This is a genomic window from Bacillus kalamii, from assembly GCF_047238185.1.
Lineage (GTDB): Bacteria > Bacillota > Bacilli > Bacillales > DSM-1321 > Bacillus_AD.
Genome location: NZ_JBDFMI010000003.1, coordinates 1 through 57,671, shown reverse-complemented (window position 1 = coordinate 57,671; position 57,671 = coordinate 1). Strand labels below are relative to the sequence as shown.

Genomic DNA, 57,671 nt, shown 5'->3' with positions numbered 1-57,671 from the left:
TCTAGACATTTCTAAACTAGATATAAATAATGAAAATAGAGCAGAAAATGCTTTTGAAATAAAGGAAGTCTTAGAAGAGATATTGCCGACATATCAGCTTATCGCTAAGAATAAAAAACAAATGATTACGTATTCTTCTGATAATAGTAACGCATTTGGTGATCATTCCGAATTTAAACGGATTATACGAAATATAATTAGCAATGCTGTCCAGTATACGCCAGAAAAAGGTTATATTTCCATTACTATTTCTAGTTCTCGAGTGGTCATCTCAAATGAATGTACGCCTTTGAACGAGTACCATCTTTCAAAAGTTTTTGAAGCTTTCTATAGACCGGACTTTGCTAGAAATAGAAATGATGGTGGTACTGGACTAGGATTATATATCGTTGCTCAACTAATGAAACGAAATGGGTGGATTTACTCATTTAATGAGTCGAGCAAAATAGAGGGGATGGAATTTATCATTGATATGACACGGGTTACTAAGAATCTATAGGGAATTTCAGCACCATTATTCCCTGCTCCATGGAGCAGGGTTATCTACCGAGTTTACAAATGTTGCTACATTGTTTGGAATAACAATAACAGGTATCTTTGTAATGATAATGAGATTTTTACCGATGGATTTCAAATAGAATTATAATGTAAGCTCATATACAAAACGCTTGGAATCAACCCAATCGTTTTTATGCGAATCCATAGACTTGTGAATAAATGTTCTTAAACTAAACCAGCTAATAGTTTGTCAATCATTTCACTCAAAAATAGAATATAAGCATGTTATACTGAAAATAAGGCATGACAAATAAACTTCCTTTAATGACGTGGAAGATACTTGAAGATATGTGAAAATTTATTTTAGACAACATCTTGGAAGGTTGTTTTGGTTTTCAAAAGAGCGTAAATCCAATGTAAAAGCTTGTTCGCACAGGCAATGATGGAAACTCGATAAGGCTTTCCTTCATCACGTTTTTTGTCGTAAAACTCACGTAGTCTCTTATTTCGAGGGATGAGTTCTTTGGTTGTTCTTGTTTTACGTGCATCTCGAATGGCGCAACGAACAGCTGTAAATAAGGCATGCCGCAGCCTGCTGGAACCCCTTTTCGTAATATGGTTTTTGGTCCCTTTGAAGGTGCCAGACTCAAATACACTGGGATCGATTCCCGCAAAGGCAACTAACTTTTTAGGGTGATTAAACCGATCTATTTCTCCAATTTCAGAAATAATCGTTGCCGCGATTTTTTCACCGATACCAGGAATGGATTGGATAATCTTATATTCTTCTATATTTTTTGCTAGGGCATCTATCTCTTCTTCAAGGTTGGATAGATGCTTTTTGTATTCCAGAAGAATTTCAATCAGCATCTCTAAACTAATCAGGTGACTTTGGTACAGGGTTTGCTGAAATGGATTTCGACCAGCTGCTTGTATAAGCTTATTCGCTTGATTACAGGCCCATTTCTGAGATCGGCTCTTGCACAGTTCATGAATCTTCAAAGTAAGGATCTCTTCGCTAGCTTCCAACACTTCTTTAGAAGTTGGGAAGGCTGATAAAGTACGCAAAGAGACATCCGAATACAATTCGCCAAACACACCTACATACTCAGGAAATACTTGATCCAACACAGATTGAAATTGTAACTTCGCTTGCACAAACATACCTGTCAAATTCTCGTGCTGTCTCGTCAGATTACGCAAGTTCAAAAGCTGGATACCACGCTTTTTATAGGGCTCTAAATCCTCTTTGTAATAGAGCTCGCAGAGATGATGGGCATCTATTATGTCTGTTTTGACTTTGCGCAAACTCGAACTTTTTGCTTTGTAAGAAATGAGTGGATTCACAATGATTAACAAGTATCCTCTTTTTTCGAAATACTGAACGATAGGCAGATGGTAATGCCCCGTAGACTCCAAAACAATGGGTGGTTGTGAGCCTGATTGTTCTTCCACTTCTTTGATAAAGGTGTGTAATTCCTGTAATCCATCCAGAGTATGTGCGACTTTAAAGCTCTTTTTGTAAGGCTTCTTTTTCTCCAAGAATGCTTGAACCTGACTTTCACCTTTTGCGACATCCAGACCAATGACTGGATTCATGATATCTCCTCCTCATCAATGAATTAGCTGGTAACCCCTAAATGGCTCCTTATAGTGTCATAGCTTCGCTTGTTATACGAGATCTGTGTCCCAACCAGCTTCAATCATGTTTCTATAAGTAGGGGGCGAACAGTTTAGTTGTCGGGATTGAATCCCACGGGTGCATACGTTCTACCCCAGCTACCATTAGTATTCTAGAACCTAAATAAAAAGGTCAACCAATAACATTGGCTAACCTTATAATACGATCGGGTGCATTACTCCAATACCAAGGGCTGTGATCAGCTCTTTTTTTGTTATTCCACAAACGGTGCAGGTGTGCGGCCGAGCCTAGGTCGTATCATATAGCGGGTGGGATTCCCGTCGAGTAAGAACTAGCCATTCGCTCGTAGCGAGTCTTGGAGGGCTAATGGTAACATTAGCCTTTAAGCGTAGACAGTTAGGTAGTGGGCCGAAAGCCAAATGGTTGAAGGGATTGAGCTCCATAAGCGTTAGTAAACCGAGAGGGCTGATGCCTTACCTGCGTGCAGAAAGCAACATTTTATCCTTTGTTAAAGGCAAGAAGGATAAAACCTCTCTGGAGTCAGAGACCTTGGCACGCTATACATTGATATGATTCGGCAACTCGGGAGACCCTACAGGTCTTTTCTTTTCAGAAGAGTATGGTCTACAAGTGATAACAAGCAAGGAAACCAAATGCCGTGTAGGGAGTCGGATAGCAGCGTAGTACCAATGAAGTTGGGTAATGCCAATGGAGGGAAGGCTAGCTACCAGTTATCACCCTTACTAGGGACACATTTACTACACACAGAGGTAGGGATAATAAATGGAAACAAGACTAGTAAGGATAGCAGAATTAGCAATATCTGATCTTAAAAGATTAGCTATATTTTGTGAATGGTAACTAGGAGGAGCCGTGTGCGTTAATAGCGCAAGCACGGTTCTATGAGGGGGGAGAACACAATCTACCGTAAGGTTGAGAGGTTCTCTTCTACTCGAGTAGTGGAAGAAGAGTATACATCCGCTTTGTAGAAATGGTATTCTTTAAGTTGTTGTAAGGTTCAGCTAAATTAAGAGATAAATGGAGTAGATTTAATGAAAATTTCAAATAAATTACCAGAAAGCAATCCAAGTGTGCATTTAGAATTAGTCAAAAATAACTGGATTCCAATGAAAGAACCTAAGAATTTAACAAGTGCAATTTTATTATCTATTCCATTAATGATTGCCTCTGCATTCATCTCTATTGGGATAATAAATATCTTTTCTAGTATTTCTTTAAGCGATTTTGGAATAAAATCTGATGCCATAACGATTACCATTAATTTAAGTATAATTCTGTGGTTATTTTTACTTTTAGTAATACACGAATTAATTCATTTGATTTTAATTCCGAATTTTGTTAAATCAGAAAAAACATATGTAGGATTTACACTGTTTGGGGGATTTGTGATAACAGAAGAAGAGATTTCAAAATCGAGATATATCATTATTACAATTGCTCCATTTGTGATTATTTCAATTATTTTGCCACTAGTATTAAGTTCACTTGGACTATTAACAACAACAACATTAAAGTTCTTAATAATACTAAACGCAATGGCATCGTCGGTTGATCTACTAAACCTTCTTCTTATAATTAAACAAGTACCGAAAAATGCAATCTTAAAAAGCAATGGACCAAACACTTATTGGAAAAACGCCAAATGAAAGAAAAATAAAAATGAGAACGAAAATCTTCTTCTTCTACTAACAGGTACTAGATTTTAAGATCAAGGCTGCTTTCAAGCAGTCTTATTTTTGTTATGGTGCTATCGGGGCAGGATGGTTGAGAATCTAATTTTTACAAATGTAATAAAAACTAGTAAAAGATAAGCAGGGAAATCACCCTGCTTATCTTAAAACAACTATTCATATTTTTCTTATTTTCTTGGTCTACTATAAAGTTCATTTATACATTTAAAATATATTTTTCAATTCTTAAACAGAGGTAAAGTTAAATTTCCTGAAAGAATCATATATATATAATACAAACTAATAACAATTAATGTCACACTAACTACTATTATACAGTACTGAAGTGGCTTACTATTTTTAGAAATTTTCTTTGAAAATGCTATGAGTACTACTCCTAAAATTAGAGCCATTAAAATAACTGATAGAAACATTTTTGTCATTCTCCTTTCAATGTTGAAAAATCATTTCTTTCCGAAAATCATTGTGGCTAATCTTTTCTTGCTTGGTATAATTGTATCATTTATATCTTGTTAAAGTCCTCACAAAAAAGAGACCTTTATAATACAAATGTCTCTTTTTTGTTATATTTCAGACGTAAAAGCAACATTAATAAATATATCAAAGGTGAACTGCTTAAGTATTCAAAACAATCTAGGTATGTGAAGAAATGTTCTTAACCTAATAGGTGCTAGAGCTGAAGATCAAGGCTGCTTTCGAGCAGTTTTATTTTTGTTATGGCGCTATCGGGGCAGGTGTGCGGCCGAGCCTAGGTCGTATCATATAACGGGTGGGATTCCCGTCGAGTAAGAACTAGCCATTCACTCGTAGCGAGTCTTGGAGGGCTAAAGGTAACTTTAGTTTTTAAGCGTAGACAGTTAGGTGACGGGCCGAAAGCCAAATGGTTGAAGGGATTGAGCCCCATAATCGTTAGTAAATCGAGAGGGCTGATGCTTTACCTGCAGCAGAAAGCAACATTTCATTCTTCGTATATGGCAAGAAGAAGGAAACCAAATGCCGATTTAGGGAGTCGGATAGCAGCGTAGTACCAATGAAGTTGGGTAATGCCGATGGAGGAAAGGCTAGCTACCAGTTATCACCCTTGCTAGGGACACATTTACTACACACAGAGGTAGGAATGATAAATGGAAACAAGACTAGTAAGGATAGCAGAATTAGCAATATCTGATCTTAAAAGATTAGCTATATTTTGTGAATGGTAACTAGGAGGAGCCGTGTGCGTTAATAGCGCAAGCACGGTTCTATGAGGGGGGAGAACACAATCTACCGTAAGGTTGAGAGGTTCTCTTCTACTCGACTAGCTTTATAGAAAATTAAAATTATAAGTTGTAAGCTTCTGAAAATGTGAAAAAATGAAGGCATTTAAACACATGGGAGACGGTTATATACAGAAATATGGAGATATAAATAATTCATATATGGTAAAGTAAGAATAGTTTAACTTAATTAAAACTAAGGAAGATAAAATGATATTAAGGCAATTATTTGTCCAATCCCACACATATCATTTTATGGAGGAAATATGTTTAAGAATAATTTTAAGATTAATAATATTCCTGCGATTTTGTGGGGAGAAAAGAGTAAAAAAGTTTTTATCGCAGTACACGGAAATATGTCAAATAAGGAAGATATAGTGATTCAAATATTAGCTGAAGAAGCCATTCGAAAAGGTTATCAAGTATTAAGTTTTGATTTACCAGAGCACGGAGAAAGAAAAAATGACACTACTCCTTGTAAAGTACAGTTTTGTGTTAGTGAACTATCTATTATTATGAATTATGCAAAAGAACATTGGGACGAAGTAAGCTTATTTGCTTGTAGTATGGGAGCTTATTTTAGCCTTTTAGCTTATCAAAATGAGGGATTAAAAAAGACATTATTTTTATCACCAGTTGTTGATATGGAGCGACTTATCGAAAATATGATGAAATGGTTTAATGTAACACCGGAACTCTTGAAAAAAGAAATGACTATAGAAACGCCTATTGGTCAAAAATTATATTGGGATTATTTTTGCTATGTTAAAGAACATCCTATTACAATATGGAATACAAATACATATATTTTGTATGGAGCTAAGGATGACCTATGTGAATTTGAAACGATTAACAATTTTAAAGAAAAATACCATTGTGTTTTAGATGTTATGGAAACAGGAGAACATTTCTTCCATACTGAAGAGCAGTTAAAGGTAGTAGAGCAGTGGCTACACAAAAAGATTAATTAACAAATAATCACAAATTTACTTTGAACCTGTTAGAAAAAATGTGATATATAAACTGATTTTGTATATGAGAAACAATATAAATGTGAATTTATTCACTTAAACAAACAGGTGCTTTAGTGAAATAAGGAGTATTAAAATAATCAAACTTTATTTTAAAGCAACATTAATGAACGTTTAAACGTCATTTTAATAAAATTGAGTATTACCAATTGCTTATTTTTATGCTAAACTGACAATAGTTAATGAACTTTGAAAATCCTTGTATCTTCCCGCCAAAGCGAGCAGAAGAAAGTTGGATGTGCGTCTGTTTTGTCTTAAGTGTTCCCACCTTTTTTTGGTGTGCAGAACGAATTAGATATGAAAAAAGTAAATAGCGATCATTCAAAACGTAGATGAAGTCTCTTTCTTTTTGGTGGGGACCGCATATGCGTTTTTTTATGGGAATCAAAAGATGTATAGACTTTTCTATACGTCTTTTTTTTATATCCAAAAAATCAAAAGGAGCGCTTATATGAATCATTATGTTACCTGTTATTTTGAAGAAGGTAATGAAACAAAGTATGTAGCCATATCCAAATGCTTAGTTCCTCAGTTTATTGAAGAACACCATTCGTATGCCTCTATTCAAGTGTGCGATCCCCGAAATAGGGAGATCACGACATATGAATATGGGGAAATCAAAAAACAAATAAGTTAATCAACCAAAGTATAAAAGGATAAGAATTTGAAGAATGAAAGGCGATCGTCAATCGGGATGCTGATTGATCTTTCATTCTTCTTTTTTTATGGAATCCTTTCCTATACCGGTGGCAGCTGGTGTAATGTGCAATCGAAAAGATATAAACTGCTGTATCCGGAAGGATGGAATGATCAAACATATACCGATTCATTGACTCCAGATGATATGGAAAAAATCTTCTCGGACATTGATCGACTAAAGAGACTTCATTTTCAAATCAATAAAAAAGAGGAGGCTTTATAATGGCCAGATTAGCATCGGAATCAAAAGGTGGGTTTTATGCAACACCCGTGGAAGAGATGAGTTACATTGTGAAAGCATTGAAGGTAACACCAGGGGAGAAAGTGAATTTGTTAGATCCCTGTGCTGGAGAGGGGAAAGCATTATCACATATGGCAAAACAATTAGAGTCCACTCATCAATGCTCATGTACGACCTATGGAATAGAACTGGAGAAAGGGCGTGCTGCCACAGCCGCCTTGAACCTTGACCATGTACTGGCATGTGGGTATGAGGAAACTCGAATCAGTCATGAAGCCTTTTCAGCCCTGTATGTAAATCCTCCGTTCGCCCAACTACAGGGAAAACGACTGGAGGGACTTTTTTTGCAGGATTTGACGGATAACTATTTACCTGCAGGTGGCCTTTTAATCTTCAACATCCCAAAATACGTGCTCCGAGATGTTTCAAAAACGTTGGCCAGTCGGTTTGTTGATATTCGTGTTTTTCGTTTTTCCGATTTGAATGGACATTACGATCGTTTTCAACAAGTGATTGTATTTGCCAAACGTAGACTAAAAGGACTCCGAACGACAGAGGAACGTTTATACAAAGAAAAAATAGAAAAGGAATTAATCAATCTTTCCTTCTTACCTAAAGAAGCCATTACGCCTTTGGATCAATTGGAATCCTTGCGTGTGAGGTATACGGTAGAACAGGCGCCGATGCAGGTGGACCTTTTCGTGAGCTTGAAAGTGGATGCAAGCGATATACTGGCATCCCAGGCGTCTTCAGGACATTATGAGAAGGTCATGATGGCTATGTCTTCGTTGGAAGTCACCTCATCAATGAAGAAGATCCGACCGGCGTTGCCTCTTAAATATACGCATATTGCTTCTGCGATTAGTGCAGGCGCATTGCCTGAAAGCATGGGAAACCATATGCTTCTTGGTTTAACAAAGCGTGTTCAAGAGGAGAGGAAAGGATTCAATCCTAAGAATGGAAAAGAACAAGATATCACCACATTTAAACCGAAATCCATTGTCCGTGTATTTTCGGACCAAGGTATTTTTAATCTAAAATAAAGGAAGGAAGAGGAATATGTTCAAAAGAGAATGGCCACTATTGGCATTTGGGAATGGTGTATTTGTCCTAAGTTTTTTGTTTATGAAGAAAGTGCTATTCATGAATGTAGTGGTTGGACTGACTGTAAATAAAGGGATGGCACATTTCATGTTGTACTGCCTTTCTATTTCAGTGCTAGTCATCTTTGCTTTTAATGCCTGGTTTTTACTTCGAATCATCTATCAAAATAAAAGCCAAGTAAAATCCTAAAATCAGTAGCCGGATAAATCGAAATAATAAACAAACCATTTTAAATACGTAAAGGAGGGAAGTCCCTTCTGCATGAACAAATGCAGAGGGGGCTCCCTTCTGTCTTTGTTCGGCAGTGGACGAACATATGAAAAAGCTTAGAGTGATGGAGGATGGAAAACAATTTGAGGTGTTTATCAAATTCATCCTTTCAGAAAGAGTGGATCATACGCAAGAACCAGTGATTGTAGGAATCGGTTATGCGGGAAGCTTCACAGCTGCGAGGGCTGTTCATGCGGCTCTATATGACAGTCATGTTCTTCATGTGGTTGACGAGAAAACGGACAAAGTGGAGATGTATCGTTCCAGTAAAAGTTTCAGACGGATTGAAACGGTGGATGGAAAGGTGACGCATCATACCCTTTTACCGCGGTCTACATCAGATGATGATTATCAACAAAGCTTGAATGAGATGGTCCGAACGGGTTCCAAACATGTGCCTGAGCGAGTGGTCATTGCGCCAAAAGGCAATATCATGGAAGTGGCAGGTCAATATATTGCAGAAGCGTTTGGCCTCCCGAAATCAAAGGACTGGGCTAACCAATATCTAACGATTTTAGGAATTGAAAGCTGCATGAAAATTGAAGTGGCCACTACAGATTTAGCTGGTGATTGGAAAGAGATAAAAGCTGTTAAAGTTGTCTCCATGACGGAAGAATCTGTTCTGGCTAAGATGGAGACAGCTATTAAAAATAAGGTATTAAATCCTCGCTCTACCTCTATTATGGGGCAAGGAGTGTTTACGAAGGATATGACGACAACCGAATATTTAAAAGCCAATGCAGAGCTGCTTGGTAAAAAGTTGGATGCGTTCATGAAGCCATTAACCGATGGAACCGTATTGTCTCCGTTTATGGGAGAATTGAATCGTATTCCTTTGCCTGCCCAAGCAAAAGTAAGTATGGCTGCGCTTGAGGTATTGAAACGAAAAAAAGGTGTGTTCATTACGGCCGAGATGGGAACAGGGAAAACACAAATCTCGTTAACATCCGTGTTTGTCTATATGAAGCAAAGAGAAAAGACAGGCGCAAAGGATGGAATCCGAGTGTTAGTCATCGCTCCATCGAATGTCTTGCCGAAGTGGGCGACATCGGAAATTCCGAAAGTCATCAAAAAACAGTTGTTTACAACCCGTATCATTTCTAACACAAATGAAGCGCTAGAGTATGTACGGCAGGTAAAACAAAATCCTAGAGTACCTAAGGGCCTTATTGAATTCGTACTGGTTAGCACTGATCGAATGAAATTGGCTGCCCAGGGGTACGTGCTAGGATCCAAATGGGATTCGAAAAATCATGTTTGGCGTTCTCCTGATACAGGAAAGGCACTATTAAAACATACCAAGAAAAAAGGGGAAAGTGCGGAAGATGCAGTAGCTGGTTGGGTAGATGTGATTGAAAAACCGAAATTACCGCCTACTCCTGCAGACATAATAAAAAGCCGCAAGGCTGGAACGTTGCTTCCGAATGGGCTACCGAAAGACTACGTCATCAAATGGAAACCGGATATCCGTAACTTGCAGGAAGACTATGACGGAAAAACGAACCGATCCTTGGCCAGACCGGCACGAAAAGAATGGGGAGAAACCCATGGCGGCGCTCGGTGGATGATTGCGGACATCTTTCAAAAGCATTTACGTAATCATTTTCATATGGCTATCTATGATGAAATCCATCAAATGAAAGCTTCGGATAGTGGCCGTGGATTAGCCTTGGCAAAAATGCTTCAATCATGCCGTAAATCATTCTTTTTGACTGGAACCTTAACCAACGGTTCCTCCTCTTCCATTCAGGCGCTCATTTGGAGGGCTTTTGCTGGGGAGATGTTGAAGGAAGGCATCACGTACAGCACCTCTAAAGAACAATGGGCCCAACGATATGGTGTCTTGGAAAAAATAGTGACACAGCACGATGGAGATAAAAATGTAGGGGTTCACACAAACCGAAAAAAAGAGACAGTTATCGTGAAAGAGCGACCAGGTATCTCTCCTAAGTTGTTAGCCAATTATTTGTTTGATAAAAGTACGTTTCTTGATTTGGCTGACCTACAGGTCCCTATGGTGGAATTTAATGAAATTCCTGTTGTGGTGGACTTGGACGATGACCATTTGGAGGAATACAAAAAATTGCATAGTGATTTATATACGAATGCCATCCATTATCAACGAGAGATGGGAACAGCTGCTTGGTCACATTTTAATCCAGTGACGATTAATTATGCCGATCAGCCTCAAAAAGGAGCAGAAGTACAGTATGTGGCAAGAGATGGTGTCTTACTTGATACGGTAGTGGCGAAGGCCTTTCCAAAGAGTTACAGAACGGCTAAGGAAAGAGCGCTCTTGAAACACGTTGAAAAAGAAGTAAGAGATAAACGGCGTTGTATCATCTTTACCAACTATACCGGTGGATATAAAACAAATGAGCGTTTAAAGAGCATTCTTGAAGAACAAGGAATCGCTTGTGAAATCATGAATGATAAGGTGAAAGTGGCTGACCGATTTGAATGGCTTGATTATCAAGCAAAAACGGGTAAAGAAGTATTGATTATGAATATGCGCCTTATTGAAGTAGGCCTCGATTTGATGGAATTTCCTACTCTTATGTTTTATCAGCTGAATGACGATATTAATGTCGTTAGACAAGCGAGCAAACGATCCCATCGATTGGGACAGCACCGCGCATGCAAGGTCATGTTTTTTGTGGCCAATAATACCAATCAATTAACCCAATTTCAACGCTTGATGAGTAGACGTATCGCAGCCATGATCGTAGAAGGTCGAATAGAACGTTCGGACGAACTGGCGAAATACGCTGATACAAGTACGAATACTCTAGTTTCAGACCTTTCTAAAACGTTGTCTGCCGTAGAACTAACGAATGCCTGGAAGTCTGCAGCTGTAAAAGACTTAGATCAGGACCTGCAGTTAGTATCGGAAGCCGAATTTAAAGAGCGAGTAAATCAATCATTCAAAGAGTTGACCGATGAGACGTTAAGAATCTGTGGTTATCAACCCTCTCAAGAAGCTGATTTTAATTGGGACGCGTTTGAAGCAGCTCTTAATGAATTCGATAAAGTGGAAGAAGCGTACCAGGCTTTAGAAATGAAGCTGGCTAAACAACAAGAAGAACAGGTAAAACAAAAACAACAAGATGAACTGGAGAAGCGCCGCCAAAAACGAAGAAAAGAGTTTGATAGTGAGGTTATTCATGGAGTCGAACAATTAGACTTCTTATCACTACTGAGTTAATCAAAACGTGAGGAGATCCTTTGGGGATTTCCTCTTTTTCTTTCGTTAATTAGTCATGTGATTAAGACCATCTTAATGGATTGTCTTGAAAATGAATATAACTATGGGGGCGTTCGTATGTTACAGTTTATCGATAATTTATCATTGAATAGTGGGGACAAAGTGGAGTGTTACTATAATAGCAAAAAGGGATTAATCTCTGTCCGTTCTATCGATTACGGAAATGATAATTATGGGAGAATTGTGGCATACGCCGAGTACATACATCTTGAAGATGCAGAATTTAGTTATATGAAAGGGATCAATCGAAAAGTGTGCAGAGGGAAATATGCAGGAATACTTCCTGTCATTCCGCGTACAGAACAGATGGTTTTTCACGAAGAAACAGGCTTTTATACGACGGCCAATGAACAGATTAAAGGAGCTAAGTATGTAGTTTGTTATAAGAACATGGTACTGGCTGAAAAGGTGATAAGAATAGGGGCTGAAAAGAATGAGTCAATATACTAAAAGTGGATTTTCTAGACCATTTGGCTGTTGTGGCCATTGGGAACAATGCCAATTGGGGAAATTAGCAAGCCAGTGTTTTTATGTGAGCATTGATCCAGTAACCATGACCAACTGTGTGGCTTATCAGCTTAATCGAAAAAAAGAAGAAAATAAAATGAAATTGTTAAAAGATGCACTCCTTCAATACGATAAAGCTCATCAATTGAGAAGAATTCTATAAATTATAGCAGTAATTTAGGGCCTAATTTGAAATGTTTGGTAAAATAAAAACCCGGGCTATTTAACACCAGTAGAGATCAAACAACAGACCTTATAATTTTTGTCCAGTTTAGTGTTGACATTCCAGGGCATGGGATGAAGGAGCTATATGTGACACCTGAAAACTTCGAGAAGCAGATGATTTATTTAAGAGAACATGGTTTTACTTTATTAACATTTGATCGTTGGGATGAAATGGATAAGGTTAACAAGCCGATATTCATTACATTAGATGATGGATATAAAAATAATCTTCATGCCTTTACGATTCTTCAAAAGCTAGAAAGCAAACAGTTTTAGCCTGCTGCTACTTTTTTTATCATATCTGATTTTATTGATAATGATAAGCGACTTTCGCAATCAGATTTGAAAAGGATGGCTAATTCAAAGTTTGCATCCATTCAATAACATACAGCCACTCATCCGAATTTAACTAAGATAATGGATTTTGAATATGAATTGAAGTCATCTAAAGAAAAGATAGAAAAAATAAAAGGAAAGCCTGTTATAGCGCTCGCTTATCCTTATGGTAGCTTTAATTCGATAGTAGTGGAGGAAACTAAGAAATATTATTCTTTTGGACTGACAACGACTCCTGAACTATATTCAGAAGGCACTTCGAAGGATGAAAAATACCAGTTGCCAAGAATATATGTCAAGTACACAACAACTCTTTTGGAATTTGCAAAGATGGTGGATGGAAAGTAAGTGTAATGAATGTATTTCATTCCTCTCGCAATGCGGAATCTCATCTTAGATACTTTTCAGTGATTATACAAACTATTCTTCGTTATCTTGAGATAACAAATATATAATGAAAACAGACTGATTTGATATGGAGGAGAAAGATGGAGGCAACAATTTTAGTAGTTGAAGATGATGTTTCTTTAAATAGAGGATTGACATTTAAATTGAAAAAAGAGGGCTATCAAGTTCTTTCCGCAAGTAATTTGGAGGAAGCACGATCGTATTTGCAGAGTCATACCATTGATTTAATTGTAAGTGATGTTGGATTGCCTGATGGAAGCGGATTTGATTTTTGCCAAGAAGTTAGACAAACGAGCGATGTTATTTTTGTTTTACTTACAGCTTTAGATCAAGAAGTGGATATGGTGACAGGATATGAATTAGGTGCAGATGATTATATTACAAAACCATTCAGTTTGCTTATACTTATTTCAAAAATTAATGCCTTAATGCGTCGTAATGAAGGAAAGTCCAAAATGATGGTATTCCAATCAAAAGATGTTGTTTTTTCCGTAGATGAAATGAAGATCACTAAAAGAAATAATGAGATGTTGCTAAGTAAAAATGAACATAAACTCCTTAAATATATGATGAATAATGCCTTACAAGTGTTAACGAAAGAGCAGTTATTACAAGCGCTCTGGGATCATGATGGGCAATTCGTGGATGAGAATACAGTAGCTGTAAATATTCGTAGATTGAGAGAAAAGGTAGAGGATGAACCATCTATGCCAACATATATTAAAAATGTTCGAGGTGTTGGTTATGTATGGTCAGAAGAGTGTGTGAAGCGATGAATAGTAAGAAGTATTCATTCTTATTCCTTGTTATCGGCTTCGTAATGGCTTGCGTATATGGCCTATTTCTCTATTTACAGTATGATCAAATTTCCACGTACCATGATGAACAAAAAGCGTATACAGATAGGCTTGTTGGAAAGTTAGTATCACTTTATCCAGAGGATGAATCGCGCATTGTTGAGGCAATCATTCAAAATAATACTGATGAGCAAGGATTAGGAGCAACGATTTTGGCGAAGTATGGTTATGATGAAACATTACCATTCATGAAGGATGATCGTTTTCTGCAATTTATCAATGATTCCTTTTTAATCAATGGTTTTTTGCTCCTGCTTTTGTTAATTTTAAACGTATTTGTCTGGGAAAAGATGAAGCGAAGAAATAAGGCCTCTTTGACTTTTATTTCGAATCAATTGACGAACTTTATGAATGATGATTATACAATGATTGAACCGAGCTACAAAGAAGGAAATGAACATCAAATGTATTCATTACTTTATCAATTGGGTAGAAAACAGCAACTCCATTTTGAAAAGCTAAGAAAAGAAAAAGAATCTTTAAAAGAGTTAATTACAGACATTTCTCATCAAGTGAAAACACCAATATCTTCTTTACAGCTTTATAATGAGCTACTGCTTGATCCTGATTTAACAAAAGAGGAGCAGCAAGAGTTTTTACAGAGTAATAGTTATACAATTGAAAAGCTACATAACTTATCGGATGCATTATTGAATTTATCAAGATTAGAAATTGCGATGATTCAGTTAAATCAAAGATCAACAAGTATGAAAGCATTACTTGTAAAAGCTATGAACAGTGCTTATCCAAAATCATTACAAAAGAATGTTGAATTAATAGTTGAGGATTTTGATGATCTTTATGTTTTTGCTGATGAAAAGTGGACAGAAGAAAGTATATTTAATGTGATCGATAATGCTGTCAAATACACCAATCCACATCGAGAAGTAAGCATTTCTGTTCACTCATTGGTGAACTTTGTCAGAGTGGATATTGCCGATCAAGGAATTGGGATTAATAAGGCTGAATATAATCGTATTTTCCAACGTTTTTATCGAGGGAATCATCCTGAGATACAAGGGATAGAAGGTTCAGGTGTAGGACTCTTTTTAACAAGAAAAATAATCGAAGAGCAGGGCGGCAGTATTGTTGTGAAATCAGAAGAAGGTGTTGGAACAACGTTTTCGCTATTCTTACAAAAATGTAAGAGTGATTGAAAGAGTGATGAAAGAATAGGATGTTATCCTCAATGTATAGATAAACGAGGAGGACGAACCAATGAACATTTTAGAAACAATCCAATTAAATAAATATTATGGTCAAGGAGAAAATGAAGTACGAGCTATTGATCAGGCAAATCTTCAAGTAAATGAAGGAGAATTTGTAGCTATTGTAGGAAAATCTGGTTCTGGAAAAAGTACATTGCTGCATTTATTAGGCGGTCTGGATTATCCAACATCGGGGAAGGTAATGATTGCAGGTAAAGATGTTTATCAACTAAAGGAAGAGGAACTAGCGGTATTTCGCCGTCGGAAAATCGGCTTCATCTTTCAGGCGTTCAATTTATTACCTGCTTTAAACGTTTGGGAGAATGTTGTACTACCAATAGGATTAGATGGGCAAAAAGTAGATGAGCCGTTTATTAATGAACTTCTACACACAATAGGCTTAGATGAGAAAAAAGAAGCAATGCCAAATACTCTTTCAGGTGGTCAACAGCAACGCGTGGCAATTGCTCGTGCCCTAGCATCAAGACCTGCTATGATTTTGGCAGATGAACCAACAGGAAACCTAGATACGAAAACGAGCGGAGAAGTCATGAGCTTACTTAAAATGTCAGCCAAAAAATTTGGACAAACCTTAGTTGTCATTACGCATGATGAAAGCATTGCGCAAATGGCAGATCGCACAATCATTATTGAAGATGGTAAAGTGATTAAAGGTGGTGTTTTAAATGAAACAGCTCACAAGCATCGTAATTAATAACTTAAAAGCAAATAAATCAAAGAGTATTTTAATTGTTGTAGCGATCGTTTTAACAACTCTTCTTCTATCATCGGTCGGCATTATCACAAGTCATTTCGCCCAAAATTATAAATATGAAGCTATTCGAAATGCCGGAGATGCACACGCTTTTTTTAAGAAAGTAGATGAAAAAGAATTAGCTGTTATTAAAAATCACCGTGAAATAGAGCGGTATGGTGTAAGTAGTGTCATTGGGATGTTAAAGCTTGGTGAGAGTAAAGCAATTATCGGCTATGTCGATTCAAACAACTTCAAGATGAACAACAGTGTATTGGAAAGTGGCACACTACCTAATAAGAAAAATGAAATAGTATTAAATAAGGAGCTACTACAGCAATTAGGCTATCCTGTCAAAGTTGGACAGACGATTTCAATTGAATACATAAATAGAGAGACCGATCAAAAAGTAGCAGAAAATTTTGTTGTCAGCGGCATTAGAGAGCGAAATAAATCGGAACAAGCGTATAATAGTTCTTCTATTTATGTATCGGAAGCGTACTTTAAGGAAGCTATTAAAAAACCTAATTACACTGCAACTATCTTCATTAAAGGTGAAAATCAAATGTCCAAGGATGACATTGAATTTAGTATCAATCAGATGGCAGCTAAAATGGGTATTAAGAAATATGATATCGTCATGAATGATGGCTATTTAGATAATTTCAAACCAGATAGTTCATTATTTATAGGAGCTTTTGTTATTGGTAGTATCGTTATTTTAACAGGTGTACTTGTAATTTATAGTATTTTCTATGTAGCGATTGTGCAACGAATCCAAGAATTTGGGAAGCTTCGAGCAATTGGAGCAACAAAGAAACAAATTAAGAAAATATTGCTTCGTGAAGGTATGCTATTATCGTGTATTGGTATTCCAATTGGTATGTTACTCGGTTGGGGTGTGAGCGAAATCATTCTTTCACAATTAGATTTTGCGAGTGATAGTGTAAACAAGTTTACTAGTACGATTATTTTGGTAGCTGTGTTGATTGTTAGTCTCATTACAGTTCTATTATCTATATTAAAGCCAATGAAGATGGCTTCAAAGGTTTCGCCAATTGAAGCGATTCGTTATCAGGCTACCAATAGGGAAAAGCAGAAAACGAGAAAAGGTCATAAAAATATTACTTTGTTCAATTTAATGACAACATCTCTATGGAGAAATAAAAAACGAACATATATGACGATTATTTCTCTTTCTTTCAGCGGTATTTTATTCATGATTATGGCAACCATTTTAAGTGGTATGAACTTAGATGATTTTACTCGTCAATCCTTCTATAGTGATTACAAAGTAGAAGTAGAATATGAGTTGGGTGCAGAGCAATCATACAATGAAGCGCAGCTGAATAATCCGTTAACGGGTAATTTCATTGATCAAATAGAGGATTTAAAAGGCGTTAAAAAAATTGATAAACTCAAAAGCGGTCTAGTTGTTTATCAAAACGAAAAAAAGTTAGATTTATATGGTGAAACAGGACCAACTGAATTTAATTTGGATGGTATGCCATATAAGCGATTGGAAGAGTTAAAAGACTTGCTTATTTCAGGTGATATTAACAAGCAAGCATTGGTAGAGAATAATGGAATTATTATTGGGCATAAAGCTTTAGCGGAGAATCTTCAAGTAAAGGTTGGAGATCAAATTCAATTAACGGTGCTAGATGGTAAGCGTAAATACGAAGAAACGTTTACTATTCAAGGTATTTTAGACTCACACCAATGGCTAATAGTAGATAATCAGCTTCTTAACAAATTATATAAGACCAATACAAATCAAACACTAGAAATTTTTGTGGATAAAAAACAAGAAGAAGATGTCGGAGCTGCTATTAAATCGATATCTGATCAAGATAATCGTTTAGAATATAGCACGTATAAAGATGCCTATAAAAGTACAGAGTTTCTATATTCTACTATGAGATTAATAGGTCTTAGCTTAGTGAGCATCATCGGTTTAATTAGCTTTGTGAATTTAATTAATACAATGATTACAAGTGTTATAACTCGTAAAAAAGAGCTAGGTGTACTGCAAGCAATTGGTATGTCTAATAAACAATTATTAAAAATGCTTCAATTAGAGGGTATTGTATACACGATTTGTACGTTAGTTTCTTCTTTAGGTCTGGGAAGTATAGGCGGTTATATTGCATTCCTTCTTCTGAAAGAAAGTGGAGCGAGCTTTACAAATGTTTATTCGTATCCAACAGGTGCAGCTATCCTTCTAATAGTAGCTGTTGTGATCGTTCAATTTATTCTTTCATTTTCTGTTACGAAGAACTTTACGAAGGACTCTTTAGTCGATCGAGTTCGATATAGTGAATAAAGAGAAAAATAAAGGTAGTTAGCATATTAAAGGCAATCTCTATTTGGAGATTGTCTTTTAACGCTGTCTAACCTTACACCTGCTGGGCTCGAGTCATAAGCCAATCTATTTTTGAAGAAGATGTACAAGGAAGAAAATGCTTTTCAAAAGGACCGGTGCCGGTTTTTCTATCTGTCTAACCTTAAACTTGCCACGCTTTGGATTCTTGGATTTTTTCTTTTAGGGAGTTAATTTAGGAATCTTTTTTAATAGAAAAACGGAAGAATGATTGATTTTTTCACCTTGTTGAAGCCAACGAAGAAAGCCTTTTTTCGCTACTGTATACGTGGGACTGTAATCATACCAGTCGATCAAAGCTTCTTTCCATTCATGAACAGAGTGCAGTACACTTGAATAGTCTAAGATTTATTTCTATTACTCAGGAAAAGGATGACTTTATTTGATCTATATTTATAATGACTATGGGGGAACACATATTTTAAATCGGTGTTATTGAGTATTTTAACTCCGGCAGTGAGAGTATTAGTATAGCTACAGTTTCGGTAGGTTTGTTGAACAATGGTTTTGTATATAAGGAAAGCCTTTTTTATGAGAGAGAGAAAAGAATTATTGTATGCAATATCCTTTTACAAGGTTATAAACCTAAGCTGTTTCAGAATTAGAATAAAAACAGGGAGGATTCTTGCAACAAGGAGTTCTCTCTATTTTTATTATAAGAAATAATCTTGTATAAGGTTACAGCAGATTTGGACTTAATATGTATGTATAGAAATAGAATAAAAAGAGGATATAGAAGGAGGAAGATTGATGATTAACTTAATGAGTGAGTATATGCTAAAAAATGTAACTTTGAAAAATCGTGTGATGATGTCACCCATGTGTCAATTTTCTGCTACTGGGAAGGATGGTATGCCGACGGATTGGCATTTCTCATTCTTCTGTTTAAAGAAGCCGCTATACGTGCAGTTGATGCAGGTTTTGATTTAATTGAACTACATGGCGCACACGGATACTTAATACATCAGTTTTTATCTCCGTATACCAATAAGCGCGAGGATGAATATGGCCAAGAAAGAACAAGGTTTGGCGTGGAAGTAATAAAGGCAATAAAATGTGTTATCCCTACTGATATGCCATTGCTTATGCGCATTTCCGGAACCGAGTATGTAAAGGGAGGGTACACTATAGAGGATGTAATTACTTTTTCTAAAGTATTTAAAGCTGCTGGTGTAGATGCTTTTGACGTTAGTTCTGGTGGTGAAGGACCTATAGACGCAGCTGGTAAACCTGGAGTTCATGAAGGTTACCAAGTACCACTTGCTAAGAGAATAAAAGATGATCTTCAAGTTCCTGTAATTGCTGTTGGTAGGCTAAGTAATGTAACTTTAGCAAATTCAGTGATTTGTAACAATGATGCTGATATAGTTGCAATAGGACATGGCTTATTAGCAAACCCTTATTGGACTTTACAAGCAGCTTCACATTTAAAATTAAATAATTTTATCCCTAGACAGTATAGTACAGCATTTTAAGATTATTGTTTATATGGAATGGTTAACCAATTCGCCCAAAAGCGTGGCCGATAGTACGGCTAACTCAAGAAAACAAAGGAAGTCAGCCGCTATAGTCAGTCCTCTTGATGAACATCCCTTGTAAACGCGAATATAAAGCGGTAAAATGAAGATAATAAGAAAAGACGAAGTGCGTGAACACTCCGTCAGACAGCCGTCACAAGGCAGCAGTCACTCAAAAATATATGTTATTTCCAAGATTTCCGACCGTGCTTGTGGCGAGCGTTACGGGCGGATTTCTTTTTGTCTTTTTCTGCATATAATCGTGAAAAAATGAATGTGGTAACTGCGCTTGCAATACCTTTCACGGCCGCTTTTAAAAGTTCCAATAGAATGTCCATTGCTATCACCTCCCGTCCCTGAAGAATATCGGAACGAGAGAGTGACCCCGCCTCGTAACAACTGCTATCCCAATTATAACATTGAATTAAGAAAATAAACGTGTGATACAGGATTTCTTACATATTGAACTGTTTTATCATTTTTTTCTCTGGGCCGTTATACGACTGCCAATGAACAGATTAAAGGGGCACTAAAAGTTAAAAGTGTGTTTTTAAAAATACTGGGCTGTTGTGGCTATTGGGAACAATGTGGGTTAAGGATAGTAATTAATCGATGCTTTATCGGAGTTTGGATCAGTAACTGAACTTTTTTGACGAATCCTTTTTTGCTGGTTTATTAGTTACCGTTAGAATAGGTTTTTTTACTTCCAAAGGAGACCAATGAGAAATTGATTTCTCATTGGTTATTTTCAATCAAATATAGTTGATGAGCATATTGCAGAATCCGATAGAATAAATGCAATAGGGAGGAATGCTTTTGCTGGAAAATAAATATGAAGAGTTTGTTATTTTATCCTTTTTTTTTCTGGATTTCGGACATCTATAAAAATTCACCTAAAATATTTGATTCTTCCCAAGTGTGAATCGCATGTTGTTCTCGTTCCATATGCTTCTGCAAGTAGATCATTGTTGTTTCAAGCTTCTCGTGTCCAAGAGAACGAGAAATTTTATATATGTCAGCTGAACTCATGTAACTAATGATAGCAAACGTATGCCGAAAAACGTGAGTGCTTATATTGATTTTCGTGTCAGCAATAATAGACAAGCCGCTATCTTTCACCATTTTCGTGATGTATTGTGAAAGATAGCTGGGTGAGTAGCCTTTACCCGTACTTGTAGTGAATAAATACTCTTCAGGAGCTGCATCTTTTATTTCCTTTAATCCTCTGGCCTGACGGAATGCACGAATACTATCCATTACTTTATCTTTAATTGGCGCTTCTCTTCTTTTATTTCCTTTTCCTAATATATCGAAGTAATACATACTTGTACTGCTATCGTAATGAATGTCTTTAATTTTTAAGCGGCATAGTTCTTCATTCCGAATACCGGTTGTCACCAGCACATGAATAAGCCCAAACATAACTGGATGATTAATCTTCTTATAATAGGTAAGTAGTTCAATCACTTCTTTCGGACCTAAGTCTCTGTTCGGTCTATCGTCCTTTCGAACAGTGGCCAATTTCAGACCTTCATGAATTGGTGTTTTAATATATCCCGTCTCATACAAAAATTTAAGGAAATGGCGAAGAATTGTTGTTTTTCGAGATAGAGTTGCTGCTGAATAAGGGCCTTTCTTCAAAACATAAGGACTTTTTGTAGCTAGCCACTCCTGGTATTTCCGTATATGCCTTTTCTCCAGTGATTTAAAGAGAGAACCATCTACAATACATTCTATATCTATTCCTATATCATTTGAAAACTCCAATACATGTTGAATGAAGAAGAGTAATTCCTTTTTATATTCCGCTCGTGTTCTATCCGACTTATCATGTTGTTTATTTAGATGATCTTGCTTGTATAAATAATATTGAATTATTTCTACGTCGGAAAAATCTGCAAAGGGGACTTCACGAGATTTTTCCGCTTCATCTAATTTCATTTGCAAAGATTCAAAGGCAGTAGTGTCACTTAACTGTTTTTTTAGTTCTTGTAGTAGCAACTCATCTGTCTTAGAAACCAAATCATTCATATTTTCACATCCTTGAATAATAAATAAAAGACAAACATATGTAAGGTTGAATATTTGAAAAATCTTTTATCATGTCATATTGAATATATAAATCAACTAAATATATATTTTTATAATTACTAGAGTAAAAATGAAAATAATATAAGTTATAATTTGCTTAAAAAATCTTTCTCTTTCTTTTTAAATATATAATAACTATTTTCAAATTTTCATTGTATAGTACATACCATTATAACAAAGTCTCAGATAATCTGAATCTAAAAACAACATAAAAAAATGTTCCCTTTGTTTATGTTAGTATTTATATAATCAATTATTAGATTCTGGAATTGTGTAACCTAATTATGATTTATTATATTTTCTTATTAAATATTATTTTTTAGGAATCGAAAAATAATCATAAATAAGGTTAAATATTTATATTTGTGGATTAATACTATTTGAATAAGTAAAACAAAATAATTTTCAGTTTTATTATTTGATGATATTTACTTATAGTAGGTTATTTTGAGGATACATATTATACAATTGCACGTTTTTGTATAAATAATATGAATTATAGGTTAAAATTTATATAGTATCAGTAATAATAAATAAAAAGGTGATGTTATGAACAACGACAACCAACAGGTAAAGGGAATAGAAGATACATGGTATACTAAAGCGGAAATTATGCACTTGTTAGATATTTCCTCTTCTACTGTGTATCATTACTACAAGCAAGGTAAATTAACTAAAATAGAAGATCCTCATCGCCTTTTTAAAGAGGCGCGTTATAAAAAAGAAGATGTAGAGGCTTTACTTGACTATAAAAATAAAACGAAGAAAAAAGAAATGACTCCCAGTCAAGTTGCAGCTAAATTAGGTATTTCTCTTCAAACGGTTTATAAATATATTGCGGAAGGGATTATTGAATCTACCGAAATTCCTTTTGGTGATGAACGAATTGCACACTCTATTTCTGAAGATTCATTTCAGAAAGCACGTAAGATGTTACAAAATAATAAGCCCTATAAAGCTCGACTAAAAGATTTCTATAATAAAAAGAAAGACATCACACATTTTCAATTGTTTTATTCTGAAATCATTGGTCAAGCTAGAGTAATGAGGGACCAGGAACAAAATTGGCTTTTCCTCCTTTTACATTCGGGTGACGTAATACCTTATGAAAAAGGAATAAAAGAATATCAATTAAGTGCTGCCTATCATATTCATCACTCTGCAGTCGATTACAAGGGTTATTGCCAAATAAATCTTCCCAAGTCACATAAGGATTTTTATAAAGTGATTGATTATCTCTTAGAATACTGGGGGATAGAAAACTGTAAATATAGAGATTTAGGAGAAGAAGTGGAGATTTTTATAGACAGTGGTATAAAACCGTTTAATAATTCATTCCAAGTTTCTAACATCCTGTCCTTCATAAAACAAGGAGAGTGGATCGTGGAAGACCACATGTTAATTATTAAAAGTGCATATAGAAAAACCAGTTTTGAATTACCTGTAGAGATGTTAGATAAGATTAAAGCACATGCAGATGAACATCACATCACTATGAGCATGTCTATAGAACAATTACTTAAAAAAGTCTTATAGAAAAGAATATGTGCAGTTTGCTGCTGGCCGATTTCTGTTTTACTGGCATGCTCATTCTAAGAGGGAATAGGTATAAATAAAGCTATCGTTAAAAACGATAGCTTTTTATATGCTGTTAACATCTAATTCAAAGAGTTTGATGCAATTATTCGTCTTTTTCTGACTGTCATATACTTTTTCAAATTGGGTTATTTCTTCTACTTGTTCTGAAAGCTTTTTTCTTATCTTTGACCATTAGTTTTGATCAGCCTCAATACTTAGTATTACTGGCTGGAAAATTTGTGGTCAGTACTCGAAAGTTTTGAATAAGGAAACTGATTTTTAGAAGTAAGGGGAATTGAATTTACATGGTAGGGAATTTTCCATCAACAAAAAAAGAACCGACCTATGTCAGTTCTGATCCTAAGCTAAAGCACCCGATAGTTTAAGTGTAATATTTCACAAGTTCACCAAAATACTTAGTCAATTCAATCAACATTACCATACTGAATCCTCAATTCTTGTTCAACACTCATTCATCTAAAACTTATTTAAATCCCATTAAATCCTTTACTTTATTAGTATTGTCAAGGGAAGTTAACATTTCAAGTAGTTTAAACGCCACTTCAAACGCCGTACCTGGATTAGATGAAGTAATGATATTTTCATCACATACAATTCGTTCTTTAGTTATTTGAACACCATATTGCTCTAACTGTACTAAACGTTGGCTTGTAGGATGATTGTAAGTTGTCGCCTTTCGATTATTTAATACGCCACTATGCGCAATCATTAAAGAAGCGACACAAATTGAGGCAATTGGTTTTTTGTGTGTATCGAAATGCTGGATCACTTTTTGAAAACATTCACTAAAAGCATCTTCATAAAATCCTGCTTCTTCAAATCCTCCTGGAATCGCCAAAGCATCAAAATCATTTAGATTAAGTTCCTCTAGCTGCTGTTCAGGTGTTACGAAGAAATTCCAAGTACATTGTATCTGCGGATGAATACCAGCCGTTACTACTTCTGTCGAACCATCTCCCTCCCATTTATTCCAGCCAAGTACATCTGTAAAGACACTTGCTTCTACTGCCTCAAACCCATTTGCTAACAATAATAAAATTTTCGCCATAAGTACTTCCTCCCTTAACAGTAGTTTATAAAAAGATGAGAAAACATTACATATAACGAGATAAGTATTTTTATTGAATGACTTATTTATTTCTTTAAAAAGTTTTATAATACTTTATAAAAAAAGGTAGGATATTTAATGGATTCTATTGATTATGAAATTCTAAGACATCTCCAACTAAACGCTAAAACTTCGATGAAAGAGCTGGCTTCTTATGTACATTTATCAGCACCAGCGGTCGCTGAAAGAGTTAAAAAGCTAGAAGAACAAAATGTAATTGAAGGATATTACACGAAGGTAAATTTAAAATCCTTTAATCGGTCAATTGTTGCGTTAATTCTTTTTAAATCATCTGATTGCAAAAAGCTCTCTCAATTTTGCCATTCACACCCCGATGTACTTGAATGCTACAGAGTAGCTGGCGAAATCAGTTATATTGTAAAAATAGCGACAATCTCTATTGAAACTTTAGAAGAGTTTATTGACCAAGCAATGCCATATGGAACGCCTTCAACGAATATTGTCTTATCTGGATACGAAAATAATCCTTTGTTGTTAAAAGAGATAGAATCTTAAAAAATCCTATGCCACTAACCTGCACCGATAGTGCCATAACAAAAAAAGAAGCTGAACGTCTCAGCTCCTTTAATGAAGTAATGCCCCCGTTTGTTTAAGTGTGTTAATTCACAAACTCTGTTGATATTTCCACAAACGTTTCATTCATTACAGGAATGCAGCCGAGTTAGCAGCATAACAAAAGGAACTGCGAGGTGTCGCTCACAGTTCCTTAATTCATTAATGTACTCGTTTGCTTTATGTGTAGACTTTCACAAATTGTATTGTTTTTTCTCTTAAAGACGTTCACGCTCTATTGAATATAATCCTATGTATTACTTATTAAAAGCATGAACATATTTGGGATATACAAACTTTATAAATATAAAAAGATTGATAATTCCAATGACACCAAATAGAATTTTTGCAAATGTTACTGAAGGGAATAATAGTGCAATGCCATTCATGTCTCCACCACCAAAAAAGCCACTTAATATGGATAAATAAATACAATCGCTGAATAACATTGTTAATGTTATATAGTAAAATACAGACTTTCCTAGTTTGGACGTTATCTTAACAATCTGTCCAATAAAAATAACCAATAAATAACCAAGTGCAAGAGTAGCCAATACACCACCAAGATTAAATAGAATAAATTGATTTTCAGATAAAGCTGCCTTATCAATGACAATCTGCATCCCTAGCCCCATAAACTTTATATGTTCAAATACTTTGTAGAACAAACTCAATAAAAGGTGAGCTCCTTCATGAAATATGAAATACGCTATCACTGCAATTAAAAGACTAAAATACTGTCTAAATGTCTTACTAGTACTATGCATGATATAACCTCCTAAGTTGACTTATTTTGTATGAGAATCAGAAAATAATTTTCATTCTTCCTTTGGTACAGGAGAGGAAATAATAGAAATATTTCGTTCTTTCCGTTCGTTCTGCGGTGTGAATTCCAGATATTTTTTTATCACATCATAAATATCCACCTTAAATTGTTCAAACTCATCATCAGATAAGAGCAATGTATTTTTGGAAAGAAAAATTTTATCCTCAACAGGGTTTGTACTTGAGGTTTTAAAATAGTCATTAAAATCAAAAAACAACTTCAAAAGAAACGATAAAACAGCTTTATCTATCTGATTCTCCTGTGTATTTATCATTTCATAATTAAAAGCATATTCACGTTCGTATGTACCACGAACTTTTTCTTCCTTCACCACAATGAGAACGTTATTTTCACTTAATATTTTTACATGCCGATAAATCGTGGAACGAGGTATATCATCCATGGAATCAGCTATAGAACCTACGGTCATACTTTTACTATTGGCTACAAGCTGAATAATTCTTATTCTGATTGGATGCAAAAAGGTTTCGGATAACATAAATTTCAACTCCTCATATTATTCTTATTTATTATTATATTCTCATTTTTGATAATAGTAAAGTTCAAGAGGTTCCTCCAATAAAAATTCACAAAGTAAATATGATGAAGCTTATCGATATATCACATTTACCTTCGAAGAAGTCTGCTTTCATTGAATTTTAAGTTTTCTTAAATCTAACCCCATTGTCAAAAAATCACTCATTTTCGCTAATCATTTACTTTAGCCCGTTTAACTCAAGTCACTTATTATGTAATAAAACAACATCTTTAAACCTGAAATATAGGCGCATAACACAAAATGCAATATATATATTGCATATGTAATTTATATATGCTAAATTAGTGATATCAACAATGTAATATATATATTACATAAATAAAGTATATGTAACGAATTGTAGGTGTAGGAGGTGTAATTATTGAATAATATAATTATAAAAAACCGTGTGAAGTTAGTAAGATAGAAATGCTAATTTAAATATGTACAGTATTGCTCGAATAAATATGTACAAATTTGATATGAATCTACATACTAATCTTGGGGGGATTAGTATGTACATAACAATGAATATTGATATCGATTTTGAGATTAAAAGTCTTTCAGACTTACCGAAATTCAAACAGATTATGGAGCATATGAAAATGAAAATCAATAAAAGTAAGCTAGCAAAGGAATTGGGTGTGGATCGGCGGACAATTGATAAATATCTAAATGGCTTTATCCCAAAAAGAAAAAGGGAAAAGCCCTCAAAGATTGATCCTTATTATGAAATAATAGCCGCATTGTTATCAGAAGATTCAAAACAGGTATTTTATTACCGTCGTATGCTTTGGCAGTACCTAAAAGACAATCATGGATTGGAATGTGGAGCTTCAACCTTCCGTGCGTATATAGCTCGTACACCTGAATTTAATGCCTACTTTGAAGAGGATAAACGTATTTCTTCACCCAAAGGGACAGTCCGATTTGAAACGCCACCAGGTAAGCAGGCCCAATTAGATTGGAAGGAAAACATTTTATTCGAAACCAAAGAGGGAGAAAAGATAGAAGTCAATGTGGCGGCTTTCATTTTATCAAATTCCAGATTCCGAACATTTCAATTAAGTCTTTCTAAGTCACAGAGTACCTTACTTTCTTTTTTAACAGATACTTTTGAAGCAATTGGCGGAGTTCCAGCTGAAATCCTTACGGATAATATGAAAACGGTAATGGATGAAGCGAGGACTGATTATCAACCTGGGAAAGTGAATGCGAAATTTGATCAGTTTGCGAGGGACTTTGATTTTAAAGTCAAACCATGTATTGCAGGACGACCGAGAACCAAGGGGAAAATTGAATCCACAATGAAACTCCTTGATGAAATTCATGCGTACCAAGGTCAACTGACAATGGAGGAACTTCATCTATTCATACAGGATTTAGGGAATAGAATGAATCACCAGATCCATCAAGGAACGGGGAAAATACCGATTATGGAATTCAAAAAAGAAAGGAACCACTTACTCCAGCTACCAACTGACAAAGTAAGAGATTCCTATCGCATCAAACATACACATGTAAAAGTCAATGCATCAAACATGATTTCCTACAAATCGAATCAATACTCTGTACCACCAGAATATCAAGGAAAAAAAGTAGGCTTACAGGTGTATGATGACTACTTGTGGATTTATTATAACATGAAACTGATCGCCCAACATCCAATTAGTAACGCTAAACTTAATTATCAAGAGGAACATTATAAGGCAAGCTTACTTGTTTCCACCCCTCATTATCCTGAAATCGACGATTTAGCAAAACGGAATTTAGCAACGATTGGAGAAGTGTATAAATAATGAATCCAACTACAAACTATCAACAATTATTATGGAATCTTGACTATCTAAAGTTAAAGCAAATGAGCTTACATTTAAATGAAATCGTAGACTTCAGCGTAAAGCATCAGATGTCATTTATCGACACATTAATCAAGTTGACTGCGTATGAAATAGACATACGGGAGAAAAACATGACGCAATCGATGGTGAAGGTCGCAGCTTTCCCTCATTTTAAGGAGGTGAAAGATTTCGATTTTACCTTTCAAACATCGATTAACCAACAGCAGATTCTAGACTTCCTTACATTGCGTTTTATCGAGGAGAATGAAAATATTGTGTTTTTAGGACCAAGTGGTGTCGGTAAAACCCATTTGGCCACAGCAATAGGGATTGCGGCAGCAAAGAAACGGACGAGTACCTATTTTATTAAGTGCCATGACTTGATTCAAAATTTGAGGAAAGCTCGATTAGAAAATCGGTTAGAGAGCCGTTTGAAGCATTACAGCAAATACAGACTGTTAATCATCGATGAAATCGGTTATTTACCGATTGATCACGAAGACGCTAAGTTGTTTTTCCAGCTGATTGATCGAAGATATGAAAAAAGAAGTACCATCTTAACAACCAATGTGAATTTCAAAGCGTGGGATGAAATATTTCAGGAACCTAAACTGGCCAATGCCATATTAGACCGCATTTTACATCATGCGACAGTTGTGCCTATGATAGGTGATTCATACCGATTAAAGGATCATTTAGCAAAAGAGAACGAGTAATTCTGTACATCCTTATCCAAGCGAAAGTGTACATATTTATGTTGACATTTACAGTAAGAATTGAACAAGATAAACATACACAAGGTGAATTAGCTAAACTAGTCGGTGTAACTAGACAGACTTTGAGTTTGATTGAAGCTCAAAAGTATAATCCTACAATTAAAGTTTGTTTATTAATTTCTAAGTACTTAGAAGTACCTTTAGATCATTTATTTTGGATGGAGGAGTGAGTAATTATGTTAAAACTTCTATACTATTTGCCTGCATTATTAACTCTGGCAGTCATTGTTGTGTTGGATGAAAGTTGGTTGAAAATACTCCTATTAATAGTATTATTAATTAGCGTTATCTTTTCAAAATATAAACGAAGAAAATTAGATTCAGATGAAATTGAGTATGATGAAAGAGTAAGTACAAATATTCATAAGTATTCTTTTGGCTTTATAGTCATTATGAATGCGTTATTAATCTGTTATTTTTCATTGGTTTCAAAATTTGGAATGAATGATTGGCTATCAATTGATTTCCTTTTGATTTATTTATCTATCTCATTAGTCATTCCGATTTATATTATTCCTAGCATAGCTAAGAAATTTTAATGGAGGTATCCAAAATGAATACAGACTTTATAATTATTGGGGGCATATTACTCCTTATGGGATTTTTAGTAGGTGTTATGAAACAAACTTGGTTATTGACTGGTTTCAATGAAAAACGGGTTTCCAACAAAGATAAATTGGCTAAGTTAGTTGGGGGATTCGAAGGAGTAATGGGAGTAATCTTTATTATTGCAGGTGTTTTTTCAGTTCAATCTGTAACGATTTTAGTCGCTATATTATTTATAGGATTATTTGGATTAATAATCTATTCAAATGTTAAACTGGTGGATCAATGAACAAAAAAACTCCATGAACAAAAGTTCAGGAGTTTTTTTGTATTAAGTCATATCTACTTCTACTGTGACAAATTTCATAATTCCTTATAGAGTTAAACTGCCACGATAGCTCTATAAGGAATTAAACAACTTTATTATTTTTTAAAAGACTTTATTGTAAAATAAACAATTTTATTATCTCTGCACAATATGTTTAAATTATAAATGTAGTTAAATACAGTATATCGACCTATAATAAAAATTGAATACTCTGTTAATTTGTGATAAAATATAAACGACTTCTTCAAAAAGGGGATCTAAATAATTAGATCCCCTTTTTATATTTATTTTTTATACTTTAAGCTAACTTTCTCTACATTCTTTGCCCACTTTATCTCGACTGTAAATATATCCATTTTATAAACAGGATTACTTTTTCCTTCTTCATTTACAGAAAACTCCTCCTGATTTTTCAATGATCCATTTCCTTCACTGGTTGGTAGTTTATTGTTTTCATGATAAATCTTATATGAAATATTATCTGGTTTTTTCTTTTTACCAATATAGGAAATAGTATACAACTTAGAATTACTTCCACTCTCTGGATTTTGTATATCTAAAATTACTTTCCAGTTCTTATTTTCTCCTGCAAACTTAGAATATTGAGGTGTTTTATCAGAACAACCGACAACCATTAATATTAATACAGTAATTCCAACTAATATAATAAATTTCTTGATTTTTTCTCCTTTCAAGGTAAAGATATTTGTAAAATTATACCAAATTTATAATATTATAGATTTCCTATAAAAATGAATTAAAAAAATAAAGGACAAACGAAGTTTAAATAGAAGTGTATAAACATGTGGAATATTTTACCAAAAGGAGTGGTTTAATTGTTTTTGAAAAGAAAAGGTTTAAAAATTATTATTGCTTTCAGTACACTTTTACTTCTAAACACGTCCCCGTGAGATGGGACGAATAGAAAAAACGATCTTTATTTTGAATTACATATCGGATGAATCATTAAGAAGAAAAATACAAAGAGGATTGAATAAAGGCGAAGCCATGAATGGATTGGCAAGAGCCATTTTCTTTGGAAAACAAGGTGAGCTTAGGGAACGAACCATACAGCATCAATTGCAAAGGGCCAGTGCCTTAAACATAATCATTAATGCCATCAGTATCTGGAATACTTTACATCTAACAAAAGCAGTTGAACACCAAAAGGGTTTAGGTAATTTTAATGAAAATTGGTTATATCATATGTCTCCTCTAGGCTGGGAGCATATCAATTTATTAGGAGAGTACCGTTTTAATTCTGAAAAAATGGTCTCAATAGATTCTCTAAGACCACTGAAACTGTCTTAACGTTGTTAAAATTGGGGTAATCGTCTTGAAAATGAGCTTAGCGTTGTAAATCCGCATTTTCCTGACGGTACCCCTCTTAAAGACGTTCACGCTCTATTGAATATAATCCTATGTATTACTTATTAAAAGCATGAACATATTTGGGATATACAAACTTTATAAATAGGGGTAGTACCAACGAAACGCGGTAAACAAACGTTAAGACATATATTGTTAAAAACTTAACCAAAACCGTAATTCTGACTTTATTTTGGTTACTTGTTTTTGGTTTAAACTTTTGAATACGAAAAAATAATAGGGAGTATAAAGCAAAAGCCTTACTACATAAAATGTAATAAGGCTTTATAAAAGTTGTTTAAAACTGCATTGATCTAAGAGAATATTGTTACTTAAAATAATAATAAAGCTCTTTAATTTTTCTTAAACTAAACCAGCTAATAGGTTGTCAATATTTTTCTCTTAAACAATAATTTTTATATACATCTTTTATTGAATTGAATCCACTTGCATTGTTTTCTCATTAAACGGGACTTCATATTTTTTCCCTGAATCTTGTTTCACTATTTTAGAATCTTCAATTGAATCCACTTGCATTGTTTTTTCATTAAATGGGATTTCATATTTTTTCCCCGTAGTATCCTCGGCACTCACAGTCGCGTTGTATTTTACTTCAAGATTATTTGATGTTTCCTGATCTGATGGATTAAAAGCAAATGCCGTTCCTGTTGCTGCTAGTAATCCCACTGCTGCCATTCCTGTAATCATAAATTTCTTCATTTCTCTATTCCTCCTGAATTCTTATCTACTTTTTGTAACCATATTTTTATCATTTATCGGGCTACAAATACAATATACTTGGGGATTGTGTCAGGAATATGGCAATCCTTCTTTAAATGACAACATAATTTATTTTGGATTCGGTAGTGACAAGCGAAATGTGCTACCCTTTTCTGATGTTGTAAGCAGACTGATATCGCCACCGTTCACACGAACTAACAGCTTACATAAAGAAAGTCCAAGACCCAAGCCATTCTTTTTCTTACGCTTACTATTTCCTCTATAATACTTTTCAAAAATAAAGGGGATTTCAGATTGTTCTATCCCCGTGCCATTATCCTTCACATCAATCAGTATTTGTGTGTCCTCTACCGTACATGTAAATGAAATCTCGGTTGCACCAGCTATCGCACTATTCATCATTAAATTAATTAAAACTTGTTTGATTTGACCCTCATCTCCCAAAATCTCTAAATCATTAGCATGAAGAACAACCTTTATATGCTGAAAAGAAGGAGTTTTGCAAAGTTGTTGAATGATACTTTTAACAAGCTGTGAAAAATGAATAATGGAGGGATTATTTGAAATCACTCCTGCCTCCAAAGATGAATAATCAAGTAAATTATCAATCATTCGCTGCATTCGCTTCGTTTCATCTAAAGAAATCTGCAAGAATTCATCAGCTTCCTCATTTTCTACAACTCGGCTATTTACGGCTTGTACCATTCCTCGAATAGAGGTCAATGGGGTTCGAAGTTCATGTGAGACGCTAGCGAGTAAATCTGTACGCATTTGTTCTAAAGCTTTAAGTTTGAGTGTCATCTCTTTAAAAGAGTGAATAAGCTGCAACAGTTCTTGTTCTTTAATATTTTGAGCATCGGGTAATTTGGGTGTATAATCTCCATCAGCTATTTGTATGGCAGCTTGTGCTAATTGACTCATTGGTCTTATTAGTTTTTTTAATAGTAAATAAATGACGAACCACTCTACAATCGCAATGCCCAAAATAATAATACAAACGAAAAAGTATGCTTGTTGTGTTTTTTCATTATTAAATGAAACAGGTGCACTAAGATATATGGCACTAATATCACCTTTGGGTTTCGGAAGAGGAACAACAACACCTTGCCAGGTGACACCGTTACGTTCAAACTGTTTACGAACATTCTCACCTTTTAATACTGATTTAAAATCTAATGAATTGACTGATTTTTTTTCAGACTGGCTTGAAATCTGCTCCGATATAATTTCGCCTTTAGAATTAATTAGTTGTAATTCTTCTTCTTCTAGTAGTCGTATGAAATGAGCATCATAAGACTTATTTTGTTTTTTATTAGGATCATAAAGCAAATCTGGCTCTATTTCCTTAGGCATACTACTATAAATATTGGCAATCTGTTCAGCTCTTGCTTCTAATACGGCAAAGCTTTTATTATAATTGCTAAAACGAATCAAAAACGTGGCGGTGATTCCAACTAAGCACATTGTAATCAAAAGAATCATTGCATATCTCCACGTCCATATTTTTAGCATTGGTTTCGGCATGTGATCTCTATTGAACAATAAGTGAATACCCCACTCCCCGAATAGTCTGTATTTCGCCTTCAGATTTAGGCCAATCTTTCAAAATTTTTCGTAGCCTCTTAATCGTTGTATCCACAGCACGATCTCCACCTTCGTAATCAATACCCCAAATCTGATTTAATAAATGTTCTCTGCTAAAGCACTGATTCGGATGCTGAGATAAAAAAGAAAGTAAGTCCCAATCACGAGGATAAAGTACTAGCAATTCATTATCTAGTTGGACAGTACGCGCCGCAAAATCAATAATAAGACTACCTAGTTTGATCGTATTACTATCGGCAAAATAAGTGGAACGTCGAAGTACTGCTTGTACTCTTGCCACCACTTCTTCAGGATCAAATGGTTTCGGAATATAATCATCTGCTCCTTGTTGGAGACCTTGTAGCCTGTCGGGTATTGAACCTCTTGCTGTCATAATGATGACAGGACAACTTCCATATTGACGGACCTTTCTCAAAATATCCATTCCATCATATTCTGGAAGCATTAAATCAAGCAGGACTAAATCAGGTTTAAACGTCAAGAATAATTCTTCAATATCTCCATCTCCTGCATTCCATATCACATCAAAGGACTCACGCACTAAATAAGCTTTTAATAATCGTGCAATTGGTGCTTCATCCTCTACCAATAAAATTCTTTTCATCGCTTGCATACATCCTCTCCAATATTCCTAATATATCTTTCAACGCTTTTAAAGTAAATATGGGCAATACAGTCATGTCCCAAACCTCTAATTGCTTATTATAAATTTAATATGTGTCATAAATATGACAATACCATTTATCAAAAGGATTATATTGAATGGCAGATATTTCATTTGTTAATTTAGAACTCAAAATGAATATTTTACACTTATGTTTATTTCCAGTTCATATTCAACTATTCTGCCACGTTACTTTAAGTGCATTTATTCACAATCTGAAAGCTATCTTTTTTCAGTGTAAATAAACGACGTTTTTCTTTTTTTTGGAAAATTTAGTGTAAGTAATTGTAAATGTTACAATTAGATGTTACAATTTAAAAATAGAAATACTGTCAGTTACCATTTTTGGATATTTTGTTATCGTAAATGTGTATCGAACAGAGAGGGGCTTTTTGATGTTTAAACTATTATTTGATTCAACAGGAAAATGCAATTTCTGTTCTCATGAAGCATTTTATTTGATTCAGGCATCTGATCAATATGTCAAAAGGGAGATAAAACTCTGTACACATTGTTTCCTCACTCTAAGAGAAGAGATTGAAGAGATGGAACAAAAGGAAGGGGAAGCAAGGGATGAGAGAAGATTTAAAAAAAGTTCTGAAGAAGGATTTACAGGAATTACAATCTAAAGTGATCAGTTGTCAAACGATGACACCTTCAGCAAAAGGGATGGCCGGTATGATTCTTTTTAAAGTAGAGAATGATCTTGAGTTAAATCAATCTGAAAAAGTATTTGCAAACGATTTGATTCTTTATTTCGATTACAAGGAGAGAACAATTCAATGAAAAATAGAGGGAAAGTGTCGTTAATGATGGGGATTTTTCGCACAGAGTCCAACTCTGCAGAGTTAGTAATTGGAGAGGGTTTTACTTTAGTTGAAGCTGTTTTAAGAGCGATTGAAATTAATGAAGATGATAATGAAATTCATGAAATGGTGCAAATTTACGGCCCAGATGATTTTGCGGGTTTATATGAGTGGTATGTTGACAGTGTAAATGTCAACATAAATATGTACACTTTCGCTTGGATAAGGATGTACAGAATTACTCGTTCTCTTTTGCTAAATGATCCTTTAATCGGTATGAATCACCTATCATAGGCACAACTGTCGCATGATGTAAAATGCGGTCTAATATGGCATTGGCCAGTTTAGGTTCCTGAAATATTTCATCCCACGCTTTGAAATTCACATTGGTTGTTAAGATGGTACTTCTTTTTTCATATCTTCGATCAATCAGCTGGAAAAACAACTTAGCGTCTTCGTGATCAATCGGTAAATAACCGATTTCATCGATGATTAACAGTCTGTATTTGCTGTAATGCTTCAAACGGCTCTCTAACCGATTTTCTAATCGAGCTTTCCTCAAATTTTGAATCAAGTCATGGCACTTAATAAAATAGGTACTCGTCCGTTTCTTTGCTGCCGCAATCCCTATTGCTGTGGCCAAATGGGTTTTACCGACACCACTTGGTCCTAAAAACACAATATTTTCATTCTCCTCGATAAAACGCAATGTAAGGAAGTCTAGAATCTGCTGTTGGTTAATCGATGTTTGAAAGGTAAAATCGAAATCTTTCACCTCCTTAAAATGAGGGAAAGCTGCGACCTTCACCATCGATTGCGTCATGTTTTTCTCCCGTATGTCTATTTCATACGCAGTCAACTTGATTAATGTGTCGATAAATGACATCTGATGCTTTACGCTGAAGTCTACGATTTCATTTAAATGTAAGCTCATTTGCTTTAACTTTAGATAGTCAAGATTCCATAATAATTGTTGATAGTTTGTAGTTGGATTCATTATTTATACACTTCTCCAATCGTTGCTAAATTCCGTTTTGCTAAATCGTCGATTTCAGGATAATGAGGGGTGGAAACAAGTAAGCTTGCCTTATAATGTTCCTCTTGATAATTAAGTTTAGCGTTACTAATTGGATGTTGGGCGATCAGTTTCATGTTATAATAAATCCACAAGTAGTCATCATACACCTGTAAGCCTACTTTTTTTCCTTGATATTCTGGTGGTACAGAGTATTGATTCGATTTGTAGGAAATCATGTTTGATGCATTGACTTTTACATGTGTATGTTTGATGCGATAGGAATCTCTTACTTTGTCAGTTGGTAGCTGGAGTAAGTGGTTCCTTTCTTTTTTGAATTCCATAATCGGTATTTTCCCCGTTCCTTGATGGATCTGGTGATTCATTCTATTCCCTAAATCCTGTATGAATAGATGAAGTTCCTCCATTGTCAGTTGACCTTGGTACGCATGAATTTCATCAAGGAGTTTCATTGTGGATTCAATTTTCCCCTTGGTTCTCGGTCGTCCTGCAATACATGGTTTGACTTTAAAATCAAAGTCCCTCGCAAACTGATCAAATTTCGCATTCACTTTCCCAGGTTGATAATCAGTCCTCGCTTCATCCATTACCGTTTTCATATTATCCGTAAGGATTTCAGCTGGAACTCCGCCAATTGCTTCAAAAGTATCTGTTAAAAAAGAAAGTAAGGTACTCTGTGACTTAGAAAGACTTAATTGAAATGTTCGGAATCTGGAATTTGATAAAATGAAAGCCGCCACATTGACTTCTATCTTTTCTCCCTCTTTGGTTTCGAATAAAATGTTTTCCTTCCAATCTAATTGGGCCTGCTTACCTGGTGGCGTTTCAAATCGGACTGTCCCTTTGGGTGAAGAAATACGTTTATCCTCTTCAAAGTAGGCATTAAATTCAGGTGTACGAGCTATATACGCACGGAAGGTTGAAGCTCCACATTCCAATCCATGATTGTCTTTTAGGTACTGCCAAAGCATACGACGGTAATAAAATACCTGTTTTGAATCTTCTGATAACAATGCGGCTATTATTTCATAATAAGGATCAATCTTTGAGGGCTTTTCCCTTTTTCTTTTTGGGATAAAGCCATTTAGATATTTATCAATTGTCCGCCGATCCACACCCAATTCCTTTGCTAGCTTACTTTTATTGATTTTCATTTTCATATGCTCCATAATCTGTTTGAATTTCGGTAAGTCTGAAAGACTTTTAATCTCAAAATCGATATCAATATTCATTGTTATGTACATACTAATCCCCCCAAGATTAGTATGTAGATTCATATCAAATTTGTACATATTTATTCGAGCAATACTGTACATATTTAAATTAGCATTTCTATGACAGAGGGATATATATATCAGAGCCGTTTATTATATCAGATCAAATAGAATATTCATGTCAATAAATCATAATTCTAAGAGTTTCTGTAATAAATGTAGTCTAGAGTTCACAAGAGAGATAATGAAATTTTATGGAGATAAAGGCTACTGTCCTTTGTGTGATTTGAACTTCATCACAAGTTCCTACTGATAGTAGACCTAAAAATAACCAATCAGTAAGGGAATTAAACAATGACTATAGGTTGCTTTTAAAATTGGGTTACAAATTGATGAGAAGCCAACTTCTTTCGGATAAAAAAAGAGACATCAACATTATTCGAGAACGACTCAAAGAACAATCTTCTCAATATATTTTAGATGAAATTCACAGGTTCTGTTTGGATGAAAACATTAATGTATAGCAAGATATGTGATTGTATTAAATTACATTTTGTATTTTGCTACCTATATATATAGAAGAAACTCGTCAAAATGTATGATTTTTAATCCAAGAAAGGGGATGGACTAGATGAATATTACTTTGTCCAATAGTATACCAATAGAAATAAAAGTGTTGTTTGAGGATAGAATTGTAGTGGTAAATCCTCCCGATTATTATAAAATATCCGGCGTGGTAGGTTCAGAATCGCAAAGATATAAAGTGGCTTATCAAGCGTATTCTAAATTGAAAGCCTGGGCAGAATCTCAAGGGGGAGGTGTAAACATAATTAAAAATCGCTACCCTTCTGGAAATACATTGCTGGAGGCTGAAAATATCGTTTCGAATAGCTATTTACTTGTTGAAATCAACGATCCGATCGGCGAATGGATTAGTCTATATTCAGTGGTAAAAAACCAAATTAATGTAAAATAAAAGAGTTTAAATATCTATATATGCATGAAAGTTAATGGTGTTAAAGTAGTTCTTTTTGTTTATAAATCACCGTTTATTTAGCAGTCTGGATTTTTGTTAATGTTATTGTTATATAGAAAAATACTGAATAATTTAGAATTATTTTCAATTAAATCCATTCACATTATGGATAATATTTAAAATATTAACATTAAAAGTATATTAACTAGTATTATTTTCCTAAAATTTTCGCACGATGTAAAAATCGGTTGAATTCCTAATTTTTCCTCTGTATAGTAATTTTGAGGGAGGGGATTTAGGATGAAAGAACCATATACTAGGAAAAATGAGGTGTTTTTGATGAATGAGTCTAAAGTTCTGCAAGATATATTATCTTTGCCTCGTATTCATATGGGAGAAATAGACGAACAAGCTGCAAAGAGAGCCCAAGAAGCTGGAGTTATGAATTACGTGGATGTATTGATACTTTCAGAGAAAAAGAATGATAATCAAGATTCGTGAAAGCAATAAAATCTGATTTATATAATTTATTAAAATAAAGAGATACTTATCATCTAAAAATAGTAAAAGTAAGTTTAAAAAAACTAAAAAATATCAAATCAAAATAGAAATGAGGGATGGATATGGCTTATTTTGCTTTGAAGGTAACAGCAAGGAGAGAAATGTTTGTTAAAAATAAAATAGAATTTGTAGTCAATAAAATGAATTTTTCTAAAATATTGGACGTATTTGTTCCGGCTGATATAATGGTGGATTTAACGTCAAAAGAAAAAAAGAGAAAGACAAAGACGTTAATCAAATATCAATCGTACGTTTTTGTGAATGTAGAAATTGATGAAACTGAAGCCCATGGTTACCAAGAAATGAGTGGAGAGGTCTATTCTTTTTTAAGTATGATTCCATATGTCCAGCAGGTATTAACTCAATCTGTAGATCATGATGAAATGAATGAAATCCTTGAAGACTTTAATTGCGAGGAAGATCATGAAAAAATACTATTCAGTGTACCAGTTGGTAAACAGAGTCTTAAAAGAAGAAAGAATGTTACTTCATTGACAAAAGCGAATGCTGAGGCTGTTAAAGACGCTAAAAAGTCCATCAGTGCATTGAACTATTTTGTGAGTAACGGCTTGAAGCATTTATCATATAGAAAAGCATCGAATAGGTTAATCATTTGTTCCCCAATAAGATTCTTAAGAAAAGCAATTGGTGACGCTCATTTAACGGTTAGCTCCTTTATATCTATGCCATATTTAATTTTAAATTCTTTATTGGCTGTTTGTTGTGAAGAGAATTTGGAGCACTTTCAAGCTGCATAATTGTAAATACACTGACTCTTTTCTTATTCGATGAAAAAGTATTTGATAATGTGCAATTAATTGGGGAATTAATTGCTTTGTATGTTTAGGATTATTAGAAGAAATCATTTGGCATAGTTGTTTTGTTTATATTAGTAGGTGCGCAATGCTCTATTTTCACAGCTTTCTAGATAAATAATTGTATATGGATAATTAATCCCTAATAGCATTCTTTTAGCAGCCCGTCTTATCATCGGGAAGTAGAAAATGTACATGGTTAAGGGACTGCGAAGCTATGCCCATAGGTTTTATTGGTTGAGTCATTAATAAAATGTGAGAGAGTTAAGAAGAACCGATATGTCGGCCCTTCTGTTTAGTCATCTATTTTTTTAGGTCGATCTATGATAAAACCTTTGTGAAACGGCATTTGTAAAGAGTGGTTTCTTAGAAATGTTAATTCTTCGGAAGTATATTGGCTAATCATATGTAAGGCAACTTTATAGAAGTTGTTTTCTTTAGCTTTGCTTTCAATCACTTCAGGACATCTTGTATACACTTCTGCAATCATTGCCAATAGTGGCGATTGGGAAAATTCTTTATCTTCCGTTGCGCCCTTAAGCATTTCTGTAGATAATAGCTCAACTTTTTCTAAAAGAAGTTGATAATCACTTTCTTTTTTACATGTCCGTATTTCTTTCCAGAATACTTCTATAAATTGATCCAAGAAGGCCATTGTTTAAGAAACTCCTTTTTATTCTTTGAAAAAATAGAAAATGCATTTAAACGCAAGTTTATAAGTGTAATATACCATTTAATTCATGAAAAGTAGTCAAAATTCATAAAAAAAATTAGCGCATCATTAAAAGTCTCTGTTATTGAATTCTCAATAACAGAGCTTTTTTTTGATTTAAAAAGAACCGGAGGAACTTTTATGTATAACCAAAGTATTGAAACACATGAAATGGGATATCAATCATTCCTTAGTACTATTCAAAATTTGCCATTGGAAGGCCTGGTCAAGTTTTATAAACTAACTGACAATGTGATGGAGCGTTGTGAGATTGTCACTCGTTTAAGAAAAGATATGAATCTTCCATATAAAGAATTAGAACTACTGGTGTATGAAAGCGAAAGAAATATCTATCGTGTAAAAGCCCTTAGTCGACTCATACCAGAACTAAAACTATTGGTTTGGGAAGGGAAAGTAAAAAAAATGAAAGCGTATGATCTTTCTTTGTTATCTGAAAAACTTCAATACTATATCTTGGAGCATTATGAGCATGATCTTTTAAAATCCACTACCAAAATATTTAAAGAAATTATTGAATGGGTGAAGAATAACGTAGCATTTTTATCAGAAACCGTGGAACACATTATTGAAAGGGAACTATTAACGGGAGAAGATACATCATATGAAATGAGTAAGGATGTAAAAGAGATTAATCAAGTTTTTACATCAACGGATTACGTAGCTATATTGAACTTCTCTCAACCAAAAAAGAGCATAAAACAATTAATTAAAGCGAGTTTTATATTTGGGAAGACCGTTATATCTAACAGCCTTACTATTGATAAAGTCGAGAGAAAAAGAAATGTCTATTTAGATATGGACAAGCAATATAGGAATCTGAATAACTGCACTGACAATTTCCCCATTCGTTGGCCAACCTTTTATGGAAAATTGTTTCGGAAAAAGATTAATGAAAAAGGAAGGAATATAAGAGAGTTCATACGGCTTTACAATCACATTCAAAAAATACTGTCAGTTACCCGAAGGATATGATTTGATATGCTCGCTGCATACAAATATGTCTTTTTTTTATGGGGGTGATTTCTATGGAGTGAATGATAATTCTGAATGTGTTTGATATCTATGTATTCAAAAAGGAGAGAGATGTATATGAAGTTAGTAGTCAAAAATGAATGGGCATCGACAAATCAAATGGAAATGAATTCTGCAGTTATTCGATCAAGGGAGAAACAATCTTGGAGCCTTTTTAAAAAAATGACCGTAGTGTCAACCCTATGTTTGGGTTTTCTATTCCTTTTTCATGTAATGGGGAGCTTTGATGTGGCCCACGCTGATTCTTTGAAAGGTAATGTTAAAAGCGATAGTGGTACTGCACTTTTTAATACCATTGATAACTTTGGGGCGCAGTTAGTTAAATTAGCCAGACAAATAGGCGTCGTGGCCTTAGTGATCTTGGTGGTATGGATGGGTTATAGCTTATTCATTAAGAAGTCTGCAGAAGGACTTGCAGACATGAAAGGAAGATTAGGCGCCATGTGTATAGCCATTGCGTTTGTATTCTTCTCTGAAAAAATCATTGGGGCGATCCTTGGTATGTTCGGATATACCATGTAGGGAGTGAGTGTAATGTACAAGGATATGCATGAAGTTCCTTATAACTCCAAAGTGAAAGAGGCCATTATTGGCCCCTTTTCTTGGGGACAATTAGCATGGCTCGCACCGGGAGTGATAGGATCCTATCAACTAGCGAAATGGTTTCCTACATTACCAATCGATAGTTTGTTAATTTCGAGGATTCATTGGTTACTTCCGTTAATCATAGCGATAATATTTGCTACGTTCAGAGATCGTAAAACAAATCTAACTTTGGCTCAGTTAATCTACACACATATTCAGTTACGAAGGCGGAACCGAACCTTATACTATCGAAGAAAAAATATGCCAAAGTGGGAGGAAGTTGAAAAGAGATGATGCAATTAATAGGAATCGTTTTGCTTGTCGGGATTGGAGGTTTCTTTCTTTTTTCAATTTGGAAAGATAAAAAAAGAAAGAAGGATGAGGAACCTCAAAGCAAACTGACTCAAAAAAATAAGAAATCAAGTAAAGAACCAGAAACGGTACAAGATTTTTTGGATTATGACTCTATTTCAGATAAGGGTGTCGTGAAACTAAAAAACGGTACATATACGGTTACGTTGGAATTAACGCAAATCAACCAACATCTCAATAATATGACAGAAAATGCGGCCATCTGGAAGAAGTTTCGAACCATGTTAAATTCTATTAGTATTCGTCAGACATTGTTAGTTCAGTCTCAATACTTGGATGTCATGGATTTTGTAAATGACTATAATGCCCAGGCGGAGGCTGTTCCCAATTTAACACCTGAATTAATGGCTGCCAGAGAAGATATTATTGGGAACTATAAGGAATTTGCCGAACAAAAAACACGTGAGTATAAAGCGTTTATCATACTAAGATTTAATCCACGAAAAGATGGAATCGAAAAAGGCTTGGAAACTGGAAATAATGCATTGGATACTGTCATTAATGCCATTAAGGGACAAGCCAATCATATGGATGAAGATGAAGAAAGAGAATTGGCAGAGTCTATTTTGGAAGAAGTCGCTGATCTATCCTATCAAATGCTTCATTCCATAGGAAGCGTAGCCATCCGGCTGAATCGTAGTGGCGTCATGGCTATGACATATGCCACGTTAAATCGCGATTTAGCAATTCATCAAAGAATCCAAAATGTGTCTGATGCTAATAGTTTTACCGAATTTAAACAATCACTTTCTCCTTACTTTTTTGAAGAAGAAATTAGGAAAGAAAGTGAAAGATTGAAAATGGAAAACCAATTGTACGAGGATGAAAGTGAATTAACTAATGTAGAAGATGAACAGCCAGAAAAGGTTTTATAGGGGAGAGGAGGAGCTAGTAGATGGGATTGTTCGCTAAAAAAGAAAAACAGGCAAATAGGAGCCGGTCAAGGTCTCGAAAAGGGGCAGCAGCACTAGATAAGCAGAAGGTAAGTCAAATGGATTTGAAGGATGACCATTTAGAGGACTCGTTAAGCAGACATTTTGTGCTTTCTGAAGAAACAAAGAATGATGGATTAGATTTTGTAGCGCCATCCATGATGAAAGAAACCTTGCCGGATGATTTATCTTTTGATGGAACCAAAGTAAATGATTATTTTGTGGAAATTGGAGCTACCAATGAATATGCCAGGTTCTTCCGTACTTATTATGCGGAGGTAACAGGAGGATCTACGATTGCCGGGATGCTCGATCCATTATTAGTGGGTGCCTACGGCCAAGCTGATGCCGATGTGGCTATACACATTGATCCAGTCGATACAACAGATGAATTAGATGATATTGCTCGGCGGATAAGAGGGATTAAATCCGATTTATACCGTGAAATGCCGGACGAAAAAAGGGAGAAGTTACGGGATGAACTAGGGGATTTAGAAGCCCGTCAACGACGCTTGAGACAGAATATTGAAAAACCTTTTCGGGTCAGCTTACAAGTGGTGACAAGCGCCACAGATTTGAAGTTACTTAAAAAGTTCTCGAATAATATGATTCGCCGTTTTGCGGGACAGGATATTATTTTGCGTTCACCGGACGGGAAGCAGCTTCAGGCCTTGAAGAATATCACTCCCTTATCCGAAGAGCCATTCTATAAAGAGCATACGTTTTCTTTCGAAACATCGAATCTAGCCGACTTCTTTCCTTTTGGAAACGGAAAAATCTCTCATAATACAGGGATCATATGGGGAAGAGATCATTTGGGCAGACCTATCTTTTACGATGCCTGGGACCGAAGCTTAATGAACAGGAACGCTGTGATTACAGGCGGTTCAGGAGCAGGGAAAACGTTCTCTACATTACGATTAGTTCACCATGATACATTGCGTGGAATTCGCCATGTGATTATCTGTCCTAAAGGGGACTATAAACGGTATGTAGAGGGAATGGGCTGTCCTTACATTGATTTAGGGGTTTCTTCTCCTTATAAAATCAACTTTTTTGATGTAGACGTAGAGGAAATAACGGTGAATGGCACATCTGAAAAAAGAGTGAATCTTGAAGAAACGGTTATCGCAGCTCGTGCTATTGTTTTCCGGATGATTAAGATTTTGGATGAAACGGCTCTGACGGGCATTGTAAAGGTGCGGATTGGGAATAAAATTCGAGAACTATATCGAGAACGGGGCATTACTGAATTACCGGAAAGCATTTATATAGAAAGTCCTGAAACTCAATATGATGAGAACCATAAGCCTATTTTTTCGATGAAAAAACAGATGAAAAGCATGCCGCAAATTGGGGACTTATATGTAAAGTTGACGGAAGATCCAGAAACGAGCATAGTGGCTGAATTGCTGAAGAATTTTACGGTACATGGTGATGCACCAACTCAAGCCATTTTTGATACACAATCGACGGTTCGTATTCAGGATACACCTTTATTCGGATTCGGTTTATCAGAGCTAGACCAAGAAATTATGCGGCCACTTGGCTTGTTCGTTGCGACTAAATGGTTATCCACTAAGTTTTCCCATAAAGATCGACATGTAAGAAAACGGATGGTCGTGGATGAGGCTCAAATTCCAATGGCTGATAATGAGACGGCCGAATGGCTGGAAAATGAATTCCGGATTGTTCGTTTCTTTAATACATCCATGATTGCGATTACACAGGGATTCGAGGTCTTTACGCGCTCTGAATATGGATTGGGTATTTTGAAAAATGCGCCAACTAAGCTGTTTTTAAAGCAAGATAGCATTGATATTGGAGATGTCCAAAAGAAATTCAACCTAACCAATTTTGAAGCTGATTTCTTAACGACGGAAGCAGGAGAAGGATTAGGCATTCTTCGGATAAATGAGGAAAGAAGTTTAATTAAGGTAGCCGGCTCAGCCTATGAAGCCATTCTCTTTGAAACCAATCCTGATCGTATTGAGGAAAAGAGGGTCGCGTACTATGGCGCAGGCAAATAAACGGTCATTTATAAAAAAACTGATTCTGTCTTTTTTGACTGTGATGCTGTTACTTCAGCCCTTACAAGCCTTTGCTTATGCCCCCATCTTGAATGATAAAAATATGGAGGAAAAAAATAAGCCAGGAATTATCGAAAAGTATTTATCGAAGCTGATTATCAATGTCGGTGACTGGCTGTTGGATTTATCCAATGCCCAAGATGTTTCAGTGCTTACATTCCAACGAAAAGAAATCATCACAAAAAAGGACCAACAACTATCCAATACGAGTTCGGCCGATAGGGGAAACATGGTCTTTGGGATCTTCCCTTCTGGATTATTTGATGGGATTAGTGCCTTTAATAGTTTTTTCACCAGTCTATTACCTATTCCAATCGTTGTGATTTTGGCAGGAAGTGGGCTATTCCTCATTTTTGACATTATGAAATCGAACGAGGTCAGGTCCAAGGTGAAAGAGATTTTGTTCGGTGTCATATTAGCTGTTTTAATGATGCGGTTTGGCCATATTTTATGGGAATGGATTATTGATATCAACTATTACATGGTGGACGCTGTGTATGTTGTTCTGAAAGATGCTGGTGTAACCATTACACGATTTACAAGTACGATATGGGATAGTTCCCAATACGGTGATTTGTCAGGGTCTAAATCCATTGGTGTAGCCATTATGCTTATTTTAGCCATTGGAATGACCTTTACCTTGAACTATCAATATATGATGCGAATGCTTCAAATTGCCGTATTGATCATCATGTTTCCATTGGTGGTCCTATCGGCCATAATGCCATCCAGAAAGAGTGCGTTAAACCTTTGGTTTTCTACCTTTATTTCAAATGTATTTATGCAGGCCGGTCATGCCATTGCCTTGGGGTTATTCTTTTATACCTTAACAAATGCATCTAGCATTAGCTTTTGGTTAATTATTACGATGCTATTCGGTCTTCCAGCCATGGCAGACGTAGTTAATCGATTAGTAGGCGCTTTCACCGGTGAAGGAGGCGGTGGTGGCATGAAAACTTCCGCAAGCAATATGTCGGGCATGGCTGGTATGATGGCTATCTCGAAAATCGGTAGTACGATTGCCGGCGGTAAAAATAGACGTAAAGGGTCATCTGAGACTAGCGAAAGCAAAAATGCTACGGGAAATTTCGGGAAATCGTCTTCTTCTTCCACAGAGGGCTCTGGATTGTCATCTGATGGAGGCATGTCAGGTGGAGGTTCAGGTGTTGCACCTATTAATAGCGGTCTACAGACAGCTAATGACAGTGGTATGGGGTTGAAGGGCAAGGGATTGGGTATATTGTCCAAAGCCTCAAAAGGAGTGGCGAAATCCAGTCGTGCACTGGCGCAGTCGAATGGCGCGAGAAGTTTCGTGAGAGGAGCTGCCATTGCCGGTATGGCAGGAGCTGGAGCTATTGCTTCCTCTATGACAACAGGGAATGCGGCACCAGGAGCTTCACTTGGTTCACAAATAGGAAGAGGAGCTGGTGCAATAGGAAATTCCCTTCGTGAGAAGGTAGGAAAGATGGGGGAGTATGCCGGCGAATATGCGGGTGGAGTCTTTGACCAGGCACTAGGGAAAACAGATAATCCTCACAGCCCTACTTCTGAACGGCTTGGCTATGCCGACAATGCCCAACTCTACGATCCTAGTGAAATGGGAAGAATGGGTCAAGAATTAATTGGAGGCAAAACAGGAAAGGCTCTAGGGACAACTGTAGGAGCCGTAAACAGATTTGTAGGTTCGGCGATTGGTAGTCCTGAACAAAAAGTAGCTATTGCCAAAGTAGGAGAACGTAGAAGTATCGGGCAACAGCTAAGTGATTCGAGAGCTAACCAAGAATCTGCCCGTTATGAATTAGATTCGGCCAAACTAGCACATAATCACATCACTTCCCAGTACGGTGCTCATACGGAGGCTGGACAAGCTTGGGCGAAAAACGAAAAGAGATTACCTCATCCTGAAATTCAAAAGTCTCAACAAAATGTTCATGAGAAAGAAGCTACATTTAATAAGCATGCCTATGAAACGCGGCAATTAGAGACAAAGCAAGCGAACTTTTATCATATACAAAACCGGGCGTCCAATATGGATCAGCAGGCAAATGACATGCAGTCCTTACAATCTGAAGTAAGGAGTAGTGGGCGCCTATGAGCCATAAGCAGCCAAATGATTATCAACATAAAAATGGAGCCCAAGATACCGCAAAAGCCATGGGGAAATTGGCTGGGAAGGCCGGAGATAAGGCTAAAAAGATTGTGATGAAAAAAGGGAAGGCTGCCCTTAAGAAACTAGCTGCAGCCGGGTTGAAAAAACTGGCATCCGGTATTCTCCTTAAAACCGCCCCCATCTGGGGCGGTGCTTTAGTATTGTTGCTTTTTGTGATGGTGACGGTTTCCGTCTTCTTGCCGGATGTTGAGGCAAATAAAGTCAATGAATACCAGCAGGTAGCGACAGAACTAGGTATCTCTCCAAAAGACTTATTAGCCTTTAATACGGTTCTTTATGAGAACGAGGATATGGACCAACATGATCCACACGATTCTGCCTACTATTTCATCCGGTTGGTCTATGAAACATATGAACCTGCCAAAACGGTTTGCGAGCAAACAGATCCTTCTACAAAGAAGTGTATAAAGAAGAAAGAAATTCCTGAAAAAGTGACAGAGCATAAGGAGGTTCAAGGAAAGGAAGCAATACAAGCTTTTTTCAGAAAGTATAATCTTTCCATCTTGAAGATTACGGCTGCCTTGGATGGTCTTCGTGCCCAAAAGAATACGCGTGTCGAAGTCATAGCTTTGTCGGCAGAAGAAGCCATGGATCAAGCCGGCTTTACGGAAGAACAAAAGCAACATTTTAGAGATATTTTAGAGGCTGGCTTCTTAGATGAAGAGTTTCCTGATTTGGGGGCAGATTTTGGTGTTGGGCTTGGTGCTTCCTGTTCGCCTACGAAAGAAGTAAACATGGAATCTTGGAATCGCGCCTTTACATCTGCAGGAGCCTTTGCGGGCTACGGAGATACTGTACTAGCTGTTTCGAAAAAGAATGGCATTGATCCTGTATTGATGGCTGCCATCGCTTTTTCAGAAACCGGAGGCGGTACCAGTAATGCCGTGTATGAGAAGCATAATCCTGGTGGTTTGATGAGACCGGAGGGTGGTCAAATTGTCTTTGGGTCTTTAACGGAAGGATTAGAGTCAATGGGACGGACACTCCATAATCGGATTATCAAAGATGGGTTAAATACATTAGAGAAATTAAGAGCTGTATATGCGCCCAAAAATGCAGCGAATGACCCTAATCATTTAAATGATAACTGGATTCCTAATGTCACTAAATTTGTCAGAAGCCTTGGTGGATTGACGATGAACTGTGAGACTCCTGCTCTTAACTTGCCTGGACTGGAGAATGCGCCTAGTGATGCTGCTAAAATCGTCGCCTCGGCAGGCTATACATTTTTCGGTAAATCCACCTATGTGTTCGGTGGTGGGCGTAGTCAAAGTGATATAAACCGTGGCCGTCTGGATTGTTCGAGTTTTGTGCATTGGTCCTTCCTGCAGGCAGGTATAAATTTAGGTCCATTAACCTCTACTTCCACGGAAACGCTCAATAAATTAGGGACAAGGATCTCGCTCAGTCAGATACAAATCGGTGATCTCATCTTTTGGGACACGTATAAGAATGATGGTCATGTAGGAATTTATATTGGCAATGGTCAATTCATTGGGTGCCAAACGTCGACCGGTGTAGCGATCGTGAACATGAACAATCCGTATTGGATGTCGCATTTTTCTGGCCATGTAAGGAGGTTATTAAAATAAGCGCTCGTTTCATTAAAGTCGTTGTGACGCTTTTACTTCTATTGTTATGTATCGAAGTGGGGTATCAAATTCTTCATGCGAATAAAAGAGCTGAAGAAAAGAACCCTGTCACGAAACAAGGCGTTATCAAAGAAGACGCAAAGGTCTCCCTAGATGAGGAAGAAAAGATATTCAAAGAGTCTATCCCTCCCGTCAATAAAAAGGAACAGGCAGAACAAATGTTAACTTCGTTTTCTTCCTGTTTAATGGCCGGAGATACATTAGGGGATACAGGGTATCAATGTCTTTCCAATACTGTCAGTGACAAAGCCATAGAAGGATTAGGAAAAGTAGATTTAGATATTGAAAAAGGACATTATATTTCGGAATACCTAACGAAAGGAAAAAAGGTAACAGACATTCGGTTCTTTCCTTTAGAAGAGGATTCATTGACGTATCACATGGTGATTAGTTTGGATTATGATTCCGAAGTTCCTAAATATAAGGTTCAGTATAAAAAGAAAAAGATTATTGCTTTCACAAAAGATGAAGGAGGGGAAATAGATGAGTAACAAATGGTTGATTGTATGTGGTCTTTTAGGGATGTTGCTTCTTTTGAATGTAACAGGAGGAACAACGGCCTATGCAGATATGCCAACAGGAGGCGGTTATGATCTGAATAAAATTAAGACCACATCTGAACAGGTTTCTATCGACAGCATGGGGGCCATGGCTAAGGAGTATTCCATTCCCATTATTGTCATAGTGGTTGTTTTATCAGGGTTTATGGCGTTAGGAGGATTGGTCTTTAAACCATTGAAATTGGCAGCTGGATCATTGCTTGGCATCGGCATTCTGTTTTTTGTCCTGGTGAATTACGCTCCAGAAGTGGCAGGCATCATGATTAGCTTTGTGGATAACATTATGACACGACTGACTGGTGGTGCATAAGAATGGAACGTCCAAATAAGTTGCATATTGTGTTTCCGAAGGATTACCAAGAAGTACTCCTTCGGGAGCTTCCCAATCAAGGCTACTCGGTCGTAAATAGTGATTATACGTTTGATACCTTCTATCATTGGGCGACCTCAGAAGAGGAAAACGCTGCAAATGTTGCCATCATAGCTGAAGCGACACGAGATAATATCCCTATTGAAATTAAGTTGAAAGAGATGTTGGGGCGACTGACAGAAATTAGAATCAAGCGTTCTGAATTAAGGCTTATTTTATTCCTGCCCGTGGAAGCAAACTATGTCTCAAATTTTAAGGAGAGTCTCGTTCAATTAGGTATCTATGATTTTTACTTTGCGGATTCCTTTACGTTTGATAGCTTAATAAAGTGGATTGAACATCCTAAATCACTAAGTGACGTAAAAGAGTACATTCTAACAGAAACACCGGTTCTTACTGAAGAGTCTGCATCAAAGGAGGAAGAATCAAAAACAGAGAAAAAGAAACTCCTGAAAAAGCAAAACAAAGCACTGGAAAAGCAAACGGGCGGAGAAGAACAGCAAAGTGATGCTGAAATTCCAGCCAATTCTCGGATCGCCCGCAGTCAATCGAAACAACGGGTAAAAACGATTGTGGAAGAAAAAATCATCGAAAAGGTTATTACCATTCAGCCCAAAAAAATAGCTATCCATTCGCTATCAAAGGGTGCCGGAGCCACTTTTCATGCGATGAATTTAGCCGCCTTTTTTCAGGAGCAATATGTAGGTGTGGGTGTCTTCGAAAATCCTGTTTATTCGGTAGGGAAAACGTACCAAGCTGACGCGATCAATTTATTCCAGGAAAATAGTCATTTTAGTAGTGTCCCTCATCAAGTGGCCCGTAAGATACCGGTCATTAAAGAACAAATTCCCGTACACAAGGGGATATCCTTTTATTCACTCGATCCGGAAGCTGAACGACTGAACTCCTTCTCTAATGAGGAATTCATGAGGTATATGAATATCAGTACAGAAATCATTAAGATTATGGATTTTGGCTATTTACCCATGACAGAGTTAAATGATTATTGGCAGGAGGAGCTATTTAAACAATTTGATTTACATATTGTCTGTATTGATATGATGCCGTTGTCTATTATTCCGAATATGGATAAATTAGCGTTGTTTTTGAATGAGGGATTAGGTTCAAAAGCGCAATTTTTAATCAATAAACATGTGGATGTTATTCAGCCGGATGATTTAGAGGAAATAGGAATCAACGAAAGTTTGTATTGTCCTTATTTAAGTTATGAATCCATTTATAAGGCATCGTACGAAAACGAACTTCCTTTTCATTATAGTGATAGCCTTAAAAAGTCATTGACTGGCATTTATGAAGACATTGGTAAACGACTTGAGTTCAACTTGTATACGATACCGACCGATCAGAATGTCAAACGTACTCGGTTTTTTGGTCGATTATTCAAATGAGCCAAAGCATTCTCTTTTGTAGAGAGTGCTTTTTTTATGTTAGAAAATAGGGTCAAAAAATTTTCTGTCAGTTACAAATGAGTGAAATACACTTAGTCTGAAGGTACAAAACAACAAGGGAGCAATGATATGAAAAAAAAGAAATTGAACAGGCAGTTACTGTTTTCTGTTTTCTTTTTTGTCCTTTTCATTGGTGCAGTTTTGGCAAACGAGTTGGACTTATTTAAGTCATTCACTACAACCCAAGTAGTGATGGCGAAGGATGTCATTGAAAAAGATACTCCTATTAAAAGAGAACAAGTTTGGATTTTCCAAATGCCCAAAGAATTAGTGACCGATGAGATGTACAGAAGTGTGGATGATGTGATTGGTAAAACGGCTACACAAGTCATTCAAGCAAATCAATTTATTTCGATTAAAGCACTTGATCATTCAAAGCTACGCCCATCACCGGATTATGAGTTCTTTTCTATTCCGAATGATTGGGTAGTTGAGATTCCTGGTACTTTACGGAGATACGATGAAGTAAACATTTCGGCTCTATACTCAGGAAAACAATCGTCTAAAACAGAAGGTGACTCTAATACGGCAGTCATTAAAGATGATTATGTGCTTGAAGATGTAGTGGTTGCTTACGTAAAAGGCAGTAAAAATGATGAAGTGACTGGTACACAACCTGGGGATGATCGCTTGTTTGGTTCCCAAAATCCTTCCACCATCCAACTAAGCATGACTCTCTCTCAGTTTAAGGATTTAGAGAAATTATATTTGGAAGGCTATCGATTTGTACTTAGTTACTAATGAAACAAAGAGAAAGGATGTGGTCTAGTGAAAACAGCTATTGTGAATGCAAATGAGGGTTTGAAAAGGATAGTCTCACACACGCTTCAATTCGAAGAATGTATGGAAGTACGTTCATTAGAGGAGCTGCAGAAACATAAAAAAATGGAAGTGATTGTCCTGGAACAATGTGAACTCAATGCGATGGATATCATTCAACTACGTGAGACATTCCCCTCACAAAAAATACTTGTTGTGGCGGATGAAATCGACGCCTTTTTTGAAAAATCCTGTGTAGCACATGACATTCTACTTGTATCAAAAGAATGGGCTGAAAGGGATCAATTAAAGGTTATTCAGAAATCATGGTTCGGGCTGGAAGAACAAACAGAGTACCATAATGTGGTTGTTTTTAAAGGAACCCATAGACAAGTGGGGGTAACTCAACTGGCTCTTTCTACGGGATTAGCCATCAGCCGTTTAAACTATAAAACACTTGTCATTGGGCTGAATCCCTATAATCCTGGAGAGATTGTCACAAGTCCGGCGACGTATTCGTTCGATCAAGTATATGATCTTCTTCAGACCAATGTCATCAATGGAGGGGAAAGCCTTCTTCCTTATCTTGAAAAGGTAGAGAATTTATATTATCTGCCCGGCAATCGAGACTATTATAAAGCCGCCCAGTATGAAGGGGCAGCTGTTGAACGATTGATTCATTATGCGAAGGAGTATTTTGATATTGTGCTATTGGACGTCGGAGCTTTTTATGATAGTTATCTGCCATTAACGGCCCTGCAGATGTCGAACACTCACATATTAGTCAGTTCGCAAGAACAGCTTTCGATTGATGAATATAAGAGATGGAATGAACAAGTGCTAAATCGATTTGCGTTCTTCCCGAAGACAACGTATCAAATTATCAATAAGTTTGCGACAAAAGCCATACTGACAGCGAAGCATTTGGAAGAAAAACAAGGTGTTCCTTTGTTGATGCAGGTTCCTTATTTTCCAGAAGCCAATGATGCTGAAATTGAAGATGGCATCTTGTATTTATCTGAGTATGCACCCTTTGTGAAAGCCATTGACGGACTGGCCAAGACGATAGGAAATGAAATTTCAGGGATTCATTCAGCTGCGGGTACTACTAAAAACGCCCTTTTCGGGTTTCTGAAGGTGAAAGCAAAATGACGAATTCTTTGTCTGTTACAACCTATATTCCACCCTCACAACGAAAAGTGCTGGATGTGAAAACATTTCAGCGTGGGTCAGAAAATGAACAAATTCGCGTGATCGATCAAGACTTTTACGAGGTATGTGCTCAGTCTAAGAAACACATATATGCGATTTATGATAAGAAGATTGAACAAAAAGTCAATGGCGGCACCAAAGAAGACTATGTCAATATTTATCACAATGCTATGCGTGGGGAATCATCGGCCGTCCATTTAATTAAAAAGCATATTGAAGAATTTATAATCGAACAGGGATTGAGGGATACTCGCTTTCCTTCTTATTATCGAAGCTTGGTGGAGGGCATCTTTGAAGAAGAATTTGGATGGGGGCCCTTGGCTGCCTATAAATACGAAAAAGAGAGTGAGGGAGCACAAGTCCTGGGAACGGATATTAAATTTAAGCGTTCCTGGGGGTGGGAGCTTCAACCGTTCCGATTCCGATCAGTAGGGCAGGTGATGGAGTTAGCACACCGATTTTCCAATATGCATGCACATACGTCTTTAAATGAACATTCATCACCGGAAATAGAAACAAGAACGCATGACAATATTCGTGTATCCATCATGATTCCGAACCGAATCCATGAAGAGCCGGTTATTACGATGCGGAAGAAAGTCGTAAAGGATTTATCTTTTGAGGGATTAAGCGTATATGGCACAATTCCGAAGGAATCCATCCCTCTTTTTGAAAGTTTGGCCCGTTTTACGTTAAACAGTGTGATTGCCGGTCCTCCTGGATGTGGGAAATCGACCATGCTTCAATCATTTCTTCATTATTCTTTATACGAAGTGGTGAATGGCAAAAAGGTTCCAGAACGAATTAATACGGTTTATGCCGAAAGCTTTCCGGAGTGGGATGTAAGAAAGCTACACCGCCATTCAAATGTCTTGCATATTATTGGCCGTGGGGAGGAATTTGAGAACATTATTACTTCATCCATACTCCGACACGACATATCAAGAGTGGTCATTGGGGAAATTCGAGAACACGAGGTTGGTCTTTTTAGGCGGGCTTCCTTACAAGGGATTAAACAAGTGACAGGAACGCTTCATGACCTAGATCCGATTAATATTCCGGCTATTTTAGGGAATCTGTACATGCAGTACTATCCAAACCATGTGGATGCGCAGGCCATTTATAATACATTTGCTCGAAATCTACATTACTCCATTTCGATGGATGAATTCCTGGTGAAACGGGATGGGGAAGAATGCTTGGAGAAGAAAGTAACTGGTATTCATTTTTATGAGGTCGAAAATGGAGTATCCCGCATGTATTCCATCATGGAATATGACTATGCGACAGATAGTTGGACGTTTAACGACACGCTTTCTAATCGCTTGATTCGCTTGATTTCCAAATACAATGTTCAAGCGTATGAAACATTTCGGAACACCTTAAAGCGTTTATCGGGAGAGGGTGTGAAGCATGTCCTTGAACATTGAAGTGATTATGAAACTCTTACTTTATCTTGTCGGCCTGGGCGCTTTAGTTGGTATTTGGCTAAGCCTTGGGCTGAAGGTATCCAAAATTCGAGAGCGCCTTCGAATTAATAAAGAGCTGAAATTAGCCAATTACAATACAAAATGGCTGAAAAACAAATGGTTGAAGCAATACCACTTTCTTTTATCTTCAGCTATCAAAAAATATGAAGCGAACTACTTTTCAAAGATTTTCATTTTTCAATTTCTTATATTCTTCTGTTTGTTGATCGTTCTTTACCTTAATTTACACGAATTTCTTCTGTCCTTCGGGTTTGCGTTGATCTTGATTTATGTCATTCCAACGGCTTACTTGTACACCGTTCATAAGCAAAAACAGAGTTATCTGCAGGGCAGCCTAGTAGAAACATCGGTTATCTTGCTTCAAGAATATGAGAAGAATCAGCATCACATGTTATTCGCTTTAAAAGAAACGGTGGACCATACGACAGGAGCCAGTCGTGTAGCGTACGCCAAATTGTTTGCCCGAATGCATGATGATCATGATGCTAGAGTGTTAGCTTCGGAGAACTTTGCGTTTCAATTAGGACACTTCAGAGGGAAAAACTTAGCCACTATTATTCTTCGGGCTTGTAATGAAGGGATTATAGTCAGCAGTTTATTAGAAGATTTAGTGGCAGATATAACGGAATTTAATAAGCGAGTGAAAAATGCAGAGACAGAAGCGAGAGAGACGGCTTTCATTGGACTGGCTCCGTTGCCTTTATTAGTCGGGCTCTATTTCGTCAATGATAGATGGCTAATCCCTGGGGGAGAAGTCTTTCGGTATCAATTCCAAACAGCTGGGGGCATTAAATCGTTTTTGATATCTGTGATGTTTGGAGTCATTGGAATTGTGCTGGCCATAGTCGTGAAAAAACCTAAAAAGATGTAAGGAGGAAGTGGAAGAAATGAAGTGGATGATGGATCACTACGACTTGTTATATATCCTCCTCATTGGTGTTCTCCTAGTACTTAGTTGGAGCTTTTATAAGCAATCTCAATATGATGAGCGTCGAAAAAGCCGTTTTAGCCGGAGAGGCATACAGAGGACAGTTCAAGAGTATAAAGGGAAGTTTTATAACGAAAAGCATGAAGTATTCTTGCGGAAAAATGGGATGCCGAAATGGATAACAAGCGTTCGACTGAATTTCTTTCGCTTTGCCCTATTATTCTTTTTGTTGGTGATTGCATGTTTGCAGCTTGTAACGAGTGACAGGTATGTATCTTATTTTGATTTAGCCATATGGGCAACAATTCCTATTATCTTAACGCCTAAACATCCTTATCCATTAAGTTTTATCGTTCAGCAAGTGAATCGTAAGCGTAAAAACGATGTGTCGAATGAGACCTATCAGCTGTATAACGAAATCAAAGCGAGCTTCCAGGCTGAGGATGAAGGTGCAAGTAATAGTTACTATATAATTCAACGTGTTTTACCATACTACAACAAGATTCGGCCTACTTTGGAGAAGATGATGCCTTATCTTGAAAAGAAGCAACTGACAGAGGCGTGGGAGTTGTTTTCCAAGGATCTCGATACCCATGATGCACAGATGTTGAGCGTGGTCATGCGCGAAGTAGAGTCCCTTAAAAAGGAACAAGCCTTCCTTCTACTGGAACAGAAAAGACAGGAATTTTCAAATGCCCTCTACAACAGACATACTGAATATTTAAGTAGAAGAAAAACAATGATTTTTGGGCTTGTAGTCATTGGCGCTTTATCTGTCTTTTTCAATGAGTTAACGGTCTTTTTTATGTGGTATCAAGAGGTCATGTCGACTGTTAATGGCATGAACTAACACAAATTGTGAATGAATTGGAGGAAATGAAGGAATGGAAAAACTAATTATCTTACTAATGATCTTATTATTCGCTGTGGGGCTAACGACTAAAACCATCTACGATGACAAAGGTGTCCAAAGTGATGCGGTGAAGATGAAGGAAAATACCCAACATATCATCAGTAACGCAAATGATAAAATGGTTGATTTTGGCGGTACAAAATAATCTGTCGCTTTCGGGTCTTAACGGGCCCGAAAGGATGCCTATTTAAGGAGGTTCATGAATGGAAAAGTTGCTTGTGTTTTTGATGTTAATGCCGTTCACACTGATTTTGTTATTTCAGCCCGCACTAGATCGGGTGGAAGAAGCAAGGGAGAAGGTGGTTGAAGTAGCCATACAGCGTGGTGTAGAGAGGGCTGCGGTCGATGGTCATTTCACTGCGGAAAATATTGAAGATATGATGGGTCTGCTTAGCAAAGTGGGTTATTCAGAGGAAGATGTGGAGTTTAAAGGCACGATGGAACCGACGCTAAGAGGTGATTTTATTGAAGGATTGTAA

Annotated in this window: 57 protein-coding genes and 3 pseudogenes (1 of these 60 running past the window's edge); 47 read left to right on the top strand and 13 right to left on the bottom strand. The window is 36.2% G+C overall.

From position 1 onward, the window contains the following. Positions 1–499, top strand: partial view of a sensor histidine kinase gene (locus ABC357_RS17125; protein ID WP_412888820.1) — the end only. The gene continues 932 nt to the left of window position 1, outside the view; the window shows 499 of its 1,431 coding nt (coding positions 933–1,431); its start codon lies beyond the left edge, outside the window; the stop codon is at positions 497–499. Between the two features lie 362 nt (positions 500–861). On the opposite strand, the gene ABC357_RS17120 is transcribed toward ABC357_RS17125, so the two are convergent. Next, a complete protein-coding gene (locus ABC357_RS17120; protein WP_412888819.1) occupies positions 862–2,097 on the bottom strand; it encodes an IS110 family RNA-guided transposase in 1,236 nt (411 codons plus the stop codon). Between the two features lie 409 nt (positions 2,098–2,506). On the opposite strand from ABC357_RS17120, the gene ABC357_RS17115 reads away from it, so the two are divergent. The 17 genes and pseudogenes from ABC357_RS17115 to ABC357_RS17035 all read left to right on the top strand — a co-directional run bounded on the left by ABC357_RS17115 (position 2,507) and on the right by ABC357_RS17035 (position 19,871). Next, positions 2,507–2,713 (top strand): hypothetical protein, encoded by a 207-nt coding sequence (locus ABC357_RS17115; protein WP_412886823.1) that lies wholly within the window; start codon positions 2,507–2,509, stop codon positions 2,711–2,713. Between the two features lie 479 nt (positions 2,714–3,192). Then, the gene (locus tag ABC357_RS17110; RefSeq protein WP_412888818.1) at positions 3,193–3,807 is read left to right on the top strand and encodes a DUF3267 domain-containing protein; all 615 of its coding nucleotides are present in this window, start codon (positions 3,193–3,195) and stop codon (positions 3,805–3,807) included. A gap of 1,567 nt (positions 3,808–5,374) precedes the next feature. Continuing rightward, positions 5,375–6,079, top strand: coding sequence for an alpha/beta hydrolase (locus ABC357_RS17105; RefSeq protein ID WP_412888817.1), 705 nt, complete (start codon positions 5,375–5,377; stop codon positions 6,077–6,079). Between the two features lie 511 nt (positions 6,080–6,590). Continuing rightward, complete coding sequence (locus ABC357_RS17100) at positions 6,591–6,776, top strand: hypothetical protein (protein ID WP_412888816.1); 186 nt, start codon at positions 6,591–6,593, stop codon at positions 6,774–6,776. A gap of 27 nt (positions 6,777–6,803) precedes the next feature. Continuing rightward, positions 6,804–7,061: a hypothetical protein gene (locus ABC357_RS17095; protein WP_412888815.1), complete on the top strand. Its 258-nt coding sequence runs from the start codon at positions 6,804–6,806 to the stop codon at positions 7,059–7,061. After that, positions 7,061–8,122, top strand: coding sequence for a DUF6094 domain-containing protein (locus ABC357_RS17090; RefSeq protein ID WP_412888814.1), 1,062 nt, complete (start codon positions 7,061–7,063; stop codon positions 8,120–8,122). Before ABC357_RS17095 ends, ABC357_RS17090 begins: the two co-directional genes overlap by 1 nt. A gap of 16 nt (positions 8,123–8,138) precedes the next feature. After that, a complete protein-coding gene (locus tag ABC357_RS17085; protein ID WP_412888813.1) occupies positions 8,139–8,372 on the top strand; it encodes a hypothetical protein in 234 nt (77 codons plus the stop codon). Between the two features lie 127 nt (positions 8,373–8,499). After that, positions 8,500–11,658, top strand: coding sequence for a helicase-related protein (locus tag ABC357_RS17080; protein WP_412888812.1), 3,159 nt, complete (start codon positions 8,500–8,502; stop codon positions 11,656–11,658). A 117-nt stretch (positions 11,659–11,775) separates the two neighbouring features. Next, the gene (locus ABC357_RS17075) at positions 11,776–12,168 is read left to right on the top strand and encodes a hypothetical protein (RefSeq protein ID WP_412888811.1); all 393 of its coding nucleotides are present in this window, start codon (positions 11,776–11,778) and stop codon (positions 12,166–12,168) included. Then, positions 12,152–12,388, top strand: a complete 237-nt coding sequence (locus tag ABC357_RS17070; RefSeq protein WP_412888810.1) for a hypothetical protein — start codon at positions 12,152–12,154, stop codon at positions 12,386–12,388. Before ABC357_RS17075 ends, ABC357_RS17070 begins: the two co-directional genes overlap by 17 nt. A gap of 149 nt (positions 12,389–12,537) precedes the next feature. Then, positions 12,538–12,726: a polysaccharide deacetylase family protein gene (locus tag ABC357_RS17065; protein ID WP_412888809.1), complete on the top strand. Its 189-nt coding sequence runs from the start codon at positions 12,538–12,540 to the stop codon at positions 12,724–12,726. A gap of 120 nt (positions 12,727–12,846) precedes the next feature. Further along, positions 12,847–13,134, top strand: a pseudogene (locus tag ABC357_RS17060) (polysaccharide deacetylase family protein); the annotation flags it as partial. 140 nt (positions 13,135–13,274) lie between these two features. Beyond that, a complete protein-coding gene (locus ABC357_RS17055) occupies positions 13,275–13,970 on the top strand; it encodes a response regulator transcription factor (protein ID WP_412888808.1) in 696 nt (231 codons plus the stop codon). Continuing rightward, on the top strand, positions 13,943–15,208 hold the full coding sequence (locus tag ABC357_RS17050; protein WP_412888807.1) for a sensor histidine kinase: 1,266 nt from the start codon (positions 13,943–13,945) through the stop codon (positions 15,206–15,208). Before ABC357_RS17055 ends, ABC357_RS17050 begins: the two co-directional genes overlap by 28 nt. 61 nt (positions 15,209–15,269) lie before the next feature. After that, entirely contained in the window at positions 15,270–15,974 is a 705-nt protein-coding gene (locus ABC357_RS17045; protein WP_412888806.1) for an ABC transporter ATP-binding protein, read from the top strand. Beyond that, positions 15,946–18,339 (top strand): ABC transporter permease, encoded by a 2,394-nt coding sequence (locus ABC357_RS17040; RefSeq protein ID WP_412888805.1) that lies wholly within the window; start codon positions 15,946–15,948, stop codon positions 18,337–18,339. The genes ABC357_RS17045 and ABC357_RS17040 overlap by 29 nt, the downstream gene beginning before the upstream one ends. Before the next feature lie 807 nt (positions 18,340–19,146). Continuing rightward, positions 19,147–19,871 (top strand): annotated as a pseudogene (locus ABC357_RS17035) (oxidoreductase). Between the two features lie 227 nt (positions 19,872–20,098). Here the strand turns inward: ABC357_RS17035 and ABC357_RS17030 are convergent. After that, a complete protein-coding gene (locus ABC357_RS17030; RefSeq protein WP_412888804.1) occupies positions 20,099–20,251 on the bottom strand; it encodes a hypothetical protein in 153 nt (50 codons plus the stop codon). 541 nt (positions 20,252–20,792) lie between these two features. Then, positions 20,793–21,944, bottom strand: coding sequence for a tyrosine-type recombinase/integrase (locus tag ABC357_RS17025; protein ID WP_412888803.1), 1,152 nt, complete (start codon positions 21,942–21,944; stop codon positions 20,793–20,795). A 609-nt stretch (positions 21,945–22,553) separates the two neighbouring features. Between ABC357_RS17025 and ABC357_RS17020 the strand changes: the two genes are divergently transcribed. Further along, on the top strand, positions 22,554–23,540 hold the full coding sequence (locus tag ABC357_RS17020; RefSeq protein ID WP_412888802.1) for a DNA-binding protein: 987 nt from the start codon (positions 22,554–22,556) through the stop codon (positions 23,538–23,540). 526 nt (positions 23,541–24,066) lie between these two features. On the opposite strand, the gene ABC357_RS17015 is transcribed toward ABC357_RS17020, so the two are convergent. After that, complete coding sequence (locus tag ABC357_RS17015; protein ID WP_412888801.1) at positions 24,067–24,651, bottom strand: DJ-1/PfpI family protein; 585 nt, start codon at positions 24,649–24,651, stop codon at positions 24,067–24,069. A 138-nt stretch (positions 24,652–24,789) separates the two neighbouring features. On the opposite strand from ABC357_RS17015, the gene ABC357_RS17010 reads away from it, so the two are divergent. After that, positions 24,790–25,227 (top strand): Lrp/AsnC family transcriptional regulator, encoded by a 438-nt coding sequence (locus ABC357_RS17010; RefSeq protein ID WP_412888800.1) that lies wholly within the window; start codon positions 24,790–24,792, stop codon positions 25,225–25,227. Positions 25,228–25,541: 314 nt separating this feature from the next. On the opposite strand, the gene ABC357_RS17005 is transcribed toward ABC357_RS17010, so the two are convergent. Next, positions 25,542–26,051: a hypothetical protein gene (locus tag ABC357_RS17005; protein WP_412888799.1), complete on the bottom strand. Its 510-nt coding sequence runs from the start codon at positions 26,049–26,051 to the stop codon at positions 25,542–25,544. A 51-nt stretch (positions 26,052–26,102) separates the two neighbouring features. Then, on the bottom strand, positions 26,103–26,609 hold the full coding sequence (locus tag ABC357_RS17000; protein ID WP_412888798.1) for a helix-turn-helix domain-containing protein: 507 nt from the start codon (positions 26,607–26,609) through the stop codon (positions 26,103–26,105). Positions 26,610–27,163: 554 nt separating this feature from the next. Between ABC357_RS17000 and istA (ABC357_RS16995) the strand changes: the two genes are divergently transcribed. Genes istA (ABC357_RS16995) through ABC357_RS16975 form a run of 5 tightly spaced genes read left to right on the top strand, consistent with a single transcriptional unit; the run spans position 27,164 to position 30,100 of the window. Beyond that, the gene (istA, locus tag ABC357_RS16995) at positions 27,164–28,447 is read left to right on the top strand and encodes an IS21 family transposase (RefSeq protein ID WP_412885845.1); all 1,284 of its coding nucleotides are present in this window, start codon (positions 27,164–27,166) and stop codon (positions 28,445–28,447) included. Further along, positions 28,447–29,205 (top strand): IS21-like element helper ATPase IstB, encoded by a 759-nt coding sequence (istB, locus tag ABC357_RS16990; RefSeq protein ID WP_412885551.1) that lies wholly within the window; start codon positions 28,447–28,449, stop codon positions 29,203–29,205. The genes istA (ABC357_RS16995) and istB (ABC357_RS16990) overlap by 1 nt, the downstream gene beginning before the upstream one ends. Positions 29,206–29,243: 38 nt before the next feature. Then, positions 29,244–29,435, top strand: a complete 192-nt coding sequence (locus ABC357_RS16985) for a helix-turn-helix transcriptional regulator (protein ID WP_412888797.1) — start codon at positions 29,244–29,246, stop codon at positions 29,433–29,435. A 6-nt stretch (positions 29,436–29,441) separates the two neighbouring features. Then, entirely contained in the window at positions 29,442–29,804 is a 363-nt protein-coding gene (locus tag ABC357_RS16980) for a hypothetical protein (RefSeq protein ID WP_412888796.1), read from the top strand. Positions 29,805–29,818: 14 nt separating this feature from the next. Next, on the top strand, positions 29,819–30,100 hold the full coding sequence (locus tag ABC357_RS16975; protein WP_412888795.1) for a DUF3784 domain-containing protein: 282 nt from the start codon (positions 29,819–29,821) through the stop codon (positions 30,098–30,100). A 323-nt stretch (positions 30,101–30,423) separates the two neighbouring features. Here ABC357_RS16975 and ABC357_RS16970 read toward each other — a convergent pair whose 3' ends face one another. Then, a complete protein-coding gene (locus ABC357_RS16970; protein WP_412888794.1) occupies positions 30,424–30,834 on the bottom strand; it encodes a hypothetical protein in 411 nt (136 codons plus the stop codon). A 202-nt stretch (positions 30,835–31,036) separates the two neighbouring features. Here ABC357_RS16970 and ABC357_RS16965 point away from each other — a divergent pair. Beyond that, positions 31,037–31,450 (top strand): annotated as a pseudogene (locus ABC357_RS16965) (Tn3 family transposase); the annotation flags it as partial. 486 nt (positions 31,451–31,936) lie between these two features. On the opposite strand, the gene ABC357_RS16960 reads toward ABC357_RS16965, so the two are convergent. From ABC357_RS16960 to ABC357_RS16950, 3 genes are all read right to left on the bottom strand, one after another. Continuing rightward, a complete protein-coding gene (locus ABC357_RS16960; protein WP_412888793.1) occupies positions 31,937–32,227 on the bottom strand; it encodes a hypothetical protein in 291 nt (96 codons plus the stop codon). Between the two features lie 129 nt (positions 32,228–32,356). Further along, complete coding sequence (locus ABC357_RS16955) at positions 32,357–33,730, bottom strand: HAMP domain-containing sensor histidine kinase (RefSeq protein ID WP_412888792.1); 1,374 nt, start codon at positions 33,728–33,730, stop codon at positions 32,357–32,359. A gap of 49 nt (positions 33,731–33,779) precedes the next feature. Further along, complete coding sequence (locus ABC357_RS16950) at positions 33,780–34,457, bottom strand: response regulator transcription factor (protein ID WP_412888892.1); 678 nt, start codon at positions 34,455–34,457, stop codon at positions 33,780–33,782. A 633-nt stretch (positions 34,458–35,090) separates the two neighbouring features. Here ABC357_RS16950 and ABC357_RS16945 point away from each other — a divergent pair. Continuing rightward, positions 35,091–35,303, top strand: a complete 213-nt coding sequence (locus ABC357_RS16945) for a hypothetical protein (protein ID WP_412888791.1) — start codon at positions 35,091–35,093, stop codon at positions 35,301–35,303. Continuing rightward, positions 35,300–35,617 carry a hypothetical protein gene (locus ABC357_RS16940; RefSeq protein ID WP_412888790.1) on the top strand — a complete coding sequence of 106 codons (318 nt, stop codon included), beginning with the start codon at positions 35,300–35,302 and terminating at the stop codon, positions 35,615–35,617. The genes ABC357_RS16945 and ABC357_RS16940 overlap by 4 nt, the downstream gene beginning before the upstream one ends. Here the strand turns inward: ABC357_RS16940 and istB (ABC357_RS16935) are convergent. Next, positions 35,562–36,320 carry an IS21-like element helper ATPase IstB gene (istB, locus tag ABC357_RS16935; protein ID WP_412885551.1) on the bottom strand — a complete coding sequence of 253 codons (759 nt, stop codon included), beginning with the start codon at positions 36,318–36,320 and terminating at the stop codon, positions 35,562–35,564. The two genes, ABC357_RS16940 and istB (ABC357_RS16935), sit on opposite strands and share 56 nt — an antisense overlap. After that, entirely contained in the window at positions 36,320–37,603 is a 1,284-nt protein-coding gene (gene istA / locus ABC357_RS16930) for an IS21 family transposase (RefSeq protein ID WP_412885845.1), read from the bottom strand. The genes istB (ABC357_RS16935) and istA (ABC357_RS16930) overlap by 1 nt, the downstream gene beginning before the upstream one ends. Before the next feature lie 601 nt (positions 37,604–38,204). Between istA (ABC357_RS16930) and ABC357_RS16925 the strand changes: the two genes are divergently transcribed. The 3 genes from ABC357_RS16925 to ABC357_RS16915 all read left to right on the top strand — a co-directional run bounded on the left by ABC357_RS16925 (position 38,205) and on the right by ABC357_RS16915 (position 39,868). After that, positions 38,205–38,549, top strand: a complete 345-nt coding sequence (locus tag ABC357_RS16925) for a hypothetical protein (protein WP_412888789.1) — start codon at positions 38,205–38,207, stop codon at positions 38,547–38,549. A gap of 300 nt (positions 38,550–38,849) precedes the next feature. Continuing rightward, entirely contained in the window at positions 38,850–39,050 is a 201-nt protein-coding gene (locus ABC357_RS16920; protein WP_412888788.1) for a hypothetical protein, read from the top strand. Between the two features lie 122 nt (positions 39,051–39,172). Then, positions 39,173–39,868 (top strand): transcription termination/antitermination NusG family protein, encoded by a 696-nt coding sequence (locus ABC357_RS16915; RefSeq protein ID WP_412888787.1) that lies wholly within the window; start codon positions 39,173–39,175, stop codon positions 39,866–39,868. Positions 39,869–40,220: 352 nt separating this feature from the next. Here ABC357_RS16915 and ABC357_RS16910 read toward each other — a convergent pair whose 3' ends face one another. Beyond that, the gene (locus ABC357_RS16910; protein ID WP_412888786.1) at positions 40,221–40,580 is read right to left on the bottom strand and encodes a hypothetical protein; all 360 of its coding nucleotides are present in this window, start codon (positions 40,578–40,580) and stop codon (positions 40,221–40,223) included. A gap of 198 nt (positions 40,581–40,778) precedes the next feature. Between ABC357_RS16910 and ABC357_RS16905 the strand changes: the two genes are divergently transcribed. From ABC357_RS16905 to ABC357_RS16830, 16 genes are all read left to right on the top strand, one after another. Then, entirely contained in the window at positions 40,779–41,630 is an 852-nt protein-coding gene (locus tag ABC357_RS16905) for a hypothetical protein (protein WP_412888785.1), read from the top strand. A gap of 117 nt (positions 41,631–41,747) precedes the next feature. Further along, entirely contained in the window at positions 41,748–42,212 is a 465-nt protein-coding gene (locus ABC357_RS16900; protein WP_412888784.1) for a hypothetical protein, read from the top strand. 353 nt (positions 42,213–42,565) lie between these two features. Continuing rightward, complete coding sequence (locus ABC357_RS16895) at positions 42,566–43,522, top strand: hypothetical protein (RefSeq protein ID WP_412888783.1); 957 nt, start codon at positions 42,566–42,568, stop codon at positions 43,520–43,522. A gap of 20 nt (positions 43,523–43,542) precedes the next feature. Continuing rightward, positions 43,543–45,609, top strand: coding sequence for a VirB4 family type IV secretion system protein (locus tag ABC357_RS16890; RefSeq protein ID WP_412888782.1), 2,067 nt, complete (start codon positions 43,543–43,545; stop codon positions 45,607–45,609). Next, positions 45,593–47,764, top strand: coding sequence for a hypothetical protein (locus ABC357_RS16885; RefSeq protein WP_412888781.1), 2,172 nt, complete (start codon positions 45,593–45,595; stop codon positions 47,762–47,764). The genes ABC357_RS16890 and ABC357_RS16885 overlap by 17 nt, the downstream gene beginning before the upstream one ends. After that, positions 47,761–49,431 (top strand): NlpC/P60 family protein, encoded by a 1,671-nt coding sequence (locus ABC357_RS16880; RefSeq protein ID WP_412888780.1) that lies wholly within the window; start codon positions 47,761–47,763, stop codon positions 49,429–49,431. The genes ABC357_RS16885 and ABC357_RS16880 overlap by 4 nt, the downstream gene beginning before the upstream one ends. Positions 49,432–49,472: 41 nt before the next feature. Continuing rightward, on the top strand, positions 49,473–49,982 hold the full coding sequence (locus ABC357_RS16875; protein WP_412888779.1) for a hypothetical protein: 510 nt from the start codon (positions 49,473–49,475) through the stop codon (positions 49,980–49,982). Continuing rightward, the gene (locus ABC357_RS16870) at positions 49,975–50,361 is read left to right on the top strand and encodes a hypothetical protein (protein WP_412888778.1); all 387 of its coding nucleotides are present in this window, start codon (positions 49,975–49,977) and stop codon (positions 50,359–50,361) included. The genes ABC357_RS16875 and ABC357_RS16870 overlap by 8 nt, the downstream gene beginning before the upstream one ends. A gap of 2 nt (positions 50,362–50,363) precedes the next feature. After that, on the top strand, positions 50,364–51,830 hold the full coding sequence (locus tag ABC357_RS16865; protein ID WP_412888777.1) for a hypothetical protein: 1,467 nt from the start codon (positions 50,364–50,366) through the stop codon (positions 51,828–51,830). 129 nt (positions 51,831–51,959) lie between these two features. Beyond that, positions 51,960–52,631, top strand: a complete 672-nt coding sequence (locus ABC357_RS16860) for a CpaB family protein (protein WP_412888776.1) — start codon at positions 51,960–51,962, stop codon at positions 52,629–52,631. A gap of 27 nt (positions 52,632–52,658) precedes the next feature. Next, on the top strand, positions 52,659–53,801 hold the full coding sequence (locus tag ABC357_RS16855) for a CpaE/TadZ family protein (RefSeq protein WP_412888775.1): 1,143 nt from the start codon (positions 52,659–52,661) through the stop codon (positions 53,799–53,801). Continuing rightward, positions 53,798–55,291 carry an ATPase, T2SS/T4P/T4SS family gene (locus ABC357_RS16850; protein ID WP_412888774.1) on the top strand — a complete coding sequence of 498 codons (1,494 nt, stop codon included), beginning with the start codon at positions 53,798–53,800 and terminating at the stop codon, positions 55,289–55,291. Before ABC357_RS16855 ends, ABC357_RS16850 begins: the two co-directional genes overlap by 4 nt. Next, positions 55,275–56,222 (top strand): hypothetical protein, encoded by a 948-nt coding sequence (locus ABC357_RS16845; protein ID WP_412888773.1) that lies wholly within the window; start codon positions 55,275–55,277, stop codon positions 56,220–56,222. Before ABC357_RS16850 ends, ABC357_RS16845 begins: the two co-directional genes overlap by 17 nt. Positions 56,223–56,238: 16 nt before the next feature. Next, positions 56,239–57,129 carry a hypothetical protein gene (locus ABC357_RS16840; protein ID WP_412888772.1) on the top strand — a complete coding sequence of 297 codons (891 nt, stop codon included), beginning with the start codon at positions 56,239–56,241 and terminating at the stop codon, positions 57,127–57,129. Positions 57,130–57,163: 34 nt separating this feature from the next. After that, positions 57,164–57,337, top strand: a complete 174-nt coding sequence (locus tag ABC357_RS16835) for a hypothetical protein (RefSeq protein ID WP_412888771.1) — start codon at positions 57,164–57,166, stop codon at positions 57,335–57,337. 58 nt (positions 57,338–57,395) lie between these two features. After that, the gene (locus ABC357_RS16830) at positions 57,396–57,671 is read left to right on the top strand and encodes a hypothetical protein (RefSeq protein ID WP_412888770.1); all 276 of its coding nucleotides are present in this window, start codon (positions 57,396–57,398) and stop codon (positions 57,669–57,671) included.

Bases quoted from the DNA above. Each gene is read 5' to 3' on its own strand.
- ABC357_RS16840 (WP_412888772.1), top strand. From the start codon at position 56,239: ATGAAGTGGATGATGGATCACTACGACTTGTTATATATCCTCCTCATT.
- ABC357_RS16885 (WP_412888781.1), top strand. From the start codon at position 45,593: ATGGCGCAGGCAAATAAACGGTCATTTATAAAAAAACTGATTCTGTCT.
- ABC357_RS16895 (WP_412888783.1), top strand. From the start codon at position 42,566: ATGATGCAATTAATAGGAATCGTTTTGCTTGTCGGGATTGGAGGTTTC.
- ABC357_RS16845 (WP_412888773.1), top strand. From the start codon at position 55,275: ATGTCCTTGAACATTGAAGTGATTATGAAACTCTTACTTTATCTTGTC.
- istA (WP_412885845.1), bottom strand. From the start codon at position 37,603: ATGTACATAACAATGAATATTGATATCGATTTTGAGATTAAAAGTCTT.
- ABC357_RS17085 (WP_412888813.1), top strand. From the start codon at position 8,139: ATGTTCAAAAGAGAATGGCCACTATTGGCATTTGGGAATGGTGTATTT.
- ABC357_RS17080 (WP_412888812.1), top strand. From the start codon at position 8,500: ATGAAAAAGCTTAGAGTGATGGAGGATGGAAAACAATTTGAGGTGTTT.
- ABC357_RS16980 (WP_412888796.1), top strand. From the start codon at position 29,442: ATGTTAAAACTTCTATACTATTTGCCTGCATTATTAACTCTGGCAGTC.
- ABC357_RS17000 (WP_412888798.1), bottom strand. From the start codon at position 26,609: ATGTTATCCGAAACCTTTTTGCATCCAATCAGAATAAGAATTATTCAG.
- ABC357_RS17055 (WP_412888808.1), top strand. From the start codon at position 13,275: ATGGAGGCAACAATTTTAGTAGTTGAAGATGATGTTTCTTTAAATAGA.
- ABC357_RS16850 (WP_412888774.1), top strand. From the start codon at position 53,798: ATGACGAATTCTTTGTCTGTTACAACCTATATTCCACCCTCACAACGA.
- ABC357_RS16900 (WP_412888784.1), top strand. From the start codon at position 41,748: ATGAAGTTAGTAGTCAAAAATGAATGGGCATCGACAAATCAAATGGAA.
- ABC357_RS16870 (WP_412888778.1), top strand. From the start codon at position 49,975: ATGAGTAACAAATGGTTGATTGTATGTGGTCTTTTAGGGATGTTGCTT.
- ABC357_RS16975 (WP_412888795.1), top strand. From the start codon at position 29,819: ATGAATACAGACTTTATAATTATTGGGGGCATATTACTCCTTATGGGA.
- ABC357_RS17040 (WP_412888805.1), top strand. From the start codon at position 15,946: ATGAAACAGCTCACAAGCATCGTAATTAATAACTTAAAAGCAAATAAA.
- ABC357_RS16985 (WP_412888797.1), top strand. From the start codon at position 29,244: ATGTTGACATTTACAGTAAGAATTGAACAAGATAAACATACACAAGGT.
- ABC357_RS16945 (WP_412888791.1), top strand. From the start codon at position 35,091: ATGAGAGAAGATTTAAAAAAAGTTCTGAAGAAGGATTTACAGGAATTA.
- istB (WP_412885551.1), bottom strand. From the start codon at position 36,320: ATGAATCCAACTACAAACTATCAACAATTATTATGGAATCTTGACTAT.
- ABC357_RS16880 (WP_412888780.1), top strand. From the start codon at position 47,761: ATGAGCCATAAGCAGCCAAATGATTATCAACATAAAAATGGAGCCCAA.
- ABC357_RS17025 (WP_412888803.1), bottom strand. From the start codon at position 21,944: ATGAATGATTTGGTTTCTAAGACAGATGAGTTGCTACTACAAGAACTA.
- ABC357_RS16950 (WP_412888892.1), bottom strand. From the start codon at position 34,457: ATGAAAAGAATTTTATTGGTAGAGGATGAAGCACCAATTGCACGATTA.
- ABC357_RS17120 (WP_412888819.1), bottom strand. From the start codon at position 2,097: ATGAATCCAGTCATTGGTCTGGATGTCGCAAAAGGTGAAAGTCAGGTT.
- istB (WP_412885551.1), top strand. From the start codon at position 28,447: ATGAATCCAACTACAAACTATCAACAATTATTATGGAATCTTGACTAT.
- ABC357_RS17030 (WP_412888804.1), bottom strand. From the start codon at position 20,251: ATGGACATTCTATTGGAACTTTTAAAAGCGGCCGTGAAAGGTATTGCA.
- ABC357_RS16910 (WP_412888786.1), bottom strand. From the start codon at position 40,580: ATGGCCTTCTTGGATCAATTTATAGAAGTATTCTGGAAAGAAATACGG.
- ABC357_RS16905 (WP_412888785.1), top strand. From the start codon at position 40,779: ATGTATAACCAAAGTATTGAAACACATGAAATGGGATATCAATCATTC.
- ABC357_RS16920 (WP_412888788.1), top strand. From the start codon at position 38,850: ATGAAAGAACCATATACTAGGAAAAATGAGGTGTTTTTGATGAATGAG.
- ABC357_RS17090 (WP_412888814.1), top strand. From the start codon at position 7,061: ATGGCCAGATTAGCATCGGAATCAAAAGGTGGGTTTTATGCAACACCC.
- ABC357_RS16940 (WP_412888790.1), top strand. From the start codon at position 35,300: ATGAAAAATAGAGGGAAAGTGTCGTTAATGATGGGGATTTTTCGCACA.
- ABC357_RS17105 (WP_412888817.1), top strand. From the start codon at position 5,375: ATGTTTAAGAATAATTTTAAGATTAATAATATTCCTGCGATTTTGTGG.
- ABC357_RS17050 (WP_412888807.1), top strand. From the start codon at position 13,943: ATGGTCAGAAGAGTGTGTGAAGCGATGAATAGTAAGAAGTATTCATTC.
- ABC357_RS17115 (WP_412886823.1), top strand. From the start codon at position 2,507: ATGGTAACATTAGCCTTTAAGCGTAGACAGTTAGGTAGTGGGCCGAAA.
- ABC357_RS16830 (WP_412888770.1), top strand. From the start codon at position 57,396: ATGGAAAAGTTGCTTGTGTTTTTGATGTTAATGCCGTTCACACTGATT.
- ABC357_RS16960 (WP_412888793.1), bottom strand. From the start codon at position 32,227: ATGAAGAAATTTATGATTACAGGAATGGCAGCAGTGGGATTACTAGCA.
- ABC357_RS16915 (WP_412888787.1), top strand. From the start codon at position 39,173: ATGGCTTATTTTGCTTTGAAGGTAACAGCAAGGAGAGAAATGTTTGTT.
- ABC357_RS16925 (WP_412888789.1), top strand. From the start codon at position 38,205: ATGAATATTACTTTGTCCAATAGTATACCAATAGAAATAAAAGTGTTG.
- ABC357_RS17015 (WP_412888801.1), bottom strand. From the start codon at position 24,651: ATGGCGAAAATTTTATTATTGTTAGCAAATGGGTTTGAGGCAGTAGAA.
- ABC357_RS17045 (WP_412888806.1), top strand. From the start codon at position 15,270: ATGAACATTTTAGAAACAATCCAATTAAATAAATATTATGGTCAAGGA.
- ABC357_RS17020 (WP_412888802.1), top strand. From the start codon at position 22,554: ATGAACAACGACAACCAACAGGTAAAGGGAATAGAAGATACATGGTAT.
- ABC357_RS17070 (WP_412888810.1), top strand. From the start codon at position 12,152: ATGAGTCAATATACTAAAAGTGGATTTTCTAGACCATTTGGCTGTTGT.
- ABC357_RS17110 (WP_412888818.1), top strand. From the start codon at position 3,193: ATGAAAATTTCAAATAAATTACCAGAAAGCAATCCAAGTGTGCATTTA.
- ABC357_RS17010 (WP_412888800.1), top strand. From the start codon at position 24,790: ATGGATTCTATTGATTATGAAATTCTAAGACATCTCCAACTAAACGCT.
- ABC357_RS16865 (WP_412888777.1), top strand. From the start codon at position 50,364: ATGGAACGTCCAAATAAGTTGCATATTGTGTTTCCGAAGGATTACCAA.
- ABC357_RS17005 (WP_412888799.1), bottom strand. From the start codon at position 26,051: ATGCATAGTACTAGTAAGACATTTAGACAGTATTTTAGTCTTTTAATT.
- ABC357_RS16860 (WP_412888776.1), top strand. From the start codon at position 51,960: ATGAAAAAAAAGAAATTGAACAGGCAGTTACTGTTTTCTGTTTTCTTT.
- ABC357_RS17075 (WP_412888811.1), top strand. From the start codon at position 11,776: ATGTTACAGTTTATCGATAATTTATCATTGAATAGTGGGGACAAAGTG.
- ABC357_RS16955 (WP_412888792.1), bottom strand. From the start codon at position 33,730: ATGATTCTTTTGATTACAATGTGCTTAGTTGGAATCACCGCCACGTTT.
- istA (WP_412885845.1), top strand. From the start codon at position 27,164: ATGTACATAACAATGAATATTGATATCGATTTTGAGATTAAAAGTCTT.
- ABC357_RS16835 (WP_412888771.1), top strand. From the start codon at position 57,164: ATGGAAAAACTAATTATCTTACTAATGATCTTATTATTCGCTGTGGGG.
- ABC357_RS17100 (WP_412888816.1), top strand. From the start codon at position 6,591: ATGAATCATTATGTTACCTGTTATTTTGAAGAAGGTAATGAAACAAAG.
- ABC357_RS16890 (WP_412888782.1), top strand. From the start codon at position 43,543: ATGGGATTGTTCGCTAAAAAAGAAAAACAGGCAAATAGGAGCCGGTCA.